This window comes from Pseudomonas moraviensis subsp. stanleyae (genome assembly GCF_036283065.1).
Classification (GTDB): Bacteria; Pseudomonadota; Gammaproteobacteria; order Pseudomonadales; family Pseudomonadaceae; genus Aquipseudomonas; species Aquipseudomonas stanleyae.
In genome coordinates, this window is record NZ_JAADJI010000010.1 from 228515 (window position 1) to 285710 (window position 57196).

Sequence of the window (57196 nt, forward strand, 5' to 3'; positions counted from 1 at the left end):
GTCAATTCCACCGGGAATTGCCCGAGGTATTGCAGCTCGTTGTCGACCATCGATAGTTGCTGGGCGCGCAGGCTCAGGCTCAATTTGGCGTTCGCCACCGGTTTACCGTCCGGGTAGAGCAGCACCAGACTGCCTTTGACCGGTTCGCCGGTGCGGTAGTCCTGCTTGGCCAGATTCAGCGAGATTTCGAAGTGCGGCTTGATGTACTCGGCCACACGGAAAGCGCTGCTGTAGGCCTGATCCTTGTAATTGAAACGGATCTCGTAGCCGCCGGCGACGGCGTTGTCCGGCAACTGGAAGCGGCCCTGGGTTCCAGCCTTGGAATCCAGTTTCAGGTCGAGGGTCTGCAGTTCGGTACCCGTGGCATCGAGCACGCTGACACTGACATCCGCCGCGCCCGGCAGCACCGAATCACGGGCATTCTTGAACTCGCGACCAACGATTTTCAGCGACACCCAATCGCCCGGACGATAAAGCGGGCGGTCGGTGAAGGCATAGAGTTTGGTGTCGTAGATTTCGCTGTCGTAGTAGAAGTTTTCCGAGACGAATACGCCGCCCTCTTCATCCTCGCCAATGACGAACGAGCGCTCCGGGCTGACGTGTTTCAGACGCAGCAAACCGTCGGCATCGGTGGCACCGCTGCTCATCACGCCGAGGCCATCGGTCCACAACACATTGACCTTTGCCACCGAGCTGCCTTCGTGTTTGCGCGCGGCCCAGACCAGCAATTCGTCACCGGCAATCTTGCTCACCGCGACGGTGTTGGAGACGAAAACCATGGTGGTTGCGCGGTACTTGCCGATCAGCGCTTCAACCAGATAAAGCCCCGGCTTCAGGTTGCCCAGCGGGATGTACACGTTGCCCGGCGCGACGCTGACGAAGTCGCTGGACGAACCGGCCAGATTGACCCCGGCCGGCGGCTGGATCGGTTTGGCCTGCCACAGCGGATAACGGAACTGGCTGACCACCGGCAGACCCGGGATCAGCGCGAATTGTGGCTGCGCGTCGTAAGGCGTCGGCGCAACCATGGCCTCGCCCATTTTCAGTTCTGGCACTTCTTCGGTGACCTGCTTGCGCGATTCGTAAGAGAACGCACGCTGCATCACCCGGCGGGATTTGCGATACCAGTTGTCCCACAGATACGCGAGGGTATTGGACAGGCCTTCGCCCTTGAACTGGCCGTCACTGACCACACGGTGCAGATTTTTCTGGCGTTTGAGGAAATCCAGCGGCTTGTCGATGCGATATACACGAATGTCGGCGCCGCCGTACGGTTCCATGCGAAAGCGCCGGTAGTCACGACCCGGGGCTTCGAGGCGGACCATCGCCTGCTCGTCACTGGCAAAACTGCTGTCGGCGAGCAGGAAGAAGCTCTCACCGGCCACCGGCGTGTAATTGCTCGGCTCCACCGAGTCTTCGGCATTGGCGCTGGTCAACGGCAGCAGCACCGCCAACAGCAAGGAAATTCGCGAACAGATACGCAACATGCGAGCACCGGTCATTGGGAGAGAAAGTTCAGTCGATAGACGCCGATGAAGTTGGGGTTGGCTGCGTCGGGTATCCATCGGGTGTCCTTCCATGTCATGAGTTGCTGCAGGCTTGCCGAACGCATGCCGTTGTCAGTGGGGGTGGTGGTGCCGGTGTGATAGGCGATGTAGCGGCCCATCCAGATCATCAGGTGCTGGTCGTCGCCCTGATCGAAAAACATCAGGTCACCGGGCCGCGCCTGCGACACATCGCGGCCGACCAGATGACTGTTGAACTGAATCAGTTTGATCGCGTTGACGTACGGCCCGACCTTGCCGCCGCCCTGCTGCCACTGTTGCGCGAGCTTGCGCTGCTCGTCGCTCAGCGTCAGCTCCGGCGGTAGATAGCGATTGGACAGACCATTGCTGCGCAGCCATTTGTCGTCGTGGACTTTCAGCGCTTCGTTGGCGGCAAAGCGCACCAGCCCGGCGCAGTCCTGCTGATACCAGCGCGGGCTCGGGCCTTTGCTCAGCTGTTCCTGGGCGATGCGCACGAACCAGGCGCGGAATACCTGGGATTGCGCCGGATCGAGCGCTGGCGCTTCAACCGCACGGGCGCCTGCGCTCAGCAGCAACGCGAGCAGGCCGAGGCTGCGGAGCAGTGCGCTCACAGCGCTTTCCATTCCAGCGGCAGCCATTGCCAGTGGCCGTCGGGCTCGGCGCCTTCGGGCAGGGTCAGGGCATATTTGCCGTAGCCGCCGAGGGTGCGCAGTTTCGGCATCAGGTAGGTTTGCGCAGCGTTGTAGAACACCGGCTCCATGTCCTGCGGCAGGCTGTCGAGGGTTTCGCGCTGCATCAGTTGCGCCATCGCGTCCGGGCCGAAATAGATCGGCATCAGCACATCCTTGGGCAGCACGTCGGCCATCGGCGGGAAACGCTTGTCGAGGGTGCCGAGGGCTTTGTCGACGAGTTTGTCGTCGAGGGAAAACAGCAGCGTCGAGCCGTGACGGGCAAGGCTGACTGTCATGAACGCCTTGGCGGAAATCGCCTCCGGGTTTTCAGCGGTCTTCGCCGCGTACGGACCGAAACTGGAGCTGACCTGACGCTGCCAGACGTGGCTCTGGCCTTCCTGCTTGTCGATCACCGGGAATACTTTCTCGGCGACGTTCGCTTCGAACGCGCCGACCATCGAACCGAACAACTTGCCAAGATCAGCGTCGAGTTTGCTGCTGTCCTCGTCTTTGAGACTGGCGACCAGCAACGGCGTGTACAGCCGCGAATCGGCGTACCAGCACAGACCGGCCGCGCCAGCGACGTGTTCGGTGAGAGTCTGCGCCACCGCTTCGTCGGCGCCGAGTTTGATCAGGATCGGCTTCTGCGGTTCGGCCGCCACCGGCAGGGTCACGCAAGCGCTCGCCCCCAGCGGCATCGCCTGCCAGACCGGTTTGAAATCGAAGTCCGGCTGGTTTTCCAGTTCATCCATGGCCAGATAGCTGTGCCAGCCCTTGTCGTCCATGTCGAAACGCAATCCGGCGAAATTCGGGATGAAGCGCTGATAGCCCATGGCGAGGACGCTGGAATTGACCGATAGACGCTGTTTGGTTTCCGGGCTTTTCGCTGGCAGGCCGAACGCTTCGGGAAAAAGCTTTTCGCCATTGAGCAACGCCGCCAGCGCTGGCGCCGAAACGTGGCCGGACTCTTCCGAGACGCCGCTTTCCGGATCGTAGTACTTGGCCGGATTGGACAGCACCACCAGTTTGTCGCCGCGCGATGCAAACAACAGCGATTTACTGGCGTTGTAGCTGAGCTGATACAACGGCACTTCGTCGCTGCCGACGTTCAGAGTGCCGAAGACGCTGAGCTGGGTATCATCCAGCGCGACCTTGGCCAGCGGCTCGAGCAGCTTGGCCAGGCCGCCGCGATCCATTACCAGCAGAAAATCCTTCAAGCGACCGTCTGCGCCACGCCATAACGCAACATCGGCCGGTTGATCGAAAAGCTCTTCGATCAGGCTGTCCTGCAATTTGAGGTCATGCTCGTAGATGATCCGCCGCAGGCTGCCGATCAGGCCGAGACGATCAGCATGGGTTTCGTAATAGAAAACGAAATCCTCGGTCAGTGTGGCCTTGAGGAAGGGCACCGTCAGCAGATCCTTGGGCAACTGGCTCAGCGAACGGGTTTCGAGCAAGGCGTCCGGACGGCTGAGGCCGAGCTTGTCACTGGCAAGTGCCGCCGGCGGCGCCTTGGGCTTGAGCAGCAGCCAGCCGAAACCGCCCGCCACACCAGCCACCAGGCACAGCCCGAGCACGACCAGCGGCCAGCGCCGCGAAGGTTTGGCCGCGGGTGTCGCGGCAGCTGGAGTCACAGTGTTATCGCTCATGTTCACAACATCCGAGTTCATCCGTGGCGGGATGCTTAATAGTTGAAAGTCTTGACCAGCAACAGATCACCGATCGCCCGCAGAGGCACGATGAAGGTTTCGCGTTTTTCGTCGACGGTGTTTTCGTTGAGCACCAGGGTGATCTGCGAGGTGATCACCTCGTTCTGGTTGCTGGTCTCCTCGAAGTTATAGCCGCCATCGCCGTAGTTGCCCCAATAGTTGACGTAGACCAGATAGGTGCCGTGCAGCGGCGCGGTCATGGTGAACATTTCCGGGCCGGGGCCGTCGACGCCATCCGGGTCGAGGCCGCCGCCATTGCTCAGCGCTGGCCGCGACCAGAACGCATGCTGACCGTCGGGTGTGACAACGTGCAGATCCAGCTCGGCTTTCGGGTCGTCCCATCCCAAGACAAGACGAATCCGCGCCGGCGTGCGCAGATTATTTGCTTCATAAAATTGCACGCGCTTGAGCGACTGGCCTTCGGCGCTGATCACTTCAACGCTGTTGGAGCCGGCGCCGAATGCGTAGGGCCGGGCGAAACGCCCCTGATCGTCGGTGTACAGATTCAATGGATTGCCGTTGACGGCGAGGCTGTGCGGCGGGCGCACGTGCCCGATGGCCATGAGCTGGCCCTGGATCATCGTGCGATTGCGCTGGATGCCGCGATCGATCGGCGGCGTCGGGTAGGCGACCTGCGGATTTTCCGAGCGATCGAGCAAGCCGTGATAACGCCAGCCGCCGACCGGCTCGGACAACTCTGCAGTCGGCGCCGCCCACAGCGCAGGCGCGCAGGCAAGGCCGATCAACAGCAAAAGAAATGAACGCATGTGACGCCTCCTGCCATGCCTTGAACGAAACCTTGCACCCGATCCTCGGTACTTCACAGCGGTGAACTGCGTTTCGTCTGACTGGCCCGCAACTGTCGGGCCGTAGAAGCGGCGAAGATTAGCGATTCGGCAGTTTTTTAACAATCGGATACATGTGTGATTGCTGTAGGAATTGCGCTTTCGAGCATGCGTGAGCCGAATAGCGAAGTTATTCGGCTCACCAAATGAGCCGAATAGCGCTATTATTCGGCTCACGCATGTAGGAAAGATGATCGATGACCGCGCACTGGATCTGGCAACAACCCGATTGGCCTGACTTCAACTGGCAAGCCGAGCGCCTCGCACCGCTGCTGCGCGAGTGCGTGCAGACACAGGGCCAACTCCTTGGCATGGCTGGTTCAGTCGGCGAATCGATGAGCGCGCAGAGTGAGCTCGATGCGTTGCTCCAGAACATCGTGACCTCTTCTGCCATCGAAGGTGAGCAACTGAATGTCGGTTCCGTGCGCTCCTCTCTGGCGCGACGGCTGGGCCTGGAATGGATTGATCGCGAGAGCGTCAGCCAGCGTAGCGAAGGGTTGGCGCGGTTGATGCTCGACGCCACCCACGGTTTCGACGAGCCGTTGACCCTGGCACGCTTGCTGGAATGGCACACATGGCTGTTTCCGGCCGAAGAAACGACTTTCAGTGCCCGATCGATGCTCGTCGGCACATTGCGTGGCAAGGAACCGATGCAGGTGGTATCCGGGCGACTCGACCGGCCAACGGTTCACTTCGAAGCGCCAGCGCGCCAAGGGCTGGAACAGCAAATCGAGCGATTCTTGAACTGGTTCGAAACCAGCCGCGCTCAGGTTTCGGTGGATCCGCTGTTACGCGCAGGCATCGCGCACTTCTGGTTTGTCACTCTGCATCCATTCGATGACGGTAACGGTCGTCTGACTCGCACCATCACCGATCTGGCACTGGCTCAAGGCGAAGCGCAAGCGATCCGCTTTTACGCCATGTCCGCGAGCATTCTCGAGGATCGAACCGGCTATTACCGGATTCTGGAATCCAGCCAAAAGGCCACGCTCGATATCACCGAATGGCTGACATGGTTTTTGCAGACCTTGCTGCGCAGCCTGCAGCAAGCCATCACCCGGATCGACTCGGTATTGGGCAAAACCCGGTTCTGGCAGGCGCACCGTGAATCCGACCTTTCAGCGGAGCAGATCAAGGTTCTCAATCGCTTGCTCGACGGCGGTGAGCGCGGTTTCGAACAGGGCCTGAGTGCCGGGCAATATCAATCTGTTGCGAAAGTGTCCAAAGCCACCGCGACCCGGCATCTCGCCGAGTTACTGGAGAAAGGTTGCCTGCGACGCTTGCCGGGCGGAGGACGCAGTACACGTTACACAATTAACTACCCGGAGTGACTCCCCGACCGTTATCGAGAGGCTTGGTGACGGCCCGCTCATTTGCCCATACCCCCCCTATCTGCTAGTGTCGCGCCGGTTTAACGTCTACCGGAAATTGCCGCCATGGCCCGCAAAAAAGCTGCACTGGATTTCGAACAATCCCTCGCCGACCTGCAAACACTGGTCGAGCGTCTGGAGAACGGTGAATTGTCGCTGGAAGACTCGCTGACCGCTTTCGAGCAGGGCATCGGCCTGACCCGTGACTGCCAGGCGGCGCTGGCCCAGGCCGAGCAGAAGGTGCAGGTACTGCTGGAGCGCGATGGCGAGCTCGCCGAGGAACCCTTCGAGGCGGATGAGCCAGAATGATTGCGGCGTATTCGGCGAGCAGTCAGGCCCGGGTCAATGCGGCGCTGGAGACCCTGTTCAACGCGCCGTTGCCGGAACTGGCGCGGCTCTACGAAGCGATGCGCTACAGCGTGATGAACGGTGGCAAACGCGTGCGTCCGTTGCTGGCTTACGCCGCGTGCGAAGCCCTCGGTGGTCAGGCCGAACAGGCCAGCGGCGCGGCGTGTGCGGTCGAATTGATCCACGCCTATTCGCTGGTGCATGACGACCTGCCAGCGATGGACGACGACGATCTGCGGCGCGGCCAGCCGACTACCCACAAGAAATTCGACGAAGCCTGCGCGATCCTCGCCGGTGACGGCTTGCAGAGCCTGGCCTTCAGCGCCCTGCTCGACCCGCGCCTGAGCGATTGCAGCAGCGAAATCCGTCTGCAGATGGTCACCGCGCTGGCCCATGCCGCCGGTCCGGCGGGCATGGTTGGTGGCCAGGCCATCGATCTCGGCTCGGTCGGCCTCAAACTCGATCAGAAGACCCTCGAACAGATGCACCGGCACAAGACCGGCGCGCTGATTGAAGTCAGCGTCAAGCTCGGCGCCCTGGCCAGCGGCCGCGCCCAGCCAGATCAGCTACAGGCCTTGCAGACTTATGCACAGGCCATCGGCCTGGCATTTCAGGTGCAGGACGACATCCTCGACGTGGAAAGCGATACCGCCACCCTCGGCAAGCGTCAGGGCGCCGACATTGCCCGGGACAAGCCGACCTACCCGGCGCTGCTCGGCCTCGACGCCGCCAAGGCCTACGCTCTGGAACTGCGCGACCAGGCCGTGCAGGCACTGCGACCGTTTGACGCGGCCGCCGAGCCGTTGCGCGAGTTGGCCCGGTATATCGTCGAGCGACGCAACTGACGGCGTATCGGCCAAAAAATACCAACGCGTGGGCAGGGGGCGATGCATCAGGTAAACTGCCGCATCTTTTATACCTATAACGATTCGCCTGATGCCCACGACGTTTCATGAGATTCCCCGCAAGCGCCCGACCACGCCCCTGCTCGACCGCGCGAACACGCCGGACGGCCTGCGCCGGTTAGGCGAAGCCGAGCTGGAAACCCTGGCCGATGAGTTGCGCCTGGAATTGCTCTACACGGTCGGCCAGACCGGTGGGCATTTCGGTGCCGGCCTGGGCGTGATCGAGCTGACCATCGCGCTGCATTACGTCTTCGACACTCCGGACGACCGTCTGCTGTGGGACGTCGGGCATCAGGCGTATCCGCACAAGATCCTCACCGGTCGCCGCGAGCGCATGGCCAGCCTGCGTCAGAAGGACGGCATCGCCGCGTTCCCGCGTCGCTCCGAGAGCGAGTACGACACCTTTGGCGTCGGCCACTCCAGCACCTCGATCAGCGCCGCGCTGGGCATGGCCATTGCCGCCCGCCTGCAGGACAGCGATCGCAAGGCCATTGCCGTGATCGGCGACGGTGCGCTGACCGCCGGCATGGCGTTCGAGGCGCTCAACCATGCGCCGGAAGTCAACGCCAACATGCTGGTGATCCTCAACGACAACGACATGTCGATCTCGCGCAACGTCGGCGGGCTGTCGAATTATCTGGCGAAGATCCTTTCCAGCCGCACCTACGCGAGCATGCGCGAGGGCAGCAAGAAAGTCCTCTCGCGCCTGCCCGGCGCCTGGGAAATCGCCCGTCGCACCGAAGAATATGCCAAGGGCATGCTGGTCCCCGGCACCCTGTTCGAAGAGCTGGGCTGGAACTACATCGGCCCGATCGACGGCCACGATCTGCCGACATTGATCGCCACCCTGCGCAACATGCGCGATCTCAAAGGCCCGCAATTCCTGCACATCGTCACCAAGAAAGGCAAAGGCTTCGCCCCGGCGGAAGTCGACCCGATCGGTTACCACGCGATCACCAAACTCGAACCACTGGACGCCCCGGCCGCCGCGCCAAAAGCCGCCAGCGGGCCGAAGTATTCGGCGGTGTTCGGCGAATGGCTGTGCGACATGGCGGTGGCTGACGCGCGTCTGGTCGGCATCACTCCGGCGATGAAGGAAGGCTCGGATCTGGTGGCATTCAGCGAGCGTTTCCCCGAGCGTTATTTCGACGTGGCGATTGCCGAGCAACACGCGGTGACGTTCGCCGCCGGCATGGCCTGCGAAGGCGCGAAACCGGTGGTGGCGATCTACTCGACGTTCCTGCAACGCGGTTACGACCAGTTGGTGCACGACGTCGCGGTGCAGAACCTCGACGTGCTGTTCGCCATCGACCGCGCCGGCCTGGTTGGCGAGGACGGCCCGACCCACGCCGGCAGCTTCGACCTGTCGTACCTGCGCTGCATCCCGGGCATGCTCATCATGACCCCGAGCGATGAAAACGAACTGCGCAAGATGCTCACCACCGGCCACCTCTACAATGGCCCGGCGGCGGTCCGTTATCCACGCGGCAGCGGCCCGAATGCAGTCATCGAAAAAGATCTCGAACCGATCGAAATCGGCAAGGGCATCGTCCGTCGTCAGGGCAGCAAAGTCGCCATGCTGGTGTTCGGCGTACAACTGAGCGAAGCCTTGAAAGTCGCCGAGAAGCTCGACGCCACCGTGGTCGACATGCGTTTCGTCAAACCGCTGGATGAAGCGCTTGTGCGCGAGATCGCCGGTAGCCACGAACTGATCGTGACCATCGAAGAGAACGCGATCATGGGCGGCGCCGGTGGCGCGGTCAGCGAGTTTCTCGCCCGCGAGAACATCCTCAAGTCGATGCTGCACCTGGGCTTGCCGGATATTTATGTCGAGCACGCGAAACCGGCGCAGATGCTCGCCGAGTGCGGGCTGGATGAGGCCGGGATCGAAGCGTCGATTCGCCAACGGTTGGCATTGCTCAACAGCTGACGCAATCCCTTGTAGGAGCTGCCGAAGGCTGCGATCTTTTGATCTTGCTCTTCGGCAGCTCCGGAACCCTTAAAAAGCAAAATCAAAAGATCGCAGCCTTCGGCAGCTCCTACATGGTTTTGCAAAGACCATAGATTGCCATGAACCTCTCCCGCCTCGCCCTGCCCTTGCTCCTCCTGCCAACCGCCAGCGCCCTCGCCGACACCTTCGAACGTGATCAGGCGCTGAAGCTGCCGGACACGCTGATCAGCGCCAACCGTCAGGTCGAGGCGCGCAACGACAGCAGCGCGGCCAACACCGTGTTCACCCGCAAAGACATCGATCGCTTGCAGCCGAGCGACGTACCCGATCTGCTGCGTCGCGTGCCGGGCGTGCAAGTGGCGCAGACCGGCGGGCGCGGCAGTCTGCCGGGGATCTACATCCGCGGTACGCAGTCGGCGCAGAGTCTGGTGCTGGTCGATGGCCAGCGCATCGGCAACTCGACCTCCGGCGACAGCAACCTGCAGCATCTGAACATCGAGCAGATCGAACGCGTCGAAGTGCTGCGCGGTTCGCGCTCGGTGATTTATGGCAGCGACGCGATTGGCGGGGTGATCCAGATTTTCACCCGGCGCGGCACCGAGCAAGGCTTGCAGCCACGACTGCATCTGGGCTTCGGCAGTCAGCAGACATGGGAACGCAGCCTCGGCTTGTCCGGCGGCGACGACAAAACCCGTTTCAACCTCGGTGCCAGCCTTGATGAAACTGCCGGGATCGACCGCACCCACGAGTCGTATCCAAGCGACGGCGATCATGACGCCTACCGCAACAAATCCCTCAGCCTGAGCCTCAGCCACGCGTTGACCGAAGACATCGAAGTCGGCGCCAATCTGTTGGATAACCGGGGCAGGAGCGAATTCGACAATCCGTTCGGCCGCTTCGACATAGACACGTTCGAGTCGGTGCAGCAGCAGCCGTACAGCGATTTCAATGTCAGCAGCATCAGCAGTTATGTCGATGCGCGGGTTAACGAAACCTGGAAAACCCGCGTCGAATTCGGCCACAGCGAAAACCGCGAAAAGACCTTCGACAAGCTCAGCGACGAGCGCACGGTGTTCAACACTTATCGCGACTCGGTGAACTGGCAGAACGACCTGACGCTGGACGCACGCAACAGCCTGATCCTCGGCGGCGACTGGTACGAAGACCGGGTCAACAGCAGCACTGCGTTCGACGAGGACAGCCGCTGGAACCGCGCAGCCTTCATCCAGCATCGCTATCAGGCTGACAGTTTCTCCACCGAGATCGGCCTGCGCCACGACGACAACCAACAGTTCGGCGGCCAGAACACCTGGAGCGGCACCTTCACCCTGCCGCTGAATCCAGATAACGACGTGCTGCTGAGCTACAGCGAAGGTTTCCGCGCGCCGACCTTCAACGATCTGTACTACCCGGACTTCAGCACCCCTGACCTGAAGCCGGAAACTTCGAAAAGCTACGAATTGCAATGGCGCACTCAACTGAGCGACAGCGCGCGTCTGGAGGCTTCGATTTACCGCACCGACCTGCAGGACGCGATCATCTTCGGCAGCAATTCACGCCCGCAGAACGTTGCGTCGGCGCGGATCAATGGCTTTGAAGCGACGCTCAAGCAGGATCTGTTCGGCTGGCAGAGCAATCTCGGCGTGGCGATCATTGATCCGCGCGATCGCGATACCGGGCACACACTGGCGCGACGGGCGCGGCGCACGGCCAGTTGGGATCTGGATCGGCAGTTCGATCGTTTGGGGCTCGGCGCCAGTTGGCAATTGGTCAGCAGCAGTTACGACGACCTGAACAACACCCAGTCGCTGGGGGGCTACGGCACACTCGGGCTGCGCAGCAGTTGGGCGCTGAACCGTGAGATCAAGCTGGATCTGAAGGTCGACAACCTGCTGGACAAGGGTTACAGCCGGGCGAATTACAGCTATGACGGCGCGCAGTATGGCTATCGTGAGGAAGGTCGAGCGTGGATGTTCGGGGTGACATGGACCCCGGAAATTCGCTGAGATCCAATGTAGGAGCTGCCGAAGGCTGCGATCTTTTGATCTTGATCTTCGGCGGCTCGACACCCGCCAAAACAATGTCAAAAGATCGCAGCCTTCGGCAGCTCCTACATGTCCGGCGCGATCAATTGGCAGAGCTTGGCGGTCGCACTGATCATCTGACCACTGGGTCTTTCAAGACCTTTATCACTGACCAGCAACAACCGCCCCTGCCTGACCGCCGCCACCTGCGTCCAGGCCTTCCACGCTTCGAGCTGGGCCTGGTCACCGGCAATAATCACTTCCGGATCACGCTGTAACACAGCTTCGATACTCACCTGCGGCGCCGGCAGATTCAGATCGGCGAACACATTGCGCGCGCCGCACACCTCAAGCGCATCGCTGATGATCTGTCCGCCCCCGACGGTGTACAGCGGCTTGTCCCAGACTTGATAGAAAACCCGCAGCGGTTCGTCACGGCGATAACGCTGGCGCAGATCATTCAGCTGCTTGCGCAATTCGGCCGCCCGTTTCATCCCACGTTCAGGACGCCCGAGCTGTTCGGCAATGGCTTCGATCTGCGCGGCGAGTTGCGCCAACGTGTGCGGCTCGGCGACGAAGGTGGGGATGTTCATGCGTTTGAGCTGATCACGCTGCCCCGCGCCGACGCTGCCGGGCCAGAGCAAGAGCAGATCCGGTTTGAGACTGAGCAAACGCTCCATGTCGAGCTGACCATAGCGGCCCACGGACGGAACATCGGCAATCGCCGCCGGCCGCTCGCCCGCATCCAGCACGCCGACCAGCAGGTCGGCGGAATCCAGTTCAACGACGATTTCAGACAGCGAGGGCGCGAGGCTGACCACCCGCAATGCAGCCAGCGCCGGGCTGCTCAGGGCGAGCAGCAGAACCGCCAGCCACAGCCGACGCATCAACCGAGTTGACGCGGAATACGGTAGAGGTAGAACAGCACCGCGGTCGACAGCGCCAGCAGCATCAACGGTACGGCTTCGAGGCCGACGAACACCGCCAGTGCGCCAGTCCACGCCGGCAAAGACGCCACCAGTAAAGCCGCACGCCGACGTGCGGCAAGGGCGATCCAGGCGGCGGGTTCATCGGCAGTATCGAGGGCTTTTTGCGTGGCGATCAGCGCGTGTTTGTAGCGAGAGAAATACTTCAGGCTGACGAACATCGAGGCCACGCCGGCGATGAACAAGGGCATCGCCAACACCGGCAACAGGCCCTGGCCTTCGCCGAACAGCGCGTTGAGCACGAACAGCGGCAACAGGGCCAACGCCAGGTATTGCCACCAGGCCACCGACAGCCGACGTCGCACCTGTCCGCGGGTCACGCGCGGTCGACCTCGCCCTGATGCTCGTTGCCCATCATGTGGTCGAGCTTGCTGGCCTTGGTCGCCAGGTAGAGTTTGTTGTGCGGATTGTGGCCGGTGTGCAGCGGCACGCGCTCGGCGACGACGATGCCCATGTCGGTCAGTGCTTTGACCTTGCGCGGGTTGTTGGTCATCAGGCGCAGGGATTTCACTCCCAAATGCTCGAGCATTGGCAGGCACATGGCGTAGTCACGCTGATCGGCGGCAAAGCCCAGACGCTCGTTGGCTTCCACGGTGTCGGCGCCGCCGTCCTGCAACTCGTAGGCGCGAATCTTGTTCAGCAGCCCGATGCCGCGGCCTTCCTGACGCAGATACAGCAGCACGCCACGGCCTTCGCGGGCAATCGCCTGCAACGCGGCTTCCAGTTGCGAGCCGCAGTCACAGCGCTGGCTGAACAAGGCATCGCCGGTCAGGCATTCGGAGTGCAGGCGGCCAAGTACCGGGGCGCCATCGGCAAATTCACCGAGGCTCAGCACGACGTGCTCACGCCCGGTGCTCTCATCGAGAAAGCCGTGCATGGTGAATTGCGCAAAAGGCGTTGGCAGCTTGGAAGCGGCGACGAAGACGACAGGCACCGATGTGCTCCTGATCTAGAAGACTGAAAATTCGCAGGCCGGCATTGTAACAGCAGGTTCCTGTAGACGCTTAGGCTGAATTATCGGGCATAACGATCAAAATGTTTGATGACACTGGCGCCAGCACCGCCGCTCCCTGTAGGAGCTGTCGAGTGCAACGAGGCTGCGATCTTTTGATCTGCTGCTGTAGATCAAGATCAAAAGATCGCAGCCTCGTTGCACTCGTCAGCTCCAAGGTATGTGGTCGGCCTCAGTTCGGGTTGAACGGATACGGCTGCTTCCACTTCTGGAAGACCGGCTTCAACTCCCCGCTCTTTACCAGTTCCGCCATGCGCCGGTCATACAGCGCCATCAAGGCCCGGGCCTGTGGAGTATTGGCAAAACCGAGAAACAGCGGCAGTTCGGCCAGATGCGAATAACGATATTGCGCTGGATCTGCCGCGGCGCGCACAACTCCTTCAATCTCGGTCAGTGCGTCGATGTAGTAATCCGCCCGCCCCTGCTTGAGCATCAGCAGAATGCCGGTGCGCCGTTCGATCTGGTTGAAGCGCTTGATGTTCGGCAGATAGTTTTCGTAGCGGTAGCCGCGCACCCAGGCCAGGCGGTATTTGCCCAGTGTCGCCTGGGTCGGCGGCGGGCTGCTGGCCAGGCCGAGCGCGTAGATGTGATCGGAGTCGAATTTCCACTGCGGATACAGCACATGCTCGGCTTCGTCGCGGTAGGAGCCGACCAGCGCGTCGACTTCCTTCAACTGCACCAGCCCGATCGAACGGGTGTACGGCACGGTGCGAATATCCAGCTTCACCCCGGCCGGCTCGAAGACTTTGCGCAACACGTCCCAGGCCAGCCCGTGACCGTCGGCGGCGGTGTAGTCCTGCCAATCTTCACTGGCCAGGTGGATGACCGCAGGCACAGGCGCGGCGCTCTGCGCATGGGCGAACGTGCCCCAAAGAGCCAGAAGCAGCAGCGCCAAACCGCGTCGCAGCATTGCGTGTTTCCTCACTGGATTCGAATCAGGCAAATATCCATACCAGCCCTTGCATCGCCGCCCATGCAAACACGCCGGCCAGCACATCGTCGAGCATGATGCCGACGCCGCCGTGCACATGTTTATCGATCCAGCGGATCGGCCACGGTTTGAGAACATCGAAGAAGCGGAACACCAGAAAACCAGCGAGCAACCAGTACCAGCCTTCCGGCACCAGCCACAAGGTTATCCACATGCCGACCATTTCGTCCCAGACGATGCCTTCGTGGTCGTGCACGCGCAAATCGTCGGCCACTTTGCCGCACAGCCAGAAGCCGAACAGCATGGTGATGCCGAGCATCAGCCAATAACCCCAGTCGGGCAGCATCTGCCACAACGGAATGAACGGCAGCGCCACCAGCGAGCCCCACGTGCCCGGCGCCTTGGGCAAGGTGCCGGAGCCGAAGCCGAACGCGAGGAAATGCCACGGATTGCGCCAGACCGAAGGAGGCACGAATTCGGCAGGGACCTGTTTCGGGTGATCTGTCACGGTGTCTCCTGAAAATGTTGGTAGCCGCGAATTTGCGGGGTGATGTCGCGCCCATCGCGATCCAGCAGGACCACGCCCTGGCCCGACGCCACGCGCCCGATCACATGGATCGGCCAGCCATCGCCCAGCAGTGCCGGCAACGCGGCGGACGGCAAGGTGAAGGCCAGCACGTAGTCGTCGCCACCGCTCAATGCCGCACGCTCGGCACCGCGCTGACCGAGAAACGCGACTAAAGCATCCGACAACGGTACGCGCTCGCGTTCAATCTCAAGTCGTACCTTCGATGCCAGCGCGATATGCCCGCAATCGGCGAGCAGGCCGTCGGAGATGTCCAGCGCCGCCGTGGCCTTGCCGCGCAGGGCCTGACCGAGCGCCAGTTGCGGCTGTGGCGACCAGTAATGATCGAGCAGCGGCTGGCCGACCTCGGGCGCGGCATCACGCTGGCCCAGCACCAGCGGCAAGGCGCCGGCAGCGTTGCCCAGTTCGCCGCCGACGCAGAGCAGATCACCGGACTGCGCGCCGCTGCGGGTCAACGCCTGCCCTGCAGGTACGCGGCCGAACACGGTGACCGTCAGGCTCAACGGCCCGCGCGTAGTATCACCGCCGACCAGTGCCACGCCGCAGCCTTGCGCCATCTGGTTCAAACCACGGGCGTAGGCTTGCAGCCAATCGGCAGTCACCGTCGGCAAAGTCAGGGCAAGAGTAAAGGCAACGGGCGCGGCACCCATGGCGGCCAGATCGCTGACCGCGACGGCCAGCGAACGCTGGCCGAGCAGAAACGGATCGCAGGGGTCGGCGAAATGCACGCCGGCCACCAGCGTATCGGTGGAAACCGCCAGCTGTTCCCCAGCGGGAACCGCCAGCAAGGCGCAGTCGTCGCCGATCCCCAAAGCAACGCCCTCGCCGCCCTGCGCACAAGGCGCGGCGGCGAAGAAATTGCGGATCAGCTCAAACTCGCCCATGGCCGAGAAAAAGTGTTCAAGCGCCGATCAGCGCTTGAACGCCTTCACTTCAGCTTCACGCAGGCGCGGGGCCAGCTTGTCGAGCACGCCGTTGACGAACTTGTGGCCGTCGGTCGAACCGAACACCTTGGCCAGCTCGATACCTTCGTTGATCACAACACGGTACGGCACGTCGACACGCTTGAGCAGCTCCCAGGTCGACAGGCGCAGAACCGCCAGTTCAACCGGGTCCAGCTCTTCGATCGCCAGATCCAGGCATGGCGTCAGGGCGGTGTCGATTTCGGTCTTGAACTGCGGAACCCCGTGGAGGATTTCACGGAAGTAGGCGCCGTCGACATCGGTGAAATCGTTATCAACGCGAAACTGCGCTTCGATCTCGTTCAGCGATTGCTTGGCCATGTGCCATTGGTACAGCGCTTGGGTCGCGAGCTGACGGGCTTCGCGGCGCTTGGCGCTTTTCGACGGCTTGCCGGCATCCGCAGGTTTCGGATCGCGCGGGTTGAAACGATCGCTTTCGTCGCTAATCACTTGGCCTCCAACTGCGCCAGCAGGCTGACCATTTCCAGAGCGGACAAGGCAGCTTCGGCACCTTTGTTACCGGCCTTGGTGCCGGAACGCTCGATGGCTTGCTCGATGGAATCAACGGTCAGTACGCCAAATGCGACCGGTACGCCGAACTCCATGGAGACCTGGGCCAGGCCTTTGGTGCACTCGCCAGCCACGTATTCGAAGTGCGGAGTACCGCCACGAATGACCGCGCCGAGGGCGATGATGGCTGCGAACTCGCCTTTCTGGGCGACTTTCTGCGCAACCAGCGGGATTTCGAAGGCGCCCGGTGCGCGGATGATGGTGATGTCGCCTTCGCTCACGCCATGGCGAACCAGGGCATCAACGGCACCGCTGACCAGGCTTTCAACCACGAAGCTGTTGAAACGGCCCACTACCAGAGCGTAGCGGCCTTTAGGGGCGATGAAGGTACCTTCGATGGTCTTCAGGGTCATTCGTCAGTTCTCTTAAAGAGCCGGGACGCGTCTCGTACGCATCCCTCAGTGATATAAGCCGCGATTTCATGGCCGGAAACACCGCATTGCTGCTCGATGATGAACCTGTGGCGAGGGAGCCTGCTCCCGCTGGGCAGCGGAGCGGCCCCTTGTGTGGGCGCTGCGCACCCAAGCGGGAGCAAGCTCCCTCGCCACAATCGATCTACGTCAACAATGCCGAATTCACCGGGTCATTATTCGGAGGGCACGTATTCTACAACTTCCAGATCGAAACCGGATATCGCATTGAACTTCATCGGTGCCGACATCAAGCGCATTTTGCGCACGCCGAGGTCACGCAGGATCTGCGAACCGGCACCGACAATGCTGTAGGTGGTCGGTTTTTTCGGCGCTGCCTGCTCACCGGTTTCGCGGATATGCGCCAGCAACACGTCGCCATCGAGCGGGTGACCGAGCAGCAGCACCACACCGCTGCCGGCCTCGGCGACCGCAGCCATGGCGGCGCGCAGGCTCCAGCGCCCCGGCTGCTTGACCATCAGCAGGTCGCGCAGCGGGTCCATGTTGTGCACGCGAACCAGGGTCGGCTCTTCGGCGCAGACAGTGCCCAGCGTCAGGGCCATGTGCACGTCGCCTTCCACCGAATCACGATAGGTCACCAGGTTGAATTGGCCCAGTTCGCTGTCCAGCGGCTGCTCGGCAATCCGCTGAACGGTACGTTCGTGGATCATCCGGTAGTGAATCAGGTCGGCAATGGTGCCGATCTTGATGTTGTGTTCAGCGGCGAACGCTTCAAGCTCAGCGCGACGGGACATGGTGCCGTCGTCGTTCATCACTTCGCAGATCACCCCGCTCGGCTCGAAACCGGCCATGCGCGCCAGGTCGCAAGCGGCTTCAGTGTGGCCGGCGCGCGCGAGGGTGCCGCCGGCCTGGGCCATCAGCGGAAAGATGTGGCCCGGGCTGACGATGTCTTCAGCCCGGGCGTCTTTGGCGGCAGCCGCTTGCACGGTGCGCGCGCGATCCGCAGCGGAAATACCGGTGGTCACGCCCTCGGCGGCTTCGATCGATACGGTGAACTTGGTGCCGAAACCGGAACCGTTGCGCGGCGCCATCAGCGGCAGCTTCAACAATTCGCAACGCTCGCGGCTCATCGGCATGCAGATCAGGCCACGGGCGTGCTTGGCCATGAAGTTGATGTGTTCGGCCTGGCAGCATTCGGCGGCCATGATCAGGTCGCCTTCGTTCTCGCGGTCTTCGTCATCCATGAGGATGACCATCTTGCCTTGGCGGATGTCTTCAACCAGTTCTTCGATGCTATTGAGCGCCACAAGGCACCCCCTTCAGTCAGGATTTGAGATAGCCGTTTTGGGCCAGAAAGCTTTCGGTGATGGTGCTGCCGGCGGTCTTTTCTGCAGCCTTGTCACCCAGCAGCAGACGCTCCAGATAACGCGCCAGCAAGTCGACTTCCAGGTTCACCCGGCGGCCCGGCTTGTACGCAGCCATGATGGTTTCGCTCAAGGTGTGCGGAATGATCGTCAGCATGAATTCGGCGCCATCGACTTCGTTCACGGTCAGGCTGGTGCCGTCGACGGTGATCGAGCCTTTGTGGGCGATGTACTTGGCCAGTTCTTTCGGCGCGCGGATGCGAAATTCCACGGCGCGGGCATTGTCGCTGCGCGAGACCACTTCGCCGACACCATCTACGTGACCGCTGACCAGATGCCCGCCGAGACGGGTGGTCGGTGTCAGGGCTTTTTCCAGATTGACCGGACTGCCGCTTTTCAGGTCATTCATGGCGGTGCAATCGAGGGTTTCGCGGCTGACGTCGGCGGCAAAGCCGTCACCCGGCAATTCGACGGCGGTCAGGCAAACGCCGTTGACCGCGATGCTGTCGCCGAGTTTGACGTCGCTCAGGTCGAGCTTGCCGGTTGCGACGTGCACCCGCACATCACCGCCCTTTGGGGTCAGTGCGCGGATACTGCCGATGGATTCGATGATGCCGGTGAACATGGGGTTCTCCTTGAGAACGGGGCCAGCGCTAACGCAATGGCCGGGAATTATACGCGGGCTGAAGGGACAGGGATCGCAGTGACTCGCCAGTCATCGCCCACCGCGCGGATTTCAGTGATTTTCAGCTCCGGCGCGTCCTTCATCTGCGCCAGCGGCCAGTCGAGTAACGGACGCGCCGTGGAGCCGAGGAACTTGCCGGCGATGAAGATCACGAATTCGTCGACCAGGCCGAGTTGCGCAAAGGCGCCGGCAAGCCGCGGACCAGCCTCGACCAGCACCTCGTTGGTGCCACGGTTGGCCAGTTCGATGAGTAATTGATGTAAATCGACCTGGCCGTCGTCACCCGGCACGATCAGGCATTCCGGGCCATTGGCGTATTGCTCTTCCACCGCGACACAGGTGGCGACCAGCGCCGGCCCGGCCTTGAAGAACGGCACATCCAGCGGCACCCGCAGGCGGCCGTCAATGAGCACGCGCAGCGGCGGACGACTCATGGCCAGCGCGGTCTGTTCGCTGTCGAGACCGAGCTCGTCAGCGCGCACGGTCAACCGCGCACCATCGGCCAGCACCGTGTCGGCACCGGTCAGCACCACCGCCGCCTCGGCGCGCAAACGCTGCACCGCAGAACGCGCGGCCGGGCCGGTGATCCACTGACTCTCGCCGCTTTCCATCGCTGTGCGACCGTCGAGGCTCATGGCCAGCTTGACCCGCACAAACGGCAAGCCATGTTCCATGCGCTTCAGAAAACCTTGATTGAGCTTGCGTGCTTCCGCTTCCAGCACCCCGCTTTCAGTGGCGATACCGGCCTCGGCCAAGCGCTGCAAGCCGCGCCCGGCGACCTGCGGATTGGGATCACGCATCGCCGCGACGACCCGGGCAACGCCAGCGGTCACCAAGGCATCGGCACACGGCGGCGTGCGCCCGTGGTGGCTGCAAGGTTCGAGGGTCACGTACGCCGTGGCGCCCCGGGCCTGCTCGCCGGCGGCGCGCAGGGCGTGGACTTCGGCATGGGGTTCGCCGGCGCGCTCATGCCAGCCTTCGCCGACAATCTGGCCGTCACGCACCAGCACACAACCGACCCGCGGATTGGGATGGGTGGTGTAGTGGCCCTTGCGCGCCAGCTCCAGCGCGCGGGCCATGAAATGCGCGTCGAGGATCGCCTGCTCGGCGGCGGTGGTCATTCTTTCACCGGTTCGCGGGCGAGGCGGTCGATCTCTTCGCGGAATTCATTGAGGTCCTGAAAGCGCTTGTACACCGAAGCGAAACGGATATAGGCGACCTCATCAAGCTTTTGCAGCTCGGCCATCACCAGTTCGCCGACCACGAGGGATTTGACCTCGCGCTCGCCGGTGGCGCGCAGCTTGTGCTTGATGTGGACCAGAGAGGATTCGAGGCGCTCGACGCTGACCGGACGTTTCTCCAGCGCGCGCTGCATGCCGGCGCGGAGTTTTTCTTCGTCGAACGGTTGGCGGCTGCCGTCGGTTTTGATCAGGCGCGGCAACACCAGTTCGGCCGTCTCGAATGTCGTGAAACGTTCGCCGCAGGCCAGGCATTCACGCCGGCGGCGCACCTGTTCGCCCTCGGCGACCAGACGCGAGTCGATGACCTTGGTGTCGTTGGCACCGCAGAAGGGACAGTGCATGGTGGCTGGCAACAAAAAATGGGAGGGCCATGGTAGCGCATCCCCGTGGCAAGACAAGCCATAGGCTTTGCGGTATACAGAACGGCATGATCGTCTGATCCATGGAATTCATTCTGCCGGAGCCTCCAATGCCGTTACGTCCGCTCGTTTTGCTCAGTCTTTTCAGCCTGCTGGTGGCCTGTGGCAGCGACGCACCCAAGCCGCAACCGCCGACGCCGGGCCCTGCGCCGCAGCAGGCGCAGAAAAAAGCCAAGGAAGCCGCTGAACTCGGCCCGCTGCCGGCGCATCAGCGCGAACTGAGCGGCACCCTGCAAGGCGTGCCGGCCGGCGCCGAAGTCGAACTGGCGCTGCTGGTGATCGACGAAAAGGATCGCCCGCAACAATTGCTCGCCAGTTCCAGCCTGATCGGCAACAACCAGATCCTGCCGTTTCACTTGCGCTTCAACCCTGAGGCGTTTCCGGCCGGCGCACGGGTTGAGCTGCGCGGTCGCGCCAGCCAGTCCGGGCAACTGATTCTGCACCTGCCGTCGCAGACCATCACGCAACCGACCACTCAGGCGTTGGGCCAGCTGCAATTCGTCAAAGCGCCATGACGGCACCGCTCGACCTGCAACAGGCCTTGGGCGAATTGCTCGGCGACGCCAGACTGAAAGCCTGCGCGTTGCCCGGCACCGATTTGCAGCTGTGGTTGATCGATGGCGACAACATGGCCCGCGAGTTCAGCCAGGAAGAAACCCAGCGCATTCTGCATGAGCCGCCCTATTGGAGCTTTTGCTGGGCCAGCGGTCTGGCGGTGGCGCGTTATCTGGCGCAGTTTCCCGATTGGGTGCGCGGCAAGCGCGTGCTGGATTTCGGCGCCGGCTCCGGGATTGCCGGGATCGCGGCGGTGAAGGCCGGAGCGCTGGAAGTGGTGGCTTGCGATCTCGATCCGTTGGCGATCGCCGCGTGCCGGGCGAATGCCGAGCTCAATGATGTGCAGATGAGCTACTCGACGGATTTCTTTGCCGAGGCCGATCGCTTCGATCTGATCCTGGTCGCCGACGTGTTGTACGACCGGGCCAATCTGCCGCTGCTCGATGCGTTTCTCAGTCGTGGGCGCGAGGCGCTGGTGGCGGACTCGCGGGTGCGCGATTTTCGTCATCCGTTGTATGAGCGCATTGAAATGCTCGAGGCGATGACCTTGCCGGATCTGGCCGAGCCGGAGGAGTTTCGGCATGTCAGCCTCTACCATGCGCGGCGTGACTGACGTCGCCAAAAGATCGCAGCCTTCGGCAGCTCCTACTCTGGATAGCGTTCCCATGCAGGAGCTGCCGAAGGCTGCGATCTTTTGCGCCACCCCTTATAGTGCGTTCATTGACGCTTAGAGAGATCCCCCATGAGTCAGCAAACGCCGTACATCTTCGACGCCACGACTGCCGATTTCGACCAGTCGGTGATCGAAGCCTCCTTCAACAAACCGGTGCTGGTGGACTTCTGGGCCGAATGGTGTGCGCCGTGCAAGGCGTTGATGCCGATGCTGCAAGGCATTGCCGAGAGCTATCAGGGCGAACTGCTGCTGGCCAAGGTCAACTGCGACATCGAGCAGGACATCGTCGCCCGTTTCGGCATTCGCAGCCTGCCGACCGTGGTGCTGTTCAAGGACGGTCAGCCGGTCGATGGTTTTGCCGGCGCACAACCGGAATCCGCCGTGCGCGCCTTGCTTGAACCGCATGTGCAGATGCCGCCGCCGGCCGCTGCCGACCCGTTCGAACAGGCCCAGGCGATGTTCGACGACGGTCGCTTCGCCGAGGCCGAAGCGACGCTGGTGACCCTGCTCAATGAAGACAATTCCAACGCCAGGGCGCTGATCCTTTACGCCCGCTGCCTGACCGAACGCGGGGAGCTGGGCGAAGCGCAAACCGTGCTCGACGCGGTCAAGAGCGATGAGCACAAAGCCGCACTTGCCGGGGCCAAGGCGCAGATCCAGTTCCTCGGCCTCGCCCGCGACCTGCCCGACGCCGCCGAGCTGAAGAGCCGTCTGGCGCAAAATCCGCAGGACGATGAAGCGGTGTATCAACTGGCGATCCAGCAACTGGCGCGCCAGCAATACGAAGCGGCGCTGGACGCCTTGCTCAAACTGTTCATCCGCAACCGCAGCTATGGCGAAGGCCTGCCGCACAAGACCCTGCTGCAGGTGTTCGAGCTGCTGGGCAATGATCATCCGCTGGTGACGGTGTACCGCCGCAAGATGTTTGCTGCGCTTTATTAAGATCAAAAGATCGCAGCCTTCGGCAGCTCCTACAGGGGTGTACTCCATTCCAATGTAGGAGCTGCCGCAGGCTGCGATCTTTTGCGGTTCACTCGATCCAGCTGTAGAGCGGCGTATCCCCGCCGCTCACCACTTTCACGTCCGCACTGTGGCGCAAACGCACCAGCAAACGCTTGCCCGCCGCAGCACTGCCGGTCAGCGCTTCCAACTGATCGAGCAGATCCGGCCCGCTGAGTTGCCCGGCCTTGCGCAACAAGTCTTTGGCCACCTGCCACAGCGCATCATCCTGATTCACCGGCTTCGCCGCCGGGGCCGACGCCACTGCCTCAGACTGCGCAATCGGCGCCTGCCCGCTCAGTGCCGAACCGAGCCTGGCCCAATCGCTGTCATCCAGCTCCACCGTCAAATCCACCGGCACCTCGCCGACCGTTCCGCGTATCCGCAACATGAAGTTCGCTCCTGCACTTTTCTGGCCTGCATGCTCCCACGGGACTTGTGCAACGCCAAGCGACGTTGTCCAGTGTGGCGGTTATCGAGCATTCATCTACAGTGTCCTTTTTCTCACAGCACCCTGTAATGAAACGAAGTTACTACGCCCTATTGATGCCCCCACTCTTGCTCATCGTGGCATGGCGCATCTGGTTGCCTGCCGATCTTTCGGCTTGTCCCGCTGACGGGGAAACTGCAGGTCCACTGACCCTTGTTATTCGTGATTACTTTGAGCGCAATAGCCGGACCGACTGGCGAGACATGGATGATCGTTTCGACATACTTTCAACCCCCGAAGGCCAGAGCATAGCGAGTCAACCGAATTCACACACTTGCGAAGCATTGCGGGTACTGCAGAGTCCGGCGTTCAGTCAGAGTGAAAAAATCTTCACCATGGCACTTATGTTCAGACTGCCAATCGACCAGTACATGGCCCTGATGGATCGCAGTCATCAACTCTACACGCAGGGCAAAATGGATAAGGAGGTGCTGACTCTGGTGGTATTTCCGCGCGGAACAGCCATCAACTACTGGTGGCTTCCGGCTTGGCGACAGCGTTTCAGTCGCGATGCCCCGAGCGTGCTCGACGCAAATCTGATCAACGATGTTCTTTCGGGACACTATTGGTTCGACTATCCCGGCGCAGGCTTCTGATTCTGCAAGCATGACATCCAATCCCAGCACCGCCCGCGAACTCATCCCGGGCGGTGCTTAGCCATGTCTTGCGCAATCCCAAGCGCACGGGCACACTCTGCGCACTTTCGTTATAAGATTACATAACAAACTATTCATTTTTCGGAGTTCGCCATGCGTCGTTTGCTGCTTGCTTTGCCGTTTGCCCTGTTGCCGCTGGCCGCTGCCCATGCGGTTGATGAGCACGATCACGATCATGAGCACGGCAGCCTCGGCGCGCACGAGCATGGCGTGGGTCGCCTGAATGCCGCGCTCGACGGTCAGACCCTGGAGCTGGAACTGGAAAGCCCGGCGATGAATCTGGTCGGTTTCGAACATGCGGCCACGTCGGACGCGGACAAGGCCAAAGTCGCTGCCGCCCGGGCGCAGCTGGAAAAACCATTGGCGCTTTTCAGTCTGCCCGCTGCGGCCGGTTGCAAAGTGGTCAGCCAGGAACTGGAAAGCCCATTGTTCGGCGACAAGCCGGACGCCGATGATCACGACGAAGATGAGGCGGACAAGGACGGGCACGAGCATCACCACGACCACAGCGAAATCCACTCGCATTACCAGCTCTCCTGCGCCACACCAGGCGCGCTGAGCAAGCTCGATCTGGCCAACATCTTCAAGACCTTCCCGGCGACGCAGAAGATTCAGGTACAACTGATCAGCGCCAGCGGCCAGCAAGGCACGGAAGTGACGGCGAAATCGGCTGCGCTGAAGTTCTGAAGCGAATGAAGAGCCTCTGTAGGAGCTGACGAGTGCAACGAGGCTGCGATCTTTTGATTGTAAAAAAAGCCAGGATCAAAAGATCGCAGCCTCGTTGCACTCGTCAGCTCCTACAGGGTCCGTGTCCAACCATGAAATCGGTGCCATGACCCAAGCACTCATCGAACTTTCCGACCTTGGCTTCAACTGGCCCGGTCACCCGACGCTGCTGGACATCCCGGCGTTTCGCCTGGAAGCCGGCGAAACCCTGTTTCTCAAAGGCCCCAGCGGCAGCGGCAAGACCACGCTGCTCGGCCTGCTCGGCGGGGTGCAGAAGCCCGGTCGCGGCAGCATTCGCCTGCTCGGCCAGGAGCTGACCGAGCTTTCTGCCGGCAAGCGCGATACGTTCCGTGTCGATCACACTGGCTACATTTTCCAGCAGTTCAACCTGCTGCCGTTTCTCTCGGTGCGCGAGAACGTTGAGTTGCCGTGTCACTTCTCGAAACTGCGCGCGCAACGAGCGAAACAGCGCCACGGCAGCGTCGATCAAGCTGCCGCCACGTTGCTCGCCCACCTGGGTCTGAAAGACGAAAGCCTGCTCAGTCGCCGCGCCGATTCCTTGTCCATCGGCCAGCAACAACGGGTCGCTGCCGCCCGCGCGTTGATCGGCCAACCGGAACTGGTGATTGCCGACGAACCGACCTCGGCGCTGGATTACGACGCCCGCGAAAATTTCATTCGCCTGCTGTTTGCCGAGTGTCGCGAGGCCGGATCGAGTCTGTTGTTCGTCAGCCACGACCAGAGCCTGGCGCCGCTGTTCGACCGTCACCTGTCCCTGGCCGAGCTTAACCGCGCCGCCACGTCTGCCGAGGTCTGAGATGTATCTGTTTCGTCTGGCCATGGCCAGCCTGGCCAACCGCCGTTTCACTGCCCTGCTCACCGCTTTCGCCATTGCTCTTTCGGTGTGCCTGCTGCTCGCCGTCGAGCGCGTGCGCACCGAAGCCAAAGCCAGTTTCGCCAGCACCATCAGCGGCACCGACCTGATCGTCGGCGCTCGTTCGGGGTCGGTAAACCTGCTGCTGTATTCGGTGTTCCGCATCGGCAACGCTACCAACAACATTCGTTGGGACAGCTTCGAACATTTCGCCAGCAACCCGAAGGTGAAGTGGGCGATCCCCATGTCCCTCGGCGATTCCCATCGCGGCTATCGCGTGATGGGCACCACCGAAGCCTACTTCGAGCACTACCAGTACGGGCGCCAGCAACACCTGGCGCTGGCAGACGGACGTGCGTTTGCCACTGATCCATTCGAAGTGGTGCTCGGTGCCGAAGTCGCCGAAGCGCTGCATTACAAGCTCGGCGACAAACTTGTGCTGGCCCACGGCGTGGCGGCGATCAGCCTGGTCAAGCACGACGACAAACCCTTCACCGTGGTCGGCATCCTCCAGCGTACCGGCACCCCGGTGGACCGCACGTTGCACATCAGCCTCGGCGGCATGGAGGCGATTCACATCGACTGGCACAACGGTGTGCCGGCGCGCGGCAACGGGCGGATCAGCGCCGATCAGGCGCGCAACATGGACCTGACGCCGCAAGCGATCACCGCGTTCATGCTCGGCCTCAACAGCAGGATTTCCACCTTTGCGCTGCAACGCGAGATCAACGAATACCGCGGCGAGCCGATGCTGGCGATCCTGCCGGGCGTGGCCTTGCAGGAATTGTGGAGCCTGATGAGCACGGCCGAGAAAGCCTTGTTCGTGGTCTCGCTGTTTGTTGTGCTGACCGGATTGATCGGCATGCTCACGGCGATTCTCACCAGCCTCAACGAGCGCCGTCGCGAGATGGCGATTCTGCGCTCGGTGGGCGCGCGCCCTTGGCACATCGCGAGCCTGCTGGTGCTGGAAGCGTCTGCGTTGGCGCTGACCGGGGTGATTGCCGGGCTGGCGTTGCTGTACATCGGTATCGCTGCTGCGCAAGGGTACGTGCAGGCCAATTACGGTTTGTATCTGCCGCTGGCGTGGCCGAGCGAGTATGAATGGACGCTGCTCGGTGGCATTCTGGCGGCCGCGCTGCTGATGGGCAGCGTGCCGGCCTGGCGCGCGTATCGCCAATCTCTGGCCGATGGCCTGTCGATTCGTTTATGAGGATGTTCTCCATGCCCCGCGCCCTGCTTGCGCTGCTGATGCTGGTCGCCCTGCCCGTGTGGGCAGCTGCGCCGAAAGACCTGACCTGGTCGGAAATGATCCCGCCGGACGCCGCGCCGGAGGTGCCGAACATGACCCCGCTGCACGACCTGTCGAAGATGGGCGACGCGCTCTCCGCCGAATCCGCGCCGGCGGCGAAGCAAGACATGCCGAACGCGCCAGTGGTGAAGAGCCTCGACGGGCAGAACATTCGCCTGCCCGGTTACATCGTGCCGCTGGAAGTCAGCGAAGAAGGACGCACCACGGACTTCTTGCTGGTGCCGTATTTCGGCGCCTGCATCCACGTACCGCCACCGCCGTCGAACCAGATCGTCCATGTGAAAAGCGAACTGGGCGTGAAGCTCGATGAGCTGTATCAGCCATATTGGGTTGAAGGGCCGTTGCAGGTGAAAGCCTCGAGCAGTGAACTGGCCGATGCCGGGTACCAGATGGAGGCGGAGAAGATTTATGCGTATGAGCTGCCGGAGTAAGGCCCGGTAGTTTTGTGTTGTCTGACAGGGTCTCTTCGCGAGCAGGCTCGCTCCCACATGGGAATGCATTTCAAATGTGGGAGCGAGCCTGCTCGCGAAAAGGCCGGCACAGACCTCTCATCACTGTTTCATTGAGCTGAGTCAAAACACCGTATCAGACGGCTTCGTACCCTAGGACATCGAATTTTCAAGTCCTTTCGGAGCCCCCATGAACAAGTCCTTGCTCAGCGCCTCGCTGTTTGCCCTCGCGCTCGCAGCCCCGCTCGCCCATGCCCACGAAGCCGGTGACATTCTCGTGCGCGCTGGCGCGATCACCGTCAACCCGAAGGCCGACAGTTCCAGCGTCAAGGTCGATCAGGGCCCGCTGAGCGGCGCCAACCTGGGCGGCAAGGCGACCATGAGCAGCGACACCCAACTGGGTCTGAACTTCGCCTACATGCTCACCAACAACATCGGTATCGAGCTGCTGGCGGCAACGCCGTTCGAGCATGACGTCAAGCTCAAGGGCACCGCCCTGCCCGCCGCCAACGGCAAGCTCGGCACCCTGAAACACCTGCCGCCGACCCTCAGCGTCGTCTACTACCCGCTGGATTCGAAATCGGCGTTCCAGCCTTATGTCGGCGGCGGCATCAACTACACCTGGATCTACGACGAACACGTCGGCAGCGAAGCCAGCGCCAACGGCTTCAGCAACTTCAAGGCGAAAAACTCCTGGGGCCTGGCCTGGCAGGTCGGCGCCGACTACATGATCACCGACAACATCATGCTCAACGCCCAGGTGCGCTACATCGATATCGACACCCGCGCGACCGTCGAGAACAACGCTGTCGCACCCGGCACCCGTGCGCGGGTGAATGTCGATGTCGATCCGTTCATCTACATGGTCGGTCTGGGCTATAAGTTCTAAGTCGATTTACCGAACGTTCACGTGGTGGTGAATGAGGCTTGGTGGCGGGCAGGCGCAGACCTGACGACGACCGTACGCAGTCGATCGGGGGATAACCTTCCCTCGTCACGGGGATAGCGATATTCCGGCCGTGAAAAAGGCGCCTGTTGAAGGGCGCCTTTTTCATGTCTGGGGATTGGTGGTGCGTTTTAGGTCCAGGCCCCTCACCCCAGCCCTCTCCCGGGGGAGAGGGAGCCGATTTATGTGTTCTTCAAAACCTGAGTTCGACTGGGTATCGCAAGTCGGCGTACTTCTCACAAACACCTCAGTCAGTTCCCTCTCCCCCTGGGAGAGGGCTAGGGTGAGGGGCTTCTCAGGAGCGCCCGAGCAAGCGCGCCAAGCCCACACTCATCGGCGTCTGCGCAGGCATTGCAAAGCGCTCCAGCAACCGTCGGTTATCCGCCCGCGAGTGGCGGATATCACCCGAACGTGCCGGCCCGTAGCTCACGGGCGGCAGCTCGCCGACTACCGATTTCAACGCTTCGAGCATCTGCTTAAGGCTCATCGCCTGATTCCAGCCAACGTTGACCGCGCCTTCCTGCACTTCAGGCTTTTCAATCGCCTGCACCAGCAAATCGACCAGATCGCCGACATACAGGAAATCGCGGGTCTGCTCGCCATCGCCAAACACGGTGATCGGCAAACCTTTGGAGGCGCGTTCGCTGAAGATGCTGATCACCCCGGAGTACGGCGAGGACGGATCCTGGCGTGGGCCGAAGATGTTGAAGAAGCGAAAAATCGCCGGCTCCAGGCCATGCTGGCGACGGTAGAAATCGAAGTATTGCTCACCCGCCAGTTTGTCCGAGGCATAGGGCGTCAGCGGCGCTTTCGGGGTGTCTTCATCGATCGACTCGCCCTCGCCATTGTTGCCGTACACCGCCGCGCTGGAGGCATACACCACACGCTTGACCCCGGCCAGACGCATGGCTTCGCAGACATTCAGGGTGCCGATGAAATTGCTCTGGTGGGTTTTCACCGGATCGTCCACCGACGCCTGCACCGAGGCCACGGCAGCCAGATGCGCAACAGCATCGCAACCTTGCATGGCGCGGGCGACCAGGGCGGCATCGGCAACATCGCCGACCACCAGTTCAACCTTGGGATTGTCCAGCGGCAGGTTGCTGCGTTTGCCGGTCGACAGGTCGTCGAGCACGCGCACCGCATAGCCTTTGGCGAGCAAGGCATCGGTCAGGTGCGAGCCGATGAATCCGGCTCCGCCAGTGATTAAAACCGTTCCTTCAGCCATGTCGGTAGAACCTGTCCAGTAAGCCCGGGAGTGCGGCACGCCAGGCGCGCGGTTTGATCCCGAAAGTGTGAAGAATTTTCTTGCAGGCCAGCACCGCATGTTGTGGTTCTTCGGCAGCGTCCGGCCGCGCGGCGTGCGCCTGCGCGGTCGGTGCTTCGATCGCCAGCGGATGCAGGCTGCGTGCTTCGGTGAGAATTGCCTGGCCCAGCGCCAACGGCGTGGTCGCCTCGTGGCCGGCGTAATGGTAAGTGCCCCACAGCGGCGCGGCGCAGTCGAGTTGCTTGAGCACGGAAATGATCACCCGTGCGGCGTCATCGACCGGCGTCGGATTGCCGCGACGATCATCGGCCAGCAGCAACTCTTCCGGTTTTTCCGCACGGGCGAGGAAGCGTCCGAGGGTGCCGTCCGGGCTGTCATCGAGCAGCCAGCCAAAGCGCAGCAGCACATGTTGCGGGCAGGTCGCGCGAACGCTTTGTTCGATGCGCCACAACGCCTGACCGCGCAGGCCCAGCGGCACCGGTTCGTCCTTTTCGCTGTAAGCCGTGGCCCGCGAGCCATCGAAAACGCGATAGCTCGACGGCTGCACGAGGACAATGTTGTGGTGCTGGCACAGTTCGGCCAAACGCTCAATGGCGCGTTCCTGGCCGGTCATGCGGCTTTCGCTCACACTCTCGGCCTGGAACCAGTCGAAATAGTAGGCGAGGTTGATCAACGCATCGGGACGGGTGTCGTCGAGCAATTGTGTGAGGCTCGCGGCATCCCAGCCGTTTTCGGGCGGGCGGGGGGCGAGGAAACCGATGTCTTCTTCCGCACCGAGGCGAATCAGCGCCTGCCCAAGGGCATTTCCGCCGCCCAGTAACATAAGGCGCATTCGCATAGAGTCAGCAGGCCCAGTCTGATTGGAACGATGGCTTTGACGGCGGCACGCGTGGCGCCGTGGTCGATCATTGCCGGAATCGTTGCATTTTGCGGGTTTAGTGCGCAACCGTCATCCGTAAAGTGTAGATCCGCAGATTTGCGGCGTTCTGACCGGCCCCTTCGCGAGCAGGCTCACTCCTACAGGGGATCGCATTCCAAGGTGGGGCGAGCCTGCTCGCGAAGGGATCCGAACGGTACTTGCATCTTCCCGCCCCCGCCCGCATAACTTCAATCATGAATCTGCCCCTCCCCGCCGACAGCGCTCTGGCCGGCTTTCACCCCGCCGTCAGCGCTTGGTTCAGCAAGACTTTCCCGGCGGTCACTGCTGCTCAGGCCCGTGCGTGGCCGTTGATCCGCCAGCGTCGGTCGACGCTGATCGCGGCGCCCACCGGCTCGGGCAAGACCCTGACCGCGTTTCTTGCCGTGCTCGATGAGCTTGTGCACCGCGGCCTGGAACACCCCGACGGCCTGCCCGCCGAAACCCTGGTGGTCTATGTCTCGCCGCTGAAAGCGCTGTCCAACGACATCCAGATCAACCTGCAGAATCCACTCGCCGGCATCACCGCGCAATTGCGCGAACTGGGCCTGCCCGAGCTGACCATCGCCACCGCTGTACGCACTGGCGACACGCCGCAGAAAGACCGCGCCGCCATGCGCAAGACCGCGCCGCACATTCTGGTCACCACGCCGGAATCGCTGTACGTGCTGCTAGGCTCGGAATCCGGTCGCAAGATGCTCGGCACCACGCGCACGGTGATCATCGACGAAATCCATGCCATGGCCGCCGGCAAGCGCGGCAGCCATCTGTCCTTGAGCCTCGAGCGCTTGCAAGCACTCTGCGCCGAGCCGCTGACCCGGATCGGCCTGTCCGCCACGCAGAAACCGGTTGAGGCGGTGGCGCAGTTTCTGGTCGGTCACGCCCGCCCCTGCGAAATCGTCGACATCGGCCACGCCCGCCCACGAGACCTGGGCATTGAGGTGCCGCCGGTGCCGTTGTCGGCGGTGATGGCCACCGATGTCTGGGGACTGGTGTATGACCGCCTCGCCGAACTTGCTCGCGAGCACCGCACCACGCTGATTTTCGTCAACACCCGACGCCTCGCCGAACGCCTGAGCCGGCATCTGAGCGAACGCCTCGGCAAGCAGGCGGTGGCGGCGCACCACGGCAGCCTCGCCAAGGAGTTTCGCCTCGACGCCGAACAGCGCCTCAAGCGCGGCGAGCTGCAGGTGCTGATCGCCACCGCGTCGCTGGAGCTGGGCATAGATATCGGTGAAGTCGATCTGGTCTGCCAGATCAGCTCGCCGCGCTCGATTGCCGCATTTCTGCAACGGGTCGGCCGTTCCGGGCACCAGGTCGGCGGCACGCCCAAAGGTCGTCTGTTCGCCACCACCCGCGACGACCTGATCGAGTGCGCCGCCCTGCTCGACTGCGTGCGCCGCGGCGAACTCGATACGCTGCACATTCCGGAAAAGCCGCTGGATGTGCTGGCGCAGCAGATCATTGCCGAAGTCAGTTGCCAGGAATGGTCGGAGGACGCTTTGCTGGCGATGTTCCGTCGTGCCTGGCCTTACCGCGATGTCGATGAAAAACACTATCAGGCCCTGCTGAGCATGCTCGCCGAAGGCTACAACGGTCGCCAGGGCATCCGCAGCGCGTATCTGCACCGCGACGCCGTCAGCCGCACCTTGCGTGGCCGGCGTGGCGCGCAACTGACTGCCGTGACCAGTGGCGGTACCATTCCGGACAATGCCGACTACAGCGTGCTGCTCGAACCGCAGGGCTTGAACATCGGCAGCGTCAACGAAGATTTCGCCGTGGAAAGTATTGCCGGCGATGTGTTCCAGCTCGGCAATACTTCGTACCGCATCCTGCGGGTAGAGAGCGGCAAAGTCCGCGTCGAGGATGCGCAAGGCATGCCGCCGACCATTCCGTTCTGGCTCGGCGAAGCGCCGGGGCGCAGCGATGAATTGTCGGCCGCCGTCGCGCGCCTGCAAGCGCAGCTGGATGAGCTGCTCAGCGCCAGCCCCGGCAACCTGCAACCGGCACTCGACTGGCTGACCGTCACCTTGGGCCTCAACCTCGCCAGCGCCGAACAACTGGTCGAATACCTCGCTCGCGCGCGGCAAACCCTCGGCGCCCTGCCCTCGCAGGACACGCTGTTGATGGAGCGGTTTTTCGACGAGTCCGGCGGCACCCAATTGATCATCCACACGCCGTTTGGCAGCCGCATCAACCGCGCCTGGGGCCTGGCCCTGCGCAAGCGTTTCTGCCGCACCTTCAACTTCGAGTTGCAGGCCGCCGCCAGCGAAGACGCGATCGTGCTGTCGCTGTCCACCAGTCACAGCTTCGAGCTCGATGAAGTCTGGCGTTATCTGCATAGTAATAGCGCCGAACACACGCTCATTCAGGCCGTGCTCGATGCGCCGTTATTCGGCGTGCGCTGGCGCTGGAATGCCGGGGTGGCGCTGGCGTTGCCGCGCTTTACCGGCGGACGCAAAGTCGCCCCGCAACTGCAACGGATGAAGAGCGAAGACCTGATCGCCAGCGTGTTTCCCGACCAGATCGCCTGCCTGGAAAACCTCGCCGGCGAGCGCGAAGTCCCCGAGCATCCGCTGGTGGAACAGACCCTTGACGATTGCCTGCACGAAGCGATGGACAGCGAAGGCTGGCTGACCCTGCTGCGGCGCATGGAGCGTGGCGAGGTGCGCCTGATCGCCCGTGATTTGCCTGCGCCGTCGCCACTGGCGGCGGAAATCCTCAGCGCCCGTCCGTACACTTTTCTCGACGACGCGCCGCTTGAAGAACGCCGCACGCAAGCGGTGATCAATCGGCGCTGGAGCGATCCGCAATCGACCGATGACCTCGGCGCGCTGGACGCCGATGCGATCACGGCGGTGCGCGAAGAAGCCTGGCCGTCGCCCAACTCCATGGATGAAATGCACGAAGCGCTGATGAGCCTCGCCTGCATCAGTGACGGCGAAGCGCGAGCCAACGCGGGCTGGCCGGACTGGCTGCAAACGCTGATGGCCAGCGGGCGCGCCTGCCTGTTGCAGATCGACGCCGAGCATCAGTTATGGCTGGCCCGCGAGCGGCTGAGTTGTCTGCAGGCACTTTATCCACAGGCAACGTTGGCAAGCGCAGCAGTGGAACTACCTGGCTTCGACGAAGCGTGGACATTCGATGAAGCCCTGGTCGAAGTGATCCGCGCCCGCCTCGGCGCCTTTGGGCCAACCCCGTTGCCGACCATCGCCGAGCCGCTCGCCCTGCCAGCCGCGCAAGTCAATCAAGCCCTCGCGCAACTGGAACGCGAAGGTTACGTCTTGCGCGGGCAGTTCACGCCGAACAGCGCGATTGAAGAATGGTGCGAACGCCATCTGCTGGCGCGCATTCATCGCTACACAGTCAAGCGCCTGCGCCGGGAAATCGAACCGGTGGCGTTGCAGGATTTCATGCGTTTTCTGTTCGACTGGCAGCATCTGACACCGGCTACCCAAGGTCAGGGCAGCGCGGTGTTACCGGCTATTGTCGGCCAGTTCGAAGGTTACCCGGCGGCCGCTTCGGCCTGGGACAGCGACATCCTGCCGGCACGCCTCAAGGACTATTCGCCGAGCTGGCTGGACGAACTGTGCCGCAACGGCAAACTGGTGTGGACGCGCATCAGTGCGCGACAGAAAGTCAGCGGCTCGGCATTGCGCAGCACGCCGATTGTGCTGCTGCCGCGAAGTCAGGTGGGGTTGTGGAGTGCGCTGGCTGAGCAGACGCCAGTCAGTGAGTTATCGCCGAAAACGCAGAAAGTCTTCGAGGCACTGAGTCAGCACGGCGCGCTGTTTTTCGATGAGCTGATTCACGAAGCGCGCCTGCTGCGCAGCGAACTGGAAATAGCCTTGCAGGAACTGGTCGCCGCCGGGCTGGTGAACGCCGACAGCTTCGCCGGCCTACGCGCGCTGATCACCCCGGCGAGCAAGCGCCAGCAGCGCAGCAGTCGACGCGGGCGCGGCGCGTTTATCGGCGGCATGGACGATGCCGGGCGTTGGGCATTGCTGCGCCGTGGTTTGTCCGCCGATGCAGCCGAGACGCTCGAACATGTGGCCATGACCTTGCTGCGCCGCTACGGCGTGGTGTTCTGGCGGTTGTTGGAACGCGAAGCCGACTGGCTGCCGAGCTGGCGCGAATTGCTGCGCACTTTTCATCGCCTGGAAGCGCGGGGCGAGATTCGTGGCGGGCGGTTTGTCAGTGGTCTGGCGGGCGAGCAATTTGCGCTGCCGGAGGCGATACCCCTATTGCGCGAAGTGCGCCGGCGCCCGCAGGACGGCAGCCTGGTCGCGGTGTGCGGGGTTGACCCGTTGAATCTGGCGGGGACGCTGCTGCCGGGGGTGAAAGTGCCGGCGCTGGTGAGCAATCGGCTGGTGTATCGCGATGGCGTGCCGGTGGCGGCGATGGTTGCGGGCAAGCCGCAGGTTTGGGTAGAGGCGGATCAGGTGGCCATGGAGCAGATATGCCGGAAGTTGATCCGTAATTGATGTAGTTCGATCTGGCGTCTTCGCGAGCGGGCTCGCTCCCACAGTTCTATCCCGTTACCCCTGTGGGGCGAGCCTGCTTGCGAAAGCGCCGGCCCTGTCTCTACACAAACAGGCGTCAGGTCCGCGACTCCTGCGGCACCTCGGCCGCCACCACCGCCCCCTCCTGCTGCCGCTTCGGCAACAGCACCTGCTGTGGATAAGTCTGCGCAAAATGCACATTCGGTGTGTTATCCACAAGCTTCTTCAAGCGCTGGTTGAACGCGCGGCTCACCGCATACTGCCCACCGGACACCGTGCGGAATTGCGCCGTCAGCACCACGCCGTTGAGGTCCATTTTGTCCACGCCAAACACATCCAGCGGCCCTTGCAGGTTGTACTTGAGGAACGGGTCTTCGCGGATCGAATCGCCGGCCTCGCGGATCAGCTCGATGGCTCTGTCGACGTCGGTGTCGTAAGTGAACTGCACCGAGAAAAACGCAAAAGCGAACTGCCGTGATTGGTTGGTCACAGCCTTGATCTGGCCAAACGGCACCGAATGTACAAAGCCCTTGCCGTCACGCAGGCGCAGGGTGCGAATGGTCAAGCCTTCGACAGTGCCGGCGTGACCGGAATCGAGCACCACCCAGTCGCCGATCGACAGGGTGTCTTCGATGATGATGAACAGCCCGGTGATCACATCCTGCACCAGTTGCTGCGAGCCGAAACCGATCGCCAGACCGACCACCCCGGCACCAGCCAGTAGCGGCGCAACGTTGATGCCGAGATTGGCCATGGTGGTGATCGCGCAGATCACCACGAGGATGATTTTGATCGCGTTGCGCAGCAACGGCAGGATGGTTTTTACCCGCGTGCTCGGCTGGCGCGCTGCGCGTTTGCTGACCGGCGGTTTGAGCGCTTCCTGAATCGCCGTATCGAGCACCACCCACAGCAGCCACGTCACCAGGAAGATCAGCCCAATGCTGCTCAAGGCATTGCTGATCGCTCGGCCGACCGTGCTGCTCTGGGCGAAATCGAGCAACGACACGCCCCAGATCCGCCCGAGGATATCGATAAAGACAATCGCCATGACGATGCGCAGCAACGCGTGCAACAGGCTGAGGAAACGTTCCTTGTAGGCACTGCTGCGCTGGAGCGCCTCGGCCTTGCGCGACTTGAACAGATGCTGCAACACGGTGCTGAGAAATACCGTGGCGATCAGCAGCACGGTAGTGAACAAGGCACAGCGCAGGGCTTTCTGATTGTCCTCGCCGATGCCGATCAGACTGACCGCTGAAACCAGCACCATCAGCACGATGGGCCAGTACCACAGCCCGGAAAATATCCGTAGCGACTCCTGCAGCGACGGTTGTTTCAAACGCTGGGGCAACGGGCGATTACGGATCAGATGCGCCACCGGCCGGCGCAGGCGAATCACCAGCAAGCCGAAGATGACCGAGGCGATCAGCCCGGTGAACACAGCGATACTGCTGGTGATATTGCCGCCCAGTTGCCGGGCGATCTGCGGGCTGGTCAGCGCATCGCTGAGGGCGGCGAGAAAACCGATCAGGAACAGCGGTCGCGGGCAGTATTCACGAATGATTCGCGCGGCGGTGCGTTTGTGGCCGACGTTGAACATCACCACCACGCACAACAACATCGAAGTGGAAAAGATGCCGCTACTGGTGGCGTACGCCAGACACAGCGCCAGCGCGCGCCCCACCGAACCTTGCAGGAAGTGGCTGACATACAGCGTCAGCGGCAGGCAGATCAGTGCCGGCACGGTGTACGGCAGCACGTAGCCGAGCAGGTCCTGACTGCGCTGGCGAGTGCGCAACCAGCGGCCCTCCCGCAGACGCTTGGCCAGCAGACTGCCAAGCACGGTCAACAGGGCGAAACTGCCTAGCCACACACCCGACAGCGTGAGGAAATCCCCGGCCACGCTCCAGCCCGAACGGTTCGACGGCTGCTTGACCAGCCGATCGACCTCATCCGCCGCGCGGTCGGCGCGCAGACGCCAGGCGTCGACCAGGTGTTCGTTGAGGTCGAGTTTTTCCTGCACATCGTCGATGCTCGTACTGATCGCCCCGAGCAGACCGCCCTGCACCAGCGGTTCGGGCTCGGCAGGTTTCTCCGCCGAGTCGGCGGCAGCCGGAACGCCCGGCAGCGCGGCGGCCTGCGATGTGTTGACGCCCAAGCACAGCAGCGCTCCCAGCAGAATGGCGATCCTGAAATTGCGCAAAACTCCGATCTCCCGTGGCTGACCCTGATAAGGAACTGATCGGTAATTGCGCGGCAAGTTCAAGAGCCCCCTCACCCCAGCCCTCTTCCCCAGGAGAGGGAGCCGACCGAGTTGCATGACCAAACTCACCAACTGCACGTCTTGAGTCGAATTCAAGTCCTGAAGACCATGAAGATCTGCACCCTTCACAGTCGTACGCGATTTCAGGAGACATGAAGATCTGCTCCCTTCCCCCTCGCCCCCTTGGGGGAGAGGGTTGGGGTGAGGGGGTAAGCTCTTGATCTTCGCTTCACCCGCGACCGTCCGTAACACCACCGAAACTTTCCCGCCCCCGGCGCAGTCATCACAGAACATCGGCAACACGAGGACTTTCTACGGGAGGATGGGATGGCGACGATTCACATCGGTATTTCAGGCTGGCGCTACGCCCCGTGGCGCGGGGATTTCTACCCGAAGGGACTGGCGCAGAAGCGCGAATTGCAGTTCGCCTCCCGCGCGGTCAACAGCATTGAAATCAACGGATCGTTCTACGCCCTGCAACGTCCCGAACGTTACGCCCAGTGGTACGCCGAAACCCCCGATGACTTCGTCTTCAGCGTCAAGGCGCCGCGCTTCATCACCCATGTGCGGCGCTTGCGCGAAATCGAAAAGCCGCTGGCGAACTTCTTTGCCTCAGGCGTGCTGGAGCTGAAGGAAAAACTCGGGCCGATCCTTTGGCAGTTTCCGCCCAACTTCAAATTCGACGCCGAGCGCTTCGACCAGTTTCTTGCGCAACTGCCCCACGATACCCAAGCCGCAGCCGCCCTCGCCCGCCAGCACGATTCGCATCTGCCCGGCCATGCCAGCGTCAAGGCCTGGCGCAAGAAGCCGCTGCGCCATGCGGTGGAAATCCGTCATGAAAGTTTCATCGACCCGCAATTCGTGCGCCTCTTGAAGCGCCATAACGTTGCACTGGTGGTCGCCGACACCGCCGGCAAATGGCCGTACCGCGAAGACCTCACCAGCGACTTTGTCTACCTGCGTTTGCACGGCGCCGAAGAGCTCTACGCCAGCGGCTATTCCGAACAAGCACTCAAGCGCTGGGCCGAGCGCATCGACGCCTGGCATCAGGGTAAACAGCCAGAGGATGCCCACCTGATAGCGCCACGCCTGAAACCCCGTGCACGCAAATCCCGCGAAGTGTTCTGCTATTTCGACAACGACATCAAAGTCCGCGCGCCCTACGACGCACGCAACCTGTTGCAGCGCTTTGATCTCGACAAGGACCTCGCCACAACTCCCGGGCAAGTCGCCGCTGAAGGAGTTCTGTCATGAGCATTCCCGAACCGGTCGGTTTTACCGACGAAGGCTCCGTGGTCTCACCGTCGGTGCGTACGTTCACTGTCCTGACGGTCAATACCCACAAAGGCTTCACCGCGTTGAACCGGCGTTTCATTCTGCCGGAGCTGCGTGAAGCGGTGCGCAGCGTCGCCGCCGACGTGGTGTTTCTGCAAGAAGTCCACGGCACCCACGAGCAGCATCCCAAGCGCTACGACAACTGGCCGACCATGCCGCAATACGAATTCCTCGCCGACAGCCTCTGGCCGCAGTTCGCCTACGGGCGCAACGCGGTGTACCCGGCGGGCGACCACGGCAATGCACTGCTGTCGAAATTCCAGATCATCCGCCACGACAACCTCGACGTGTCGATCAGCGGCCATGAAAACCGTGGCCTGCTGCATTGCGTGCTGCGCCTGCCCGGTGACGGCACCGAGGTGCATGCGATCTGCGTGCACTTGGGCCTGCGCGAAAGTCATCGCAACGCCCAGCTGGATCTGCTGCTGCAACGCCTCGCCGAACTGCCCGCCGATGCGCCGGTGATCGTCGCCGGCGATTTCAATGACTGGCGCCAGCGCGCCGATGCACAGCTCAAGCCCTGTGGCCTGCGCGAAGTGTTCGCCGAGCACCACGGCAAACCGGCGCGCAGCTTTCCGGCGCGACTGCCAGCGCTACGGCTCGACCGCATCTACGTGCGCAACCTCAAGGCCAGCCGGCCGAAAGTTTTGACCAACCGGCCCTGGTCGCACCTTTCCGACCACGCACCGTTATCGGTGGAGATTGAACTATGAACAGTGCGCCACTGGAAAAATCCGCCGTCGAACCGGTCACGCTGAACCCGCCGGTGCGCGAGCCCGGCCACGTTGACGTCGAGTATCAATGGCACAGCAACAACCGCGTGCAACTGCTGGAAAACGGCGAGGAGTACTTCCCCCGCGTGTTCGAAGCGATGCGCGCGGCCAAGAGCGAGATCCTTCTGGAAACGTTCATCGTCTTCGAAGACAAGGTCGGCGCCGAGTTGCAGCAGATCCTCATCGAAGCCGCCCAGCGTGGCGTGCGCACCACGGTCAGCCTCGACGGCTTCGGCTGCGGCGAGCTGAGCACCGGCTATCTGTCGGCACTCAGCGATGCCGGCGTGCATCTGCAGATCTTCGATCCGGCGCCCAAGCACCTGGGCATCCGCACCAACTGGTTCCGCCGCCTGCACCGCAAGATCGTGGTGGTCGACGGCTTGGTCGCGTTCATCGGCGGGATCAATTTTTCCGGCGATCACCTGGCCGATTTCGGCCCCGAAGCCAAGCAGGATTACTCGGTGGAGATCCAAGGCCCGGTGGTCGCCGATATCCATCACTTCGCTCTGCTGCAAAGCGGTCGTCCCGGACGCGCAAGGTTCTGGTGGCAGCGTCGGCGCCAGCGTCTGGCGGACATGGCTTTCACCGAACACGACGGCCAGGTACGGCTGGTGTTCCGCGATAACGATCAACACAACACCGATATCGAAGACGTCTATCTGCAGGTGCTGCGCAAGGCCAAGCGCCGGGTGATCATCGCCAACGCCTACTTCTTCCCCGGTTACCGTTTGCTGCGCGAGATCCGCAATGCCGCGCGCCGTGGCGTCGAGGTGCGGCTGATCCTGCAAGGCCAGCCGGACATGCTCGTAGCCAAACTGGCGGCGCGCATGACCTACGATTATCTGCTGCGCGCCGGCGTGCAGATTCACGAATATTGCCAACGCCCGCTGCACGGCAAAGTCGCGCTGGTCGATGATGACTGGAGCACCGTGGGCTCCAGCAACCTCGACCCGCTGAGCCTGTCGCTGAACCTGGAAGCCAATGTGCTGATTCGCGACCGCGCCTTCAACCAGCACCTGTACGAACGCCTCGAAGACCTCAGCCAGAACCACTGCAAGGCCATGGACGCCAAGTTGTTGCCGCGCGGGCGCATCTGGCACATGACCGTGGGTTTTCTGGTCTTCCACTTTCTGCGGCACTTCCCGGCCATGGCCGGTTGGCTGCCGGCGCATAAACCGCGTCTGAAGCCTTTCCGAGGTGCGCGTCCATGAGTCATTCCGAAGTCCATTCCACTAGCCATTCGGCACCCGCGGCGCCGTCGAAGTGGAGCCGCTGGAAACGTCCGCTGACCATCCTGTTTTTTCTCGCGCTGATTGTCCTGCTGACGATGTTCGCCACGCGCATCGAATGGGCCGAGGTGCTGCAAACCCTCGCCGACTTCAAGGTGCGCACGCTGATCATCGCCGCCAGCCTGACCTTGCTGAGCTTTCTGGTGTACGCCAGTTTCGACCTGATCGGCCGCACCTACATTCGCCAGGACCTGACGTGGAAGCAGATTTTGCCGGTGGGCATCATCAGCTACGCCTTCAACCTCAACCTCAGCGCCTGGGTCGGCGGCATCGCCATGCGTTATCGCCTGTATTCGCGGCTCGGCGTGAGCAAGGGCAACATCGCCAAGATTCTCGGCCTGAGCCTGGCGACCAACTGGTTCGGCTACATGACCATCGCCGGTGTGGTCTTCAGCAGCGGTCTGGTGCGCATGCCGCCGGGCTGGAAACTCAGCAGTGACGCGCTGCAACTGGTTGGCGTGTTGTTGCTGCTGGTCAGCGCCGGGTATCTGGCGGCATGTCAGTTTTCCAAGCGCCGCGAGTGGTCGATCCGCGGCGTGGAAATCAACCTGCCGTCGCTGCGCATGGCAGTCCTGCAATTGCTGCTGGGCGCGCTGAACTGGTCGCTGATGGCGGCGGTGATCTTTACTCTGCTGCCGAGCAAACTGGATTATCCGCTGGTGCTGGGCGTGCTGTTGATCAGCGCGATTGCCGGGGTCATCACGCACATTCCAGCAGGGCTGGGTGTGCTGGAAGCGGTGTTCGTTGCGCTGCTGCAGCATGAGGCATCGCGCGGCAGTCTGGTGGCGGGACTGCTGGCGTATCGGGCGATTTATTTTCTGTTGCCGCTGTTGATTACGGTGGTGATGTATCTGGTGGTGGAGGCCAAGGCCAAGGCGCTGCGCATCGAGAAGAAACCGTCCTGACCGTGCATTGCTGCTGATGACCCTTTCGCGAGCAGGCTCGCTCCCACATTTGAAATGCGCTCAACCTGTGGGAGCGAGCCTGCTCGCGAAGGGGCCGGTACTCGCGACAGATCATCTGGATTGGATAATGCTCAACCGCTCCCCCACCACCATCTCGGTAATCCAGTCCACCAGAATTGACGTATAAGCCTGCTGCGACACCGGATCACTCAACGCGTGATCGGCGCCATCGATGATCCGGTGCGTCAGCGAATGGGTCTGCTGACACGCTGCGCGGTAACTCATGATCGTCGCGTGGGGCACAAAGTCGTCGGTTTCCGATTCCACCAGCAGCACGTCGCCAGTGAATTGCGAGCAGGCATGCAGGGCACGATTACTGTCGGCGCGCACCAGAGTGCCGCGATAGTCGCGCAGGTCGGCCTTGTCCAGATCGCGCTTGGGCGTGTGCCATTGCTCGTCGCGGTACAGCGCCGGCACGCGCAGCGCCAGCCAGCGCACCGGCCGCAATGACGTCAGGATCGAGGCCAGGTAACCGCCATAACTGGTGCCGACCACGGCGATCGCCGAGGTGTCGAGCGCCGGGTGCGCCAACAGGCGATCGTAGGCCGCCAGCAAGTCACGCAGATTGTCTTCACGGGTGACCCGGGTCAGGGGAATCCCGGTGCCGCCGGTATGCCCGCGCAGGTCGAAGGTCAGGCACACACAACCCAGGCCGGCAATGCCTTTGGCCCGTTCCAGATCGCGCTCCTGACTGCCGCCCCAACCGTGAACAAACAACACCCCCGGGACTTTCGATTTGGGACTGAGAAAAGTCCCGCTCATCTGTTCGTCATCGATGTCGATTTGAATGCTTTCGCTTCTAGCCGTCATAGGATTTGACCGTTACGTATTTGAGAAGAAACGCGCTGTTTTCCGCCGGGCCGCGATAGACCTCGATGGCGTCCGCCGGCAGCGCCTGATCGGTATAGGTTTCCACCGACGACACGCGGATGGCGCGCATCTGTGGATCGTTGACGAAACTTTGCAGCGCGGCCACTTCAGCGCTGCTCGCGCCGCCCATGCGCCAGGATTGTTCGAGCACGCCGCTGCGCTGGTTGCCGTCGGCATCCAGGCCCTGGGCGATATCGTAATTGCGTCGCGAGGCGTAGAAACGTGGGTAGGCTTCGTTAGCGGCGCTGTCGAATACCTGCGCCTGCTCGATGGCCAAGCGCACATCGTCGGGCAGATCCAGTGTCAGCAATTGGTCATAGCCGCCCTGCACCACCAGCAGGTTCGAACCGCCGTAGACCTCTTCGCCCTGGCCGTCCTCGGTCAGGTATTGATCACCGCAATAGCTCAAAACCTTACCGCCGATGAAGGACTGGCCGACGCTATGGGTGACGACGTTGCTCAAGTCCTGCTCCAGCACTACACCGTCACTGAACAGGCTTTGCGCTTCCGGCCGCGCGAGGATTTCATCGAACGCATCGAGACTTCTGATCACTTCCTGCCCGCGGCCGGCACAGGCGTGAATCGGCTTCAAGCGGATCGGCCCGGCATACAGCAGATGCTCGGCGGCGGGCCGCGCATCTTCCACGGCGAATACGCTGAGACCGTCGAGTACAACGTTGCGCACCCGCTCCGAGAACAGCGGCGACCAGCCCTGCGGCGCCTGCGCCAGATGGCTGCGCAAGCCGTGGCTGATGGCCTTGGTGCAGATGAAATCGTATTCGACGTAACCGCCCCACAAGTCATCGGGCCCCTGGATGCCCAGCGTTTGAGCATGAGCGGTGCCGACGATGGTTTGCGTCGGCAGCAGATACAGCTCGCGGCCCTGATGTTTGGCCGGGTCGTAACTGCCACCGAATTTGCAGCCGAGAATCTGCGCCAGCCAACGCGCCAGGGCCTTGTTGGTCTCAACCTCATGTTGCGGCGCCTCGGCCCGTACCGAATGAGCGACGACGATTTTCTTGCCGGGTGTCGGGGTCATGCGTTCCCCTTTATCAGTCGATGGATTCACTCAGGGAAATTGCAGAGATCAGGCCAAGCAATGATCTGCGGCAATGACCCGGTAACCGGGCGTTTGCCGGGGAAGTGCTGGCATCACGCCTGTTTCAAACTGCACGACGGCGCGCAAAACTCCGGCAAATTGCACGATCCCTCATCCCTGTAGAGTTCATTGTGGGAGCGAGCCTGCTCGCGAAGGCGTAGTGTCAGCCGACTACAATATTGTAGATCCAGCGCCTTCGCGGGCAGGCTCGCTCCCACATTAGTTCATCGTCGTTCTGGGAGCGGGATTCACACCAAACCGCCCCCGGTAATCACTCGGCCCCAGCCCGGTAATCTTCTTGAAGATCGCGCGAAACGCGCCCGGATCCTGATAGCCCACCGTCCAGGCAATGTGATCGATCGTGCCATTGGTGAACTCGAGCATTTCCCGCGCCTTGCCTACGCGCAAGTGCTGGCAATACTCGGTCGGTTTCAAGCCTGTCGCGGCGCGGAATCGGCGTAGAAACGTGCGCTCTTCAAGTCCCGCGCGCTCGGCCATTGCCGCCAGCGAAACATCCGTCGCCCCGGTGCTTTGCAACCAGTGCTGAACCTTGAGAATCGCCGCGTCGCCATGACTGAGGATCGGCGCAAAATTGCTCCCGCATTCACTGGCGCTGTCACTGTGCTCCATCACCAGAAATCGCGCGGTGGCGGTGGCGATGCTCGGGCCGAGCAAGCGATCGACCAGACGCAATCCCAGCTCCGACCAGGCCATCAGCCCGGCGGTGGTGATCAGGTCGCCGTCGTCGACTATCGGCGTGTCGGCCTTCAGTTTGATTTTCGGGTAACGCTCGGCGAACGCCTCGGCCGAGGTCCAATGGGTGGTGGCACTGCGACTATCGAGCAAGCCGCTTTCAGCGAGCATCAACGAGCCCACGCAGACACCACCAAGCGTTGCGCCGCGCGCATGCTGATCGCGCAGCCATTGCGTAAGACTCGCGGTCATTTGCGCTGCATCGAACCCGCCGAGGGACGGCGGAATCAGCACGGCGAGCAAAACGTCTTCCGCACCTGGATGACTGTCGTAGACCCGCGCCGGCAACTGCTCGCCCGCGACTTGCCAGTGGCTGACCCGCAGCACGGGCAACTGCACAGCCTGATACTCGGCGGCGATGCGGTTGGCCACGGCGAACAGATCGGTCAGACCGTGCACCGCCGCCAGTTGCGCGCCGGGGTAAATCAGCACGCCCAATTCAGCGGTGGCGGCTCTTTGTACAGCCATTGTCAGTTTTCCCCTGCCTATTGTCGGTGCGGCCAATTCTCGAATCCTCGGCCGGCGCCAATACTGAGGCCACACCCAATCATTGCCTCGAGGACAATCCCATGGCCAAGCAAGCGCTCATCGTAGTCGATATCCAGAACGACTACTTCCCCCAAGGCAAGTGGCCGCTGGTCGGCGCCGACGCCGCTGCCGACAACGCCGCACGGTTGATCGCAGCCTTTCGCGAGGCGGGCGATCCGGTGGTGCACATTCGCCATGAGTTCACCTCTGACGACGCACCGTTTTTCACTCCCGGCTCCGAGGGCGCCAGACTGCATCCAAAAGTGCTCAACCGCGCCGACGAGCCGGTGGTGCTCAAGCACTTCGTCAACTCGTTCCGTGAAACCGAACTGAAATCGGTCCTCGACGAACAAGCCATCACCGATCTGGTGGTGGTCGGCAGCATGAGCCATATGTGCATCGATGGCATCACCCGCGCGGCGGCGGACATGGGCTACAGCGTCACGGTGATTCACGACGCCTGCGCCAGCCGTGACCTGGAATTCAACGGCCTGACAGTGCCGGCCGCCCATGTGCATGCAGCATTCATGGCGGCGCTGGGTTTTGCCTATGCCAGCGTGGTATCCACTGACGAATTCCTGAGCAGCAACGCCTAGCAACAACTGCGCAATCCCCTGGCCCGCCCCGTTGCGGGCCTTTTTGCGTCTGTCCTGAAAATCTCACGCGTGAGTCATTGATGGCACTTTGCATTGGTTGTAGTGTGGCCCACGCGTGAGACGCTCATAACCGGATTCCAGCCATGACCAGCCGCATTCAGACGACTACCGCAGCCAGCCCCAAGGGCGAGCGTGGCAAGACGTCGGCGAAAAAACCGTCGAGCTTCTACATGAAGCAGATGCGCGCAGGCCTGGCCGCCGCCGGTTATGTGAAACACGAAACTTGGGTGCTTCCGGAAAACCGAAGCTTGCTCAAGCAAATGGAGCAACAGCTACGCCAACCGATTCTGGCTGGCTCTTTCATGTCGGAGAAATACATGAGCGCAGGCAACAACTGGACCATCGATAGCCTCTTCAATGCCCTCAAGGCGCTGGACGAGGTGGCTTCGCAAGAGATCACGCTGTCGCTGATCCAGAGCTCCGAGCCGAGCATCAAGCTGGAAATGAACGAATTTGGCGGCCTGCCGATTCACATCGCCCTGGCCGGCCAGCAGATCATCGTCGACACCGTGCTGGTCGACATCGATTCGATCAGCAATGTCCAGGCGTTCAACGATGCCGTACTGCGCAGCCGCGAGATGTTCCCGCTGTCGTCGATCGGGATCGAGTCGATGCCCAACGGGCAGACCGTCTACAACATGTTCGGCGCCCTCAGCGCTGATTCGAGCCTGACCAACGTCGTCACCGAGGTGAAAACCCTGGTCGACAACGTGCAGCGCGCCAGCGAAGCCTTCGAACACTTCTTCAAGTAATCAACAGGGAATATCCAATGACTCAGTCCATCTGGAGCAAGTTGTTCACCGCACTGCGCGGCGGCGCCAATGAAGTCGGCGAAGCCATCGCCGATCAGCAGGCGCTGCGCATCCTCGATCAGGAAATCCGCGACGCCGACAGCGCGCTGTCGAACGCCCGCCGCGAACTGGTGACGATCATGGCCAAGCACAAACTGGCCGCTGACCGCGTGAGTGAGTACGACGCCAAGATCAAGGACCTCGAAGCCAAGGCCGTTGCCGCACTGAATGCCGGCCGTGAAGACCTGGCGCTGGAAGTCGCCGAAGCGATTTCGACCCTGACGAACGACCTCGCTGCCGAGAAGAAACTCAGCGATGAATTCGGCGCCTACGCCGACAACATGCGCAAAGACATCAGCAAAGCCGAATCGCGGATCAAGAGCCTGCGCCAGCAAGTGGACATGGCCAAGGCCCGCGACAGCGTGCAGAAAGCCCAGGTCAGCGCCTCGATTGCCAGCGGCGGCGCCAACGGCAAACTGGAAACTGCGGTCGGCACCCTGAACCGCCTGCAAGCCAAGCAGCAGCAACGCGCTGCCGAACTGAGCGCAGCGGACGAACTGGCCGACGCCTCCACCGGCAACGACCTGGAACGCAAACTGCGCGACGCCGGCATCACGCCGAACGAAGGCAGCGCCAATGCGATCCTTGAGCGGCTGAAGCAGAAGTCCGCGCAGTAATGACTGAACGGTAACTTGTGGGAGCGAGCCTGCTCGCGAAAGCGTCGTGACAGTCAAAATTGATGGTGACTGACACGGCCCATTCGCGAGCAGGCTCGCTCCCACACGGTTGCGGCGTGTCGTACACCGCTGCGCCCGGTACACTACCGCCACTTTTTCACCCCCGAACACCTCCACCCGCTTCAAGGAACGTACCCATGGGATGGTTTAAAGACTTGCTCGGCAGCAGCAATTGGCAGACCGCTGCGCCAACCACTACCGCCGTCAACGGCCCACTGGGCATGGCGCAAGGCAAAGGCGTGCGCTTTGACACGACCCTTGCGCTGCTGCTGCAAGGCTCGACGTCGGTGCGGGTGCCGTTCGATCAGGCGGTGTGGAGCGCCGGCTGGGTCGACCTCGGCCAGTCCAACAAACTGCATCGCTATTACATGAACGACGAGGATTTCTGGGTGCAGATCCACGTCACCGGTGAAGACCAGGTCGAGTCGGTCACCCTGTTCAATTACCTCAGCTACGTGACGGTCAACAGCGACGCCGAACTGCAGCGTCTGGCCGGGCCGAACAGCCTGATCGGCCTGCCGACGTACACCCACGACGGTGTCGAATACACCCGCGAATGGGGCACCGAACTGCAGCAGACCGAACTGGTACCGATGACCGAACAGGTGGTCAACCCGGACGAGTCCTACACCATCAAGCACCACTCCATGCTGTACGCCCGCGACACCGGCCTGACCGATCGCCGCGAACTGCTGCTGTTCTCCGTCGAACAGGACGAAGAAGGCACCGTCAGCCTGAGCACCTCGCTGGGCATCTCGCTGTACACGACTGATTTGAGCGCCATCTAAAAAGGAAGTTTTTCATGCTGGAAGTCTTGGCCGTTTCCCTGAACAAAACCGCGCTGGTCGGTTTTGTCGTCTACCTGATCGGCGCCGTGTTGCTGTTCATGCTGTTTCAATTCGTCTACACGCGCATTACCGCGCACAAGGAATTCGAGCTGATCCGCGCCGGCAACACTGCCGCCGCCATTGCCCTGTCCGGGGCGATCATCGGTTTCGCCATTCCGGCGAGCAACGTCATCGCCTACTCGGTCAACGTGCTCGACTTCGTCCTCTGGGCAGTCATCGCCGCCGTTGTGCAGTTGCTGGCGTTTGTCGCTACCGGGCTGGTGCTCAAGGGCACTTCCCAGCGCATCGCCGACGGCGAAGTGGCGGCCGGCATTTATGTCGCCGCCGTGGCGATCAGCGTCGGCATGCTCAATGCCGCGTGCATGACCCCGTCCCACTGACCGGCAGGAAGCCTCTCGATGAAACGCAGCAAATACGTGCAGTTGTCCCTCGCCGCGTCGGTGGCGATGGCGATTTCCGGTGAAGCGGCGGCGCTGGACCAGCCACGCAATTTCCAGAATGTTGAACAATGCGTCGACGCCGAAGTGGCCGCCGATGTCTGCTCCAGCGCCTACGTCGCCGCCCTTAGCGAACACCGGCGCATCGCCCCGGCCTACAACGACAAGGCCAAGTGCGACGCAGACTTTGCCGCTGGCTGGTGTCAGAAAAACTCCGATGGCCGCTTCGTGCCGAAACTCGGCGGCTTCAAGGTGCCGCGCAATGCCGAGACGCCGCAGGATCTGGATGCCATCGCCAATGCACAGCTGCCGGCGGGCGACACTACCACCAGCAGCGCAAGCCACGGCGGCTCGCATTATTCCGGCAGTTCGGGTGGCGGCGGCAATGGCTGGCTGACCGGTTGGCTGATCGGCAATGCGATGAGCAACAATGCCGAACGCAGCGTTTACCGTGATCGCGAAACACGCCAGCCGTACAACACCTCAACGCAGTACCGCCGAGCTGACACAACCTCGCGCAGCCAGTCGGATTACGAGAGCAGCAAGAGCAAACCGGTGAACGTTGCGTCGTCGACTTCGCGCGGAGGCTTCGGCAGCCAGTCCAGCGCCCGCAGCGGTTGGGGTGGCTGGGGCAGCAGTTCCGGACGCTCGAGCAGCTGACATGAAAAAGATCCACTGCGCCGAGCGCGCCGACTGGAAACACACCGCCGAAAGCCTCGGTTTCCTGTTCCACACCATCGACGACGAACCGTACTGGGACGAAAGCGCCTACTACCAGTTCAGCCTCGCGCAGATCGAAAACGATCTCGAAGACCCGACCACCGAGCTGCACGAGATGTGCATGGATCTGGTCGATCGCGTGGTCAACAGCGAGGCGTTGCTCGATCGTTTGAGCATTCCGGCGGCGTACTACGACGTGATCCGCACCTCGTGGCGCGAAGGTCATCCGCATCTGTACGGTCGCATGGACTTTTCCTACAGCGGCAACGGCCCGGCAAAACTGCTGGAGCTCAACTACGACACGCCGACCAGCCTCTACGAAGCGGCGGCGTTCCAGTGGGGCTGGCTGGAACAATGCATCGAACGCGGCACGCTGCCGCGGCATGCTGACCAGTTCAACAGCATCGACACCAAGCTGCATCAGGCCTTCGCCGAGTTGCAGCTGAAGCGGCCGTTCTACTTTGCCTCGATGAAGGACTCGGTGGAGGATAAAGGCACCACCGACTATCTGCGGCTGATTGCGGAAAAGGTCGGCATCGAATCACGCCACATCGATATCGAAGACATCGGCCTGACGGCTGAAGGTCGTTTCGTCGATCTGCAGGATCGCTGGATCCCGCACCTGTTCAAGCTGCACGCCTGGGAATTCATCTTCCACGAACCGTTCGGCGCGGCGATCGCCGAGTGCGACACGCAGTTTTTCGAACCGGCGTGGAAGGCGATTCTGTCGAACAAAGGGGCGCTGCCGTTGCTGTGGGAGTTGCACAAGGGTCATCCGAATCTGCTCGCTGCGCACCTTGATCCGAATCCGCAAAGTGCGGTGCCGAAAGGCTGGGTGCGCAAGCCGTACTTTTCCCGTGAAGGCGCCAACATCGAGCTGCAAACGGCGGAAGGTCTGGTCGTCAAAGAGGATGGGCCGTACACCGATGCGCCGTTCATCCTGCAGGAGTTCGCGCCGCTGCCGAAGTTTGGCGACAGCTACACGTTGATCGGTTCTTGGGTGATTGGTGATGAGGCGGCGGGGATTGGTGTGCGCGAGGACAACAGTCTGATCACCAAGGACTCCAGTCGCTTCCTGCCGCACCTGATCCTCGATTAACACGAAGTTACCTTGTGGGAGCGAGCCTGCTCGCGAAAGCGTCCTGTCAGTAAGTGGTGCATCGACTGATCTGACGCCTTCGCGAGCAGGCTCGCTCCCACAGGTAATCGAACATAACCGTAAATATCGCCTCACAAAAAAGGCCCGTCGTTCAAGCGACGGGCCTTTTCATTGGAAGCGTTTACAGCGGCAAATCAGAACGGAATATCGTCATCGAAGCTGTCGAAATCCGGAGCCGGCTGCGGTGCGGCCTGCTGTGGCGCTGGCGGAGCCGAACGCTGCTGTGGAGCCGACTGCTGCGGGCGCGGTGCCTGCTGACGTGGCGCCTGCTGCTGGTAGTTGTTGCCGCCGCCTTGCTGGTCGCCCTGTTGTGGACGGCCGCCGAGCAGTTGCATGGTGCCTTGCATGTCGACCACGATTTCAGTGGTGTAACGCTTGATACCGTCTTTTTCCCACTCGCGGGTCTGCAGCTTGCCTTCGATGTAGACCTGCGAACCCTTGCGCAGGTATTCGCCAGCGATCTCGGCAACCTTGCCGAACATCGACACACGGTGCCACTCGGTCTTCTCGACCTTCTGACCGGTCTGCTTGTCGGTCCATTGTTCGCTGGTGGCCAGACTCAGGTTGGTCACGGCGTTACCGTTAGGCAGGTAGCGAACTTCGGGATCCTGGCCGCAAGTGCCGACCAATATGACTTTGTTAACCCCACGGGCCATAACGTTCTCCTAAGCGTCGCACGCAGCCCCGGCCGGGTTGTTGACCAGGCGTTCGAGGGTGGTGCGATCCACTAATTCTTTGTCCAGTTTGATGTAAACAGCCGCCTCTTCGGCGACTATCACTGCATCTGTTACCCCTACCAGGGCCTTGAGGCGCTCGACCAGACCCGCTTCGCGGATCGCTTCGGGCGACAACGGCAAGCGCAGGCTCGTCACGTAGGGAGGTTCGCGCATGGTAACAGCAAAGGCCAGCCAAAGTGCAGCCAGCGCGGCGCATCCGAGGAACACAACCGACAGACCGCCATGCTGGAACAACCAGCCGCCAAGTATCCCGCCGAGTGCCGAACCGAGGAACTGGCTGGTGGAGTACACGCCCATGGCCGTGCCCTTGCCGCCTGCCGGTGAAACCTTGCTGATCAGCGACGGCAACGATGCCTCGAGCAGATTGAACGCGGTGAAAAACACCACGGTGCCAATCACCAGAGCGCGCAGGCTGTCGCCGAACTGCCAGAAGAATAGTTCAGTCAGCATCAGTGTCATGACGGCGCCGAGCAGAACTCGTTTCATTTTGCGTCGCTTTTCGCCATAGATGATGAAAGGGATCATGGCGAAGAACGAAATCAGCAGCGCAGTGAGGTAGACCCACCAGTGCTGTTCCTTGGGCAAACCGGCTTTTTCCACCAGCGCCAAGGGCAAGGCAACGAAGCTCGACATCAACATCGCATGTAACACAAAGATGCCCAGATCGAGGCGCAACAGGTCCGGGTGCTTGAGCGTAGGCATCAGCGCCTGCCGCGCCACGCCGGATTCACGATGCTGCAACGGCCCGGTCGATTGCGGCACCATGAACATGATGATCAGGATGCCGACCAGCGCCATCGCGCCGGTGGCCAGAAACAGTCCCGACAACCCGAACGCACTGGTCAACAACGGGCCGACGACCATGGCCACGGCGAACGACAGGCCGATGGTCATGCCGATCATGGCCATGGCTTTGGTGCGATGTTGTTCGCGGGTCAGGTCGGAAAGCAGCGCCATGACCGCCGCGGAAATCGCCCCGGCGCCCTGCAGGATCCGCCCGGCGATCACGCCCCAGATCGAATCGGCCTGCGACGCGAGCACGCTGCCAAGAGCGAAGACAATCAGGCCGAGGTAGATCACCGGTCGACGACCGATGCGGTCGGAAATGACCCCGAACGGGATCTGGAAAATCGCCTGGGTCAGACCGTAAGCGCCAATCGCCAGCCCGATCAGGGCCGGGGTCGCTCCAGCCAGATCCATGCCATAGGTCGCCAGCACCGGCAACACCATGAACATGCCAAGCATACGGAAGGCGAACACCAGGGCCAGACCGCTCGCCGCGCGGGTCTCGCTGCCACTCATGCGTTCGCTGTGGGGATCGTGCATGGAAAAACCTCATGTGAACCGGCGGCGATTCTACCAGTCCCATCGGAAGACGGGGTATATCGCGACGCTATGACGCGTATAGATGAAACTCTCTTCATGAACGGCAAAACGCCCTTCGTTTGATAGTGTGCATCCATCCAGTATTTGCCCGTATACTCCTACGTTTTCGACGCCCGCCGAGCGAGGCCACTTTGGACAAGATCCTGATACGTGGGGCCCGTACCCACAACCTGAAGAACATCGACCTGACCCTGCCACGGGACAAACTGATCGTCATCACCGGCCTGTCCGGATCCGGCAAGTCGTCCCTGGCGTTCGACACGCTGTATGCCGAAGGTCAGCGCCGCTATGTCGAATCGCTGTCGGCTTACGCCCGGCAGTTCCTGTCGATGATGGAAAAACCCGACGTCGACACCATCGAAGGCCTGTCGCCGGCGATCTCCATCGAACAGAAGTCGACCTCGCACAACCCGCGTTCCACGGTCGGCACCATCACCGAAATCTACGACTACCTGCGCTTGCTCTATGCCCGCGTGGGTACGCCGCGTTGCCCGGATCACGACATTCCGCTGGAAGCGCAGACCGTCAGCCAGATGGTCGATCTGGTGCTGGCGCAGCCGGAAGGCAGCAAACTCATGCTGCTGGCGCCAGTGATCCGCGAGCGCAAGGGCGAACACCTCTCGGTCTTCGAAGAATTGCGTGCGCAAGGTTTCGTCCGCGCCCGGGTCAACGGCCGGATCTGCGAGCTCGACGAGCTGCCGAAGCTGGATAAACAGAAGAAGCACTCGATTGATGTGATCGTTGACCGCTTCAAGGTACGCGCCGATCTGCAGCAACGTCTGGCCGAATCTTTTGAAACCGCGCTGAAACTGGCCGACGGCATTGCCCTGGTCGCGCCGATGGACGACGAGCCGGGCGAAGAAATGATTTTCTCCGCGCGCTTCGCCTGCCCGATTTGCGGCCACGCGATCAGCGAGCTGGAACCCAAGCTGTTTTCCTTCAACAACCCGGCCGGCGCCTGCCCGACCTGCGATGGCTTGGGCGTGAAGCAGTTCTTCGACATCAAGCGTCTGGTCAATGGCGAACTAACGCTGGCCGAAGGCGCGATACGCGGCTGGGACCGGCGCAACGTCTATTATTTCCAGATGCTCGGCTCACTCGCCTCGCACTACAAGTTCAGCCTGGACAAGCCCTTCAACGACCTCAGCGCCGAGCAACAGAAGTTCATCCTGCACGGCAGCGGCTCGCAGAACGTCGACTTCAAATATCTGAACGACCGTGGCGACATCGTCAAACGCTCGCACCCGTTCGAAGGCATCGTGCCGAATCTTGAGCGTCGCTATCGCGAAACCGAATCGGCGAGCGTGCGCGAAGAGCTGGCCAAGTTCCTCAGCCATCAGGCCTGCCCGGATTGCCGTGGCATGCGTCTGCGTCGTGAAGCGCGGCACGTCTGGGTCGGTGAGAAAACCCTTCCGGCGGTGACCAATCTGCCGATCGGCGATGCCTGCGAATACTTCGGCGCGCTGAAGATGACCGGGCGACGCGGCGAGATTGCCGACAAGATCCTCAAGGAAATCCGCGAGCGTCTGCAGTTCCTGGTCAACGTCGGTCTCGACTACCTGTCGCTGGATCGCAGCGCCGACACCCTGTCCGGTGGCGAGGCGCAACGGATTCGTCTGGCCAGCCAGATCGGCGCCGGCCTGGTTGGCGTTCTATACATCCTCGATGAACCGTCCATTGGTTTGCATCAGCGCGACAACGACCGGCTGCTCGGCACGCTCAAGCATTTGCGCGATATCGGCAACACAGTGATTGTGGTCGAGCACGATGAGGACGCGATTCGTCTGGCCGACTATGTCGTCGATATCGGCCCGGGCGCGGGTGTGCACGGCGGGCAGATTGTCGCCGAAGGCACGCCGGACGAAGTCATGGCGCACCCGGACTCGCTGACCGGCAAATACTTGTCCGGCCGGGTGAAGATCGAAGTGCCGGCCAAACGCACGCCGCGCAACAAGAAGCTCAACCTGTCACTCAAAGGTGCGCGCGGCAACAACCTGCGCAATGTCGATCTGGATATTCCGATCGGCCTGCTGACCTGCGTGACCGGCGTGTCCGGCTCGGGCAAATCGACGCTGATCAACAACACGCTGTTCCCGCTGAGCGCCACGGCACTCAATGGCGCGACCACGCTGGAAGCGGCCGCACACGACAGCATCAAAGGTCTGGAACATCTCGACAAGGTCGTCGATATCGACCAGAGCCCGATCGGCCGTACGCCGCGTTCCAACCCGGCGACCTACACCGGGCTGTTCACGCCGATCCGCGAACTGTTTGCCGGCGTGCCCGAGTCGCGCTCCCGTGGTTACGGCCCCGGGCGGTTCTCGTTCAACGTCAAGGGCGGGCGTTGCGAGGCGTGTCAGGGCGATGGCCTGATCAAGGTGGAAATGCACTTCCTGCCGGACATCTACGTGCCCTGCGATGTGTGCAAGAGCAAGCGCTACAACCGCGAAACCCTTGAAATCAAGTACAAGGGCAAGAGCATCCACGAGACCCTCGAAATGACCATCGAGGAGGCGCGGGAGTTCTTTGACGCGGTGCCGGCACTGGCGCGCAAGCTGCAAACGCTGATGGATGTCGGCCTGTCGTACATCAAGCTCGGGCAGTCGGCTACGACTTTGTCCGGCGGTGAAGCACAGCGGGTCAAGTTGTCGCGCGAACTGTCCAAGCGCGATACCGGCAAGACCCTGTATATCCTCGATGAGCCGACTACCGGTCTGCACTTTGCGGATATCCAGCAGTTGCTCGACGTTCTGCATCGCCTGCGCGATCACGGCAACACCGTGGTGGTGATCGAGCACAACCTCGATGTGATCAAGACTGCTGACTGGCTGGTGGACCTCGGTCCAGAGGGCGGTTCCAAGGGCGGGCAGATCATCGCCACCGGTACGCCGGAGGAAGTCGCCGAGATGAAGCAATCTCACACCGGCCATTACCTCAAGCCGTTGCTGATCCGCGACCGGGCTTAACCGCCCGGCATGAAAAAGCCCCTGTCACCGTTGAAGTGACAGGGGCTTTTTTGTTGCCGTTACAATCAGGACGCGTGGGATTGCAGGTAATTCTCGAGACCGATCAGTTTGATCAGACCCAACTGCTTTTCCAGCCAGTAGGTGTGATCTTCTTCGGTGTCGTTGAGCTGAACCCGCAGAATCTCGCGACTGACGTAATCCTGGTGCTGCTCGCAGAGTTCGATGCCCTTGCACAGGGCAGCGCGGACTTTGTATTCGAGGCGCAGATCAGCTTCGAGCATCGAAGGCACCGTGGTGCCGACATCCAGATCATCCGGACGCATGCGCGGCGTGCCTTCGAGCATCAGGATACGCCGCATCAGCGCATCGGCGTGGCCGGCTTCTTCTTCCATTTCGTGGTTGATGCGCTCGTAGAGCTTGGTGAACCCCCAGTCCTCATACATCCGCGAATGAACGAAATATTGGTCACGCGCGGCCAATTCGCCGGTCAGCAACGTATTGAGGTAATCGATTACATCTGGGTGGCCTTGCATCGCCCTACATCTCCCTTCCTGAAAGTCTGTAGTTTGAACCAACCTGACCGTCAGGTCACCCGCCTGGCGCAATAAAAGCGAAGATATTCTGAGAAAAGCGGGCCAAATAACGCAAAAACCGCCCAAATGAGGGCGGTTCTGCTTCTCGTTTAGACTTCGTTAAGCTGTAAGTTGAGCAGCTTTGCGATTGCGTCTCCATACGCCGGATCGGCTTTGTAGAAATGCTGCAACTGACGATCGACCACGTCACTGGAAACACCTGCCATTGCGCCGGCAATGTTGCTGACCAGCAGTGCTTTCTGCTCCTCGCTCATCAAGCGGAACAAGGCACCGGCCTGGCTGTAGTAATCGGTATCTTCGCGGTGATCGTAGCGATCTGCGGCACCGCTCAAGGCCAGGGCTGGCTCTGCGTAATGTGACGCTTGTTTCGGCGACTCAATGTAGCTGTTCGGTTCGTAGTTCGGCGCCGCACCGCCATTGCTGCCGAATGCCATGGAGCCGTCACGCTGATAAGTGTTGACCGGGCTGCGTGGAGCATTCACCGGCAATTGCTGGTGGTTGGTGCCAACGCGGTAGCGGTGCGCGTCAGCGTAGGCAAATACGCGGCCTTGCAGCATGCGGTCCGGGGACAGACCCACGCCTGGCACCATGTTGCTCGGGCCGAATGCAGCCTGTTCAACTTCGGCGAAATAGTTCAGCGGGTTGCGGTTCAACTCCAGCTCACCGACTTCGATCAGCGGAAACTCTTTCTGTGACCAGGTTTTGGTGACGTCGAACGGGTTTTCGTAATGAGCGGCCGCTTGCGCTTCAGTCATGATCTGGATGCACACGCGCCATTTCGGGAAATCACCGCGCTCGATGGCCTCGAACAGGTCACGCTGGGCGTAGTCCGGATCAGTACCCGCTAAACGGGCGGCCTCGGCTGGCGCAAGGTTTTTGATGCCTTGCTGGGTCTTGTAATGCCACTTGACCCAATGACGTTCGCCTTTGGCGTTGATCAGGCTGTAGGTGTGGCTACCGAAGCCGTGCATGTGACGGTAGCCGTCCGGAATGCCGCGATCAGAAAACAAAATGGTGACCTGGTGCAGCGCTTCAGGCGAATGCGACCAGAAATCCCACATCATCTGCGCACTTTTCAGGTTGCTTTGCGGCAGACGCTTTTGCGTGTGGATAAAGTCCGGAAACTTCAGTGGATCACGGATGAAGAACACCGGCGTATTGTTGCCGACGATGTCCCAGTTGCCTTCTTCGGTATAGAACTTCAAGGCGAAACCGCGCGGATCGCGCTCGGTGTCGGCCGAACCACGCTCGCCACCTACGGTGGAAAAGCGCAGGAAGGTTGGCGTTTGTTTGCCTACCGCTTCGAACAGTTTTGCGCTGGTATATTCGGTGATGTCACGGGTGACGGTGAACGTACCGTAAGCGCCCGAGCCTTTAGCGTGCACGCGGCGTTCAGGAATGTTTTCACGGTTGAAGTGCGCGAGCTTTTCGAGCAGATGGAAATCGTCGAGCAGCA

Annotated in this window: 54 protein-coding genes (2 of these 54 cut by a window edge); 27 read left to right on the forward strand and 27 right to left on the reverse strand. The window is 61.8% G+C overall.

Going from position 1 to position 57196, the window contains the following annotated elements; all coding sequences use genetic code 11:
• The 4 genes in view from GXB78_RS19580 to GXB78_RS19595 are tightly spaced (at most 35 nt apart) and all read right to left on the reverse strand, a layout consistent with a single transcriptional unit that may run on beyond the window.
• A protein-coding gene (locus GXB78_RS19580) for an alpha-2-macroglobulin family protein (RefSeq protein WP_329516650.1) crosses the window boundary here: on the reverse strand, positions 1–1502 show its start. Its footprint begins 3073 nt before the window's first position; only the first 1502 of its 4575 coding nucleotides appear in the window; its start codon is at positions 1500–1502; its stop codon lies off the left edge, out of view.
• Positions 1499–2149 carry a DUF1175 domain-containing protein gene (locus tag GXB78_RS19585; protein ID WP_329516651.1) on the reverse strand — a complete coding sequence of 217 codons (651 nt, stop codon included), beginning with the start codon at positions 2147–2149 and terminating at the stop codon, positions 1499–1501. Before GXB78_RS19585 ends, GXB78_RS19580 begins: the two co-directional genes overlap by 4 nt.
• Positions 2134–3846, reverse strand: coding sequence for a DUF2138 domain-containing protein (locus GXB78_RS19590; RefSeq protein ID WP_329516652.1), 1713 nt, complete (start codon positions 3844–3846; stop codon positions 2134–2136). Before GXB78_RS19590 ends, GXB78_RS19585 begins: the two co-directional genes overlap by 16 nt.
• 35 nt (positions 3847–3881) lie before the next feature.
• A complete protein-coding gene (locus GXB78_RS19595) occupies positions 3882–4673 on the reverse strand; it encodes a YfaP family protein (RefSeq protein ID WP_329516653.1) in 792 nt (263 codons plus the stop codon).
• A 275-nt stretch (positions 4674–4948) separates the two neighbouring features.
• Here GXB78_RS19595 and GXB78_RS19600 point away from each other — a divergent pair, with 275 nt between their 5' ends.
• The 5 genes from GXB78_RS19600 to GXB78_RS19620 all read left to right on the forward strand — a co-directional run bounded on the left by GXB78_RS19600 (position 4949) and on the right by GXB78_RS19620 (position 11331).
• Positions 4949–6082 carry a Fic family protein gene (locus GXB78_RS19600; RefSeq protein WP_329516654.1) on the forward strand — a complete coding sequence of 378 codons (1134 nt, stop codon included), beginning with the start codon at positions 4949–4951 and terminating at the stop codon, positions 6080–6082.
• A gap of 105 nt (positions 6083–6187) precedes the next feature.
• On the forward strand, positions 6188–6430 hold the full coding sequence (locus tag GXB78_RS19605) for an exodeoxyribonuclease VII small subunit (protein WP_329516655.1): 243 nt from the start codon (positions 6188–6190) through the stop codon (positions 6428–6430).
• Positions 6427–7314 (forward strand): (2E,6E)-farnesyl diphosphate synthase, encoded by an 888-nt coding sequence (ispA, locus tag GXB78_RS19610; protein WP_329516656.1) that lies wholly within the window; start codon positions 6427–6429, stop codon positions 7312–7314. The genes GXB78_RS19605 and ispA overlap by 4 nt, the downstream gene beginning before the upstream one ends.
• A 91-nt stretch (positions 7315–7405) precedes the next feature.
• Complete coding sequence (gene dxs / locus GXB78_RS19615; RefSeq protein ID WP_329516657.1) at positions 7406–9304, forward strand: 1-deoxy-D-xylulose-5-phosphate synthase; 1899 nt, start codon at positions 7406–7408, stop codon at positions 9302–9304.
• Positions 9305–9444: 140 nt separating this feature from the next.
• On the forward strand, positions 9445–11331 hold the full coding sequence (locus GXB78_RS19620; RefSeq protein WP_329516658.1) for a TonB-dependent receptor domain-containing protein: 1887 nt from the start codon (positions 9445–9447) through the stop codon (positions 11329–11331).
• 104 nt (positions 11332–11435) lie between these two features.
• Here GXB78_RS19620 and GXB78_RS19625 read toward each other — a convergent pair whose 3' ends face one another.
• The 12 genes from GXB78_RS19625 to nrdR all read right to left on the reverse strand — a co-directional run bounded on the left by GXB78_RS19625 (position 11436) and on the right by nrdR (position 20398).
• A complete protein-coding gene (locus tag GXB78_RS19625) occupies positions 11436–12236 on the reverse strand; it encodes a cobalamin-binding protein (protein ID WP_329516659.1) in 801 nt (266 codons plus the stop codon).
• Positions 12236–12655, reverse strand: coding sequence for an MFS transporter (locus GXB78_RS19630; RefSeq protein ID WP_329516660.1), 420 nt, complete (start codon positions 12653–12655; stop codon positions 12236–12238). Before GXB78_RS19630 ends, GXB78_RS19625 begins: the two co-directional genes overlap by 1 nt.
• Complete coding sequence (ribA, locus tag GXB78_RS19635; protein WP_042610616.1) at positions 12652–13269, reverse strand: GTP cyclohydrolase II; 618 nt, start codon at positions 13267–13269, stop codon at positions 12652–12654. Before ribA ends, GXB78_RS19630 begins: the two co-directional genes overlap by 4 nt.
• 250 nt (positions 13270–13519) lie before the next feature.
• Positions 13520–14257, reverse strand: a complete 738-nt coding sequence (locus tag GXB78_RS19640; protein WP_329516661.1) for a substrate-binding periplasmic protein — start codon at positions 14255–14257, stop codon at positions 13520–13522.
• 25 nt (positions 14258–14282) lie between these two features.
• Positions 14283–14786, reverse strand: coding sequence for a phosphatidylglycerophosphatase A family protein (locus GXB78_RS19645; RefSeq protein WP_253496222.1), 504 nt, complete (start codon positions 14784–14786; stop codon positions 14283–14285).
• Positions 14783–15748, reverse strand: a complete 966-nt coding sequence (thiL, locus tag GXB78_RS19650; RefSeq protein ID WP_329516662.1) for a thiamine-phosphate kinase — start codon at positions 15746–15748, stop codon at positions 14783–14785. Before thiL ends, GXB78_RS19645 begins: the two co-directional genes overlap by 4 nt.
• A 27-nt stretch (positions 15749–15775) precedes the next feature.
• Positions 15776–16276, reverse strand: a complete 501-nt coding sequence (nusB, locus tag GXB78_RS19655; RefSeq protein ID WP_325718426.1) for a transcription antitermination factor NusB — start codon at positions 16274–16276, stop codon at positions 15776–15778.
• Positions 16273–16749 carry a 6,7-dimethyl-8-ribityllumazine synthase gene (gene ribH / locus GXB78_RS19660; RefSeq protein ID WP_042610620.1) on the reverse strand — a complete coding sequence of 159 codons (477 nt, stop codon included), beginning with the start codon at positions 16747–16749 and terminating at the stop codon, positions 16273–16275. The genes nusB and ribH overlap by 4 nt, the downstream gene beginning before the upstream one ends.
• 233 nt (positions 16750–16982) lie before the next feature.
• Complete coding sequence (gene ribBA / locus GXB78_RS19665) at positions 16983–18074, reverse strand: bifunctional 3,4-dihydroxy-2-butanone-4-phosphate synthase/GTP cyclohydrolase II (protein ID WP_064364013.1); 1092 nt, start codon at positions 18072–18074, stop codon at positions 16983–16985.
• 16 nt (positions 18075–18090) lie between these two features.
• On the reverse strand, positions 18091–18756 hold the full coding sequence (locus GXB78_RS19670; RefSeq protein ID WP_329516663.1) for a riboflavin synthase: 666 nt from the start codon (positions 18754–18756) through the stop codon (positions 18091–18093).
• 47 nt (positions 18757–18803) lie between these two features.
• Complete coding sequence (ribD, locus tag GXB78_RS19675) at positions 18804–19937, reverse strand: bifunctional diaminohydroxyphosphoribosylaminopyrimidine deaminase/5-amino-6-(5-phosphoribosylamino)uracil reductase RibD (RefSeq protein ID WP_329516664.1); 1134 nt, start codon at positions 19935–19937, stop codon at positions 18804–18806.
• Positions 19934–20398 carry a transcriptional regulator NrdR gene (nrdR, locus tag GXB78_RS19680; protein WP_007910946.1) on the reverse strand — a complete coding sequence of 155 codons (465 nt, stop codon included), beginning with the start codon at positions 20396–20398 and terminating at the stop codon, positions 19934–19936. Before nrdR ends, ribD begins: the two co-directional genes overlap by 4 nt.
• A gap of 128 nt (positions 20399–20526) precedes the next feature.
• Here nrdR and GXB78_RS19685 point away from each other — a divergent pair, with 128 nt between their 5' ends.
• The 3 genes from GXB78_RS19685 to trxA all read left to right on the forward strand — a co-directional run bounded on the left by GXB78_RS19685 (position 20527) and on the right by trxA (position 22646).
• Complete coding sequence (locus tag GXB78_RS19685; protein ID WP_042610623.1) at positions 20527–20991, forward strand: YbaY family lipoprotein; 465 nt, start codon at positions 20527–20529, stop codon at positions 20989–20991.
• Positions 20988–21644 (forward strand): class I SAM-dependent methyltransferase, encoded by a 657-nt coding sequence (locus GXB78_RS19690; RefSeq protein WP_329516665.1) that lies wholly within the window; start codon positions 20988–20990, stop codon positions 21642–21644. The genes GXB78_RS19685 and GXB78_RS19690 overlap by 4 nt, the downstream gene beginning before the upstream one ends.
• Before the next feature lie 129 nt (positions 21645–21773).
• On the forward strand, positions 21774–22646 hold the full coding sequence (gene trxA, locus GXB78_RS19695; RefSeq protein ID WP_329516666.1) for a thioredoxin: 873 nt from the start codon (positions 21774–21776) through the stop codon (positions 22644–22646).
• A gap of 88 nt (positions 22647–22734) precedes the next feature.
• Here the strand turns inward: trxA and GXB78_RS19700 are convergent, their stop codons facing one another.
• On the reverse strand, positions 22735–23094 hold the full coding sequence (locus GXB78_RS19700; protein WP_329516667.1) for a hypothetical protein: 360 nt from the start codon (positions 23092–23094) through the stop codon (positions 22735–22737).
• Between the two features lie 128 nt (positions 23095–23222).
• Between GXB78_RS19700 and GXB78_RS19705 the strand changes: the two genes are divergently transcribed.
• The 6 genes from GXB78_RS19705 to GXB78_RS19730 all read left to right on the forward strand — a co-directional run bounded on the left by GXB78_RS19705 (position 23223) and on the right by GXB78_RS19730 (position 28096).
• Positions 23223–23789 carry a hypothetical protein gene (locus tag GXB78_RS19705; protein ID WP_329516668.1) on the forward strand — a complete coding sequence of 189 codons (567 nt, stop codon included), beginning with the start codon at positions 23223–23225 and terminating at the stop codon, positions 23787–23789.
• 153 nt (positions 23790–23942) lie between these two features.
• Positions 23943–24536 carry a DUF2796 domain-containing protein gene (locus tag GXB78_RS19710; RefSeq protein WP_329516669.1) on the forward strand — a complete coding sequence of 198 codons (594 nt, stop codon included), beginning with the start codon at positions 23943–23945 and terminating at the stop codon, positions 24534–24536.
• A 145-nt stretch (positions 24537–24681) separates the two neighbouring features.
• Positions 24682–25392: an ABC transporter ATP-binding protein gene (locus GXB78_RS19715; protein ID WP_329516670.1), complete on the forward strand. Its 711-nt coding sequence runs from the start codon at positions 24682–24684 to the stop codon at positions 25390–25392.
• A gap of 1 nt (position 25393) precedes the next feature.
• Complete coding sequence (locus tag GXB78_RS19720) at positions 25394–26659, forward strand: ABC transporter permease (protein WP_329516671.1); 1266 nt, start codon at positions 25394–25396, stop codon at positions 26657–26659.
• A gap of 11 nt (positions 26660–26670) precedes the next feature.
• Positions 26671–27189, forward strand: a complete 519-nt coding sequence (locus tag GXB78_RS19725; protein WP_024014502.1) for a DUF3299 domain-containing protein — start codon at positions 26671–26673, stop codon at positions 27187–27189.
• A 208-nt stretch (positions 27190–27397) separates the two neighbouring features.
• Complete coding sequence (locus GXB78_RS19730; protein ID WP_329516672.1) at positions 27398–28096, forward strand: OmpW/AlkL family protein; 699 nt, start codon at positions 27398–27400, stop codon at positions 28094–28096.
• A gap of 352 nt (positions 28097–28448) precedes the next feature.
• Here the strand turns inward: GXB78_RS19730 and GXB78_RS19735 are convergent, their stop codons facing one another.
• The gene (locus GXB78_RS19735; protein ID WP_329516673.1) at positions 28449–29381 is read right to left on the reverse strand and encodes an NAD-dependent epimerase/dehydratase family protein; all 933 of its coding nucleotides are present in this window, start codon (positions 29379–29381) and stop codon (positions 28449–28451) included.
• On the reverse strand, positions 29374–30258 hold the full coding sequence (locus GXB78_RS19740; protein WP_041477681.1) for a sugar nucleotide-binding protein: 885 nt from the start codon (positions 30256–30258) through the stop codon (positions 29374–29376). The genes GXB78_RS19735 and GXB78_RS19740 overlap by 8 nt, the downstream gene beginning before the upstream one ends.
• A gap of 275 nt (positions 30259–30533) precedes the next feature.
• Between GXB78_RS19740 and GXB78_RS19745 the strand changes: the two genes are divergently transcribed.
• Positions 30534–34820: a DEAD/DEAH box helicase gene (locus GXB78_RS19745; RefSeq protein WP_329516674.1), complete on the forward strand. Its 4287-nt coding sequence runs from the start codon at positions 30534–30536 to the stop codon at positions 34818–34820.
• A gap of 115 nt (positions 34821–34935) precedes the next feature.
• On the opposite strand, the gene GXB78_RS19750 is transcribed toward GXB78_RS19745, so the two are convergent.
• Entirely contained in the window at positions 34936–37038 is a 2103-nt protein-coding gene (locus GXB78_RS19750; RefSeq protein ID WP_329516675.1) for a mechanosensitive ion channel family protein, read from the reverse strand.
• Positions 37039–37425: 387 nt separating this feature from the next.
• Between GXB78_RS19750 and GXB78_RS19755 the strand changes: the two genes are divergently transcribed.
• Genes GXB78_RS19755 through GXB78_RS19770 form a run of 4 tightly spaced genes read left to right on the forward strand, consistent with a single transcriptional unit; the run spans position 37426 to position 41400 of the window.
• A complete protein-coding gene (locus GXB78_RS19755; protein WP_329516676.1) occupies positions 37426–38352 on the forward strand; it encodes a DUF72 domain-containing protein in 927 nt (308 codons plus the stop codon).
• Positions 38349–39146 (forward strand): endonuclease/exonuclease/phosphatase family protein, encoded by a 798-nt coding sequence (locus tag GXB78_RS19760; RefSeq protein ID WP_042610638.1) that lies wholly within the window; start codon positions 38349–38351, stop codon positions 39144–39146. Before GXB78_RS19755 ends, GXB78_RS19760 begins: the two co-directional genes overlap by 4 nt.
• A complete protein-coding gene (clsB, locus tag GXB78_RS19765) occupies positions 39143–40417 on the forward strand; it encodes a cardiolipin synthase ClsB (protein WP_329516677.1) in 1275 nt (424 codons plus the stop codon). The genes GXB78_RS19760 and clsB overlap by 4 nt, the downstream gene beginning before the upstream one ends.
• Positions 40414–41400: a lysylphosphatidylglycerol synthase domain-containing protein gene (locus GXB78_RS19770; protein WP_329516678.1), complete on the forward strand. Its 987-nt coding sequence runs from the start codon at positions 40414–40416 to the stop codon at positions 41398–41400. The genes clsB and GXB78_RS19770 overlap by 4 nt, the downstream gene beginning before the upstream one ends.
• A 111-nt stretch (positions 41401–41511) precedes the next feature.
• On the opposite strand, the gene GXB78_RS19775 is transcribed toward GXB78_RS19770, so the two are convergent.
• From GXB78_RS19775 to GXB78_RS19785, 3 genes are all read right to left on the reverse strand, one after another.
• A complete protein-coding gene (locus GXB78_RS19775) occupies positions 41512–42270 on the reverse strand; it encodes an alpha/beta hydrolase family protein (protein WP_016772959.1) in 759 nt (252 codons plus the stop codon).
• On the reverse strand, positions 42260–43369 hold the full coding sequence (locus GXB78_RS19780; protein WP_329516679.1) for a DUF3182 family protein: 1110 nt from the start codon (positions 43367–43369) through the stop codon (positions 42260–42262). Before GXB78_RS19780 ends, GXB78_RS19775 begins: the two co-directional genes overlap by 11 nt.
• Before the next feature lie 279 nt (positions 43370–43648).
• A complete protein-coding gene (locus tag GXB78_RS19785) occupies positions 43649–44650 on the reverse strand; it encodes a GlxA family transcriptional regulator (protein WP_329516680.1) in 1002 nt (333 codons plus the stop codon).
• Between the two features lie 101 nt (positions 44651–44751).
• On the opposite strand from GXB78_RS19785, the gene GXB78_RS19790 reads away from it, so the two are divergent.
• The 7 genes from GXB78_RS19790 (at position 44752) to GXB78_RS19820 (ending at position 49998) form a co-directional block, all read left to right on the forward strand.
• The gene (locus tag GXB78_RS19790) at positions 44752–45306 is read left to right on the forward strand and encodes a cysteine hydrolase family protein (RefSeq protein ID WP_329516681.1); all 555 of its coding nucleotides are present in this window, start codon (positions 44752–44754) and stop codon (positions 45304–45306) included.
• Positions 45307–45536: 230 nt separating this feature from the next.
• Positions 45537–46118, forward strand: coding sequence for a YjfI family protein (locus GXB78_RS19795; RefSeq protein WP_227973166.1), 582 nt, complete (start codon positions 45537–45539; stop codon positions 46116–46118).
• Between the two features lie 17 nt (positions 46119–46135).
• Entirely contained in the window at positions 46136–46834 is a 699-nt protein-coding gene (locus GXB78_RS19800) for a PspA/IM30 family protein (RefSeq protein ID WP_253496273.1), read from the forward strand.
• Between the two features lie 197 nt (positions 46835–47031).
• On the forward strand, positions 47032–47682 hold the full coding sequence (locus GXB78_RS19805) for a DUF2491 family protein (protein WP_329516682.1): 651 nt from the start codon (positions 47032–47034) through the stop codon (positions 47680–47682).
• Between the two features lie 14 nt (positions 47683–47696).
• Positions 47697–48122: a DUF350 domain-containing protein gene (locus GXB78_RS19810; RefSeq protein WP_329516683.1), complete on the forward strand. Its 426-nt coding sequence runs from the start codon at positions 47697–47699 to the stop codon at positions 48120–48122.
• 18 nt (positions 48123–48140) lie between these two features.
• Positions 48141–48839 (forward strand): DUF1190 domain-containing protein, encoded by a 699-nt coding sequence (locus GXB78_RS19815; RefSeq protein ID WP_329516684.1) that lies wholly within the window; start codon positions 48141–48143, stop codon positions 48837–48839.
• Position 48840: 1 nt separating this feature from the next.
• The gene (locus GXB78_RS19820; RefSeq protein WP_329516685.1) at positions 48841–49998 is read left to right on the forward strand and encodes a glutathionylspermidine synthase family protein; all 1158 of its coding nucleotides are present in this window, start codon (positions 48841–48843) and stop codon (positions 49996–49998) included.
• 194 nt (positions 49999–50192) lie between these two features.
• On the opposite strand, the gene GXB78_RS19825 is transcribed toward GXB78_RS19820, so the two are convergent.
• Both GXB78_RS19825 and GXB78_RS19830 read right to left on the reverse strand, forming a co-directional pair.
• Positions 50193–50714: a single-stranded DNA-binding protein gene (locus GXB78_RS19825; protein WP_042610650.1), complete on the reverse strand. Its 522-nt coding sequence runs from the start codon at positions 50712–50714 to the stop codon at positions 50193–50195.
• Between the two features lie 9 nt (positions 50715–50723).
• Positions 50724–52121 carry an MFS transporter gene (locus GXB78_RS19830; protein WP_329516686.1) on the reverse strand — a complete coding sequence of 466 codons (1398 nt, stop codon included), beginning with the start codon at positions 52119–52121 and terminating at the stop codon, positions 50724–50726.
• 191 nt (positions 52122–52312) lie between these two features.
• Here GXB78_RS19830 and uvrA point away from each other — a divergent pair, with 191 nt between their 5' ends.
• Positions 52313–55147 (forward strand): excinuclease ABC subunit UvrA, encoded by a 2835-nt coding sequence (gene uvrA, locus GXB78_RS19835; RefSeq protein WP_329516687.1) that lies wholly within the window; start codon positions 52313–52315, stop codon positions 55145–55147.
• A 65-nt stretch (positions 55148–55212) separates the two neighbouring features.
• On the opposite strand, the gene bfr is transcribed toward uvrA, so the two are convergent.
• On the reverse strand, positions 55213–55680 hold the full coding sequence (gene bfr / locus GXB78_RS19840) for a bacterioferritin (RefSeq protein WP_186631390.1): 468 nt from the start codon (positions 55678–55680) through the stop codon (positions 55213–55215).
• Positions 55681–55829: 149 nt separating this feature from the next.
• Positions 55830–57196, reverse strand: partial view of a catalase gene (locus tag GXB78_RS19845; protein ID WP_329516688.1) — the 3' portion only. The gene runs 88 nt beyond the window's last position; the window shows 1367 of its 1455 coding nt (coding positions 89–1455); the start codon falls outside the window, past its right edge; the stop codon is at positions 55830–55832.

Coding starts and splice junctions, on each gene's coding strand:
- ribH (WP_042610620.1), bottom strand. CDS start 16,749: ATGACCCTGAAGACCATCGAAGGTACCTTCATCGCCCCTAAAGGCCGC.
- GXB78_RS19740 (WP_041477681.1), bottom strand. CDS start 30,258: ATGCGAATGCGCCTTATGTTACTGGGCGGCGGAAATGCCCTTGGGCAG.
- GXB78_RS19685 (WP_042610623.1), top strand. CDS start 20,527: ATGCCGTTACGTCCGCTCGTTTTGCTCAGTCTTTTCAGCCTGCTGGTG.
- GXB78_RS19595 (WP_329516653.1), bottom strand. CDS start 4,673: ATGCGTTCATTTCTTTTGCTGTTGATCGGCCTTGCCTGCGCGCCTGCG.
- nrdR (WP_007910946.1), bottom strand. CDS start 20,398: ATGCACTGTCCCTTCTGCGGTGCCAACGACACCAAGGTCATCGACTCG.
- GXB78_RS19780 (WP_329516679.1), bottom strand. CDS start 43,369: ATGACCCCGACACCCGGCAAGAAAATCGTCGTCGCTCATTCGGTACGG.
- GXB78_RS19730 (WP_329516672.1), top strand. CDS start 27,398: ATGAACAAGTCCTTGCTCAGCGCCTCGCTGTTTGCCCTCGCGCTCGCA.
- trxA (WP_329516666.1), top strand. CDS start 21,774: ATGAGTCAGCAAACGCCGTACATCTTCGACGCCACGACTGCCGATTTC.
- GXB78_RS19775 (WP_016772959.1), bottom strand. CDS start 42,270: ATGACGGCTAGAAGCGAAAGCATTCAAATCGACATCGATGACGAACAG.
- GXB78_RS19785 (WP_329516680.1), bottom strand. CDS start 44,650: ATGGCTGTACAAAGAGCCGCCACCGCTGAATTGGGCGTGCTGATTTAC.
- GXB78_RS19830 (WP_329516686.1), bottom strand. CDS start 52,121: ATGCACGATCCCCACAGCGAACGCATGAGTGGCAGCGAGACCCGCGCG.
- GXB78_RS19745 (WP_329516674.1), top strand. CDS start 30,534: ATGAATCTGCCCCTCCCCGCCGACAGCGCTCTGGCCGGCTTTCACCCC.
- GXB78_RS19625 (WP_329516659.1), bottom strand. CDS start 12,236: ATGCGTCGGCTGTGGCTGGCGGTTCTGCTGCTCGCCCTGAGCAGCCCG.
- GXB78_RS19795 (WP_227973166.1), top strand. CDS start 45,537: ATGAAGCAGATGCGCGCAGGCCTGGCCGCCGCCGGTTATGTGAAACAC.
- clsB (WP_329516677.1), top strand. CDS start 39,143: ATGAACAGTGCGCCACTGGAAAAATCCGCCGTCGAACCGGTCACGCTG.
- GXB78_RS19760 (WP_042610638.1), top strand. CDS start 38,349: ATGAGCATTCCCGAACCGGTCGGTTTTACCGACGAAGGCTCCGTGGTC.
- GXB78_RS19700 (WP_329516667.1), bottom strand. CDS start 23,094: ATGTTGCGGATACGCGGAACGGTCGGCGAGGTGCCGGTGGATTTGACG.
- ribD (WP_329516664.1), bottom strand. CDS start 19,937: ATGACCACCGCCGCCGAGCAGGCGATCCTCGACGCGCATTTCATGGCC.
- GXB78_RS19705 (WP_329516668.1), top strand. CDS start 23,223: ATGAAACGAAGTTACTACGCCCTATTGATGCCCCCACTCTTGCTCATC.
- GXB78_RS19805 (WP_329516682.1), top strand. CDS start 47,032: ATGGGATGGTTTAAAGACTTGCTCGGCAGCAGCAATTGGCAGACCGCT.
- GXB78_RS19715 (WP_329516670.1), top strand. CDS start 24,682: ATGACCCAAGCACTCATCGAACTTTCCGACCTTGGCTTCAACTGGCCC.
- GXB78_RS19790 (WP_329516681.1), top strand. CDS start 44,752: ATGGCCAAGCAAGCGCTCATCGTAGTCGATATCCAGAACGACTACTTC.
- GXB78_RS19620 (WP_329516658.1), top strand. CDS start 9,445: ATGAACCTCTCCCGCCTCGCCCTGCCCTTGCTCCTCCTGCCAACCGCC.
- GXB78_RS19720 (WP_329516671.1), top strand. CDS start 25,394: ATGTATCTGTTTCGTCTGGCCATGGCCAGCCTGGCCAACCGCCGTTTC.
- GXB78_RS19670 (WP_329516663.1), bottom strand. CDS start 18,756: ATGTTCACCGGCATCATCGAATCCATCGGCAGTATCCGCGCACTGACC.
- GXB78_RS19725 (WP_024014502.1), top strand. CDS start 26,671: ATGCCCCGCGCCCTGCTTGCGCTGCTGATGCTGGTCGCCCTGCCCGTG.
- ispA (WP_329516656.1), top strand. CDS start 6,427: ATGATTGCGGCGTATTCGGCGAGCAGTCAGGCCCGGGTCAATGCGGCG.
- GXB78_RS19605 (WP_329516655.1), top strand. CDS start 6,188: ATGGCCCGCAAAAAAGCTGCACTGGATTTCGAACAATCCCTCGCCGAC.
- bfr (WP_186631390.1), bottom strand. CDS start 55,680: ATGCAAGGCCACCCAGATGTAATCGATTACCTCAATACGTTGCTGACC.
- GXB78_RS19590 (WP_329516652.1), bottom strand. CDS start 3,846: ATGAGCGATAACACTGTGACTCCAGCTGCCGCGACACCCGCGGCCAAA.
- GXB78_RS19820 (WP_329516685.1), top strand. CDS start 48,841: ATGAAAAAGATCCACTGCGCCGAGCGCGCCGACTGGAAACACACCGCC.
- GXB78_RS19735 (WP_329516673.1), bottom strand. CDS start 29,381: ATGGCTGAAGGAACGGTTTTAATCACTGGCGGAGCCGGATTCATCGGC.
- GXB78_RS19710 (WP_329516669.1), top strand. CDS start 23,943: ATGCGTCGTTTGCTGCTTGCTTTGCCGTTTGCCCTGTTGCCGCTGGCC.
- GXB78_RS19600 (WP_329516654.1), top strand. CDS start 4,949: ATGACCGCGCACTGGATCTGGCAACAACCCGATTGGCCTGACTTCAAC.
- GXB78_RS19690 (WP_329516665.1), top strand. CDS start 20,988: ATGACGGCACCGCTCGACCTGCAACAGGCCTTGGGCGAATTGCTCGGC.
- thiL (WP_329516662.1), bottom strand. CDS start 15,748: ATGGGCGAGTTTGAGCTGATCCGCAATTTCTTCGCCGCCGCGCCTTGT.
- dxs (WP_329516657.1), top strand. CDS start 7,406: ATGCCCACGACGTTTCATGAGATTCCCCGCAAGCGCCCGACCACGCCC.
- GXB78_RS19585 (WP_329516651.1), bottom strand. CDS start 2,149: ATGGAAAGCGCTGTGAGCGCACTGCTCCGCAGCCTCGGCCTGCTCGCG.
- GXB78_RS19640 (WP_329516661.1), bottom strand. CDS start 14,257: ATGCTGCGACGCGGTTTGGCGCTGCTGCTTCTGGCTCTTTGGGGCACG.
- GXB78_RS19810 (WP_329516683.1), top strand. CDS start 47,697: ATGCTGGAAGTCTTGGCCGTTTCCCTGAACAAAACCGCGCTGGTCGGT.
- GXB78_RS19800 (WP_253496273.1), top strand. CDS start 46,136: ATGACTCAGTCCATCTGGAGCAAGTTGTTCACCGCACTGCGCGGCGGC.
- GXB78_RS19815 (WP_329516684.1), top strand. CDS start 48,141: ATGAAACGCAGCAAATACGTGCAGTTGTCCCTCGCCGCGTCGGTGGCG.
- GXB78_RS19770 (WP_329516678.1), top strand. CDS start 40,414: ATGAGTCATTCCGAAGTCCATTCCACTAGCCATTCGGCACCCGCGGCG.
- GXB78_RS19825 (WP_042610650.1), bottom strand. CDS start 50,714: ATGGCCCGTGGGGTTAACAAAGTCATATTGGTCGGCACTTGCGGCCAG.
- GXB78_RS19755 (WP_329516676.1), top strand. CDS start 37,426: ATGGCGACGATTCACATCGGTATTTCAGGCTGGCGCTACGCCCCGTGG.